This is a genomic window from Pedobacter miscanthi, assembly GCF_032678605.1.
Classification (GTDB): Bacteria; Bacteroidota; Bacteroidia; order Sphingobacteriales; family Sphingobacteriaceae; genus Pedobacter; species Pedobacter miscanthi_A.
In genome coordinates this window covers 115,343-173,013 of the sequence record NZ_JAVTSU010000011.1, presented here as the reverse complement: position 1 = coordinate 173,013, position 57,671 = coordinate 115,343, and the positions used below count along the sequence as shown (strand labels likewise).

Here is a 57,671-nt window from a genome sequence, read left to right as displayed (position 1 = left end):
GGAAAATGAACGCATGTTTAATGCCATTCATAATCACATCAAAAGTTCCGCTGGTTCTTAGCATACAAACGGCAACTAAAATGCCAACCAAGTAAGGGATAATTTTAATGGCAGTTTCAAACCCGCCTTTTGCGCCTTCAACAAAAGAATCAAAAATGTCGATCTTCTTATAAAGTGCGCCCAGTACAATCAGTAAAAAGATCAATAAAATAAGTCCGCCGCTAAGCAAGCCAGAGAAAGAGGTAACACTCGCGGCGTTTAAACGGCTCACATACCATACAATGGCTGCGATTACGGCAGAAATTCCTAAAACCCACATTAAAATTACAGGCTGTAGAATATTGATCTTCTGTTTAAAAGAAACAATCAACATCGCCGCCATGGTACCAACAAAGGTTACAATCATGCAGGGAATAAAGATATCGGTTGGATCTTGTGCATTTTGGGTAGAACGGATGGCGATTACACTCACCGGGATTAAGCACAATCCTGCAGCGTGTAAACATAAAAACATAATCTGCGAGTTACTGGCCACATCCTTATTCGGGTTCAATTCCTGCAAACTTTCCATGGCTTTAATTCCGAATGGCGTGGCTGCATTATCCAAGCCTAATAAATTTGCCGAAAAGTTCATAATCATGTGCCCCATTGATGGATGGCCTTTTGGTACCTCTGGAAAAAGTTTTGAAAAAAACGGACTGATAATCCTCGATAATAAACGGATGCCTCCGGCTTTTTCTGCAATAGCCATAAATCCCATAAATAAGGCCAAAGTGCCCACTAACTCGATACAAAGTTTTACTGCGATAGAGCAGGTTTGGATAATTCCATCCAGTTTAAGTGGATTTGCAGGATCATCAGACTTTCCAATCACCATCCAGTTAAAAATATCGCTTTGCCCAAAGAAAAAGCATTTAATACAAGCTACAAGGATAGCTACAATAATAAATCCCGACCAGATTCTGCTTAATGCCATTTTTTGTTTGATTTTTTTTGATGCGTGAAAATAGCTTTTTTAAGCGAAAGATCATAGGAGAGAGTTTGGACTTGGGAGGTTGGGGTTTGGAGTTACTGGCGGCAGCCATATTTATTACCGAGGAATAAAGACAACTTTATAATATGATCAACGAAAAAATCCATAATAAATAGCAATTACTATTCACTATGGATTTTAATTTTTAGGCTATCTGTTATAAGCTATTTTTTCTGCACCATGGCCTCCAAACTCCAAGCTTATAACTCCAAATTCAATTAAGGTTTTTCATCGGTTAACTCAAAACCCCAGGTTTTTCCTTTTTCGGTAGCAGGCACTCCATTTGTCATCCAAATCGGCGCTTTTGCACCTTTTAAATAATAATCAAAAAACTGTTGCTCACGGATCTGAATATCCTTACGGTTTTGGCGTTGAACCAGATTATGTGCTTCACCATTATAATTTAACATCCAAACCGGCTTACCTAAACGGCGAAGACCTGTAAACATTTCAATCCCCTGATACCAAGGCACAGCACCATCCGCATCGTTTGCCATCACCACAACTGGCGTATTTACTTTCGGAAACATAAATAATGGTGAATTCTCGATGTATAATTCCGGTTTCTCCCAAAGGGTTGCACCGATACGGCTTTGTGTTTTTTCGTATTGGAACTGGCGGTTCATGCCTGTTTCCCAACGAATACCGCCATAGGCAGAAGTCATGTTGGCAACAGGAGCACCAGCCCAGGCAGCAGCATACATATTGTTTTGGGTAATTAAGTAAGCCACCTGGTAACCACCCCAGCTTTGACCCTGGATACCGATTTTAGTACCATCAACCCAACTGTTCTTCTTCAAACTTTCTACGCCTGAATTAATAAACTCAACCGCAGATTTACCCGGGTGACCAGTTTCGTAGCTAATATCCGGTGCGAAAACCAGATAGCCATTACTTACAAAATAAGAAATATTTAAACGCGATGGAGTAGGAGCAGGCGCCTGGTAAGTGTATAAACCATCAGTAAGTTTCTCATAAAAATAAGCAATCATCGGGTATTTTTTATTCGGATCGAAATTTTCAGGTTTGTATAAAATTCCTTCCGCTTTATAACCTTTTGGCGTAGTCCATTTTACCAATTCGGCAGTTCCCCAATTGTAGTTTTGTTGTTGAGGGTTGGTATTGCTTAATTTGGTTTCAGTTTTAAAATCGGTGGTTACGTACACATTTGGCGATTCTATATAATTGGCTTTATCGTAAATATAAACATCGGCATCTTTAGCTTTTACCAGGTTCGAATATTTAAATTTCGCCATTACCACCAATTCAGGTGCTTTTACCGAGCCTACATTGGTACGGTAAAAACCATTTTCTTTCGTTACATTATTAAAACCATCTAACCAAACCAACTCATTTGCCTTCACAAATTTACTGTCTGCATTACGTTCAAACCTGTTTTCAGGTTGTACCCTTTCGTAACGGAAAGTAAGGTTGTTCGACCGGCCATAACCGGCTGTAATGTTTTTAGGAGCAGTTTTTCCATCCGGAGAGAAAGACCAGATATCGTATTTGTCATAAATTAATACCGCTTTATCTCCTTCAGTCCAGGTAGCTAAACCATACGCAGAAGGTAAATCAGGTACATCATTCTCTTCATTAACAAATTTTTCAGTTAATCCTGCAGTTAAAACAATTACTTTACCAGTTGCAACATGATAAGTATTCCAGCTGCCGGCATTTCTGTCAAAATAAAGGACATAATTTCCGGCAGGAGAAGCCAGTGCATACCCATTTAGGTTATCAATGATTTTCTTTTTCTGACCGTTTTTGGTATCAACCAAATAGTAGTCTCTTGAGGTAGCACCACTCCATTGCGATTCGATCCTGCGACCATAATCTGTTGAAGCCAAAACCACATTTGCATCGCCCTCCGCAATCATATTGGCATCAGGCAATTTTAAATCAGTTAAAGGAATTACTTTAGGATCACTGCTGTAAACATCAACAACCGATAAATAGCTTTTTTTGCTGTCCCTATCTGCATTTTTAAGTTGCATTGGTTGTAAATAATCGTCTTTATAGTTCCAAACGTCAACTTTTGCTACTTCGAAATCCACGATGGTAGTATCTTTTGGTTTTTTAATTGGAGAAATCCCAAAAAACAATTTTTTACCATCTTTGCTAAAGTTGATTTTTCCATCACCATTAACCGACCATTTTTCTGGAAGGCCAGGCATATCAAAATCAACCAGTATTTGAGCCGTATCTAGTGTTAAAGAGTTATAATAAACATTATAGTCTTTTATCTCTTGTTTCTCTGGACTTTGCTCACCAACAAAGGCTACGTGCTCGCTCTCCTCATCAAAAGTGAAGTTTTTAAAACTTCCCTTACCTTTAATCAAAGTTTTAAGCGTTCCTTTTTCAGTATTTAATAAAAACACGCCTTGAGGTGCTGTTTTATCTTTTTTAGATCCGCTGCAGGCGAAAACCAGTTGTTTCCCATCTTTGCTGAAATAATAATCGATAACGAACTTATAAGTTTTATCGGTGCCGGTTAAGAGGTTTTTCACCACTAAATCGGTTCCTTCTTCTTTTTTATCTTTGGCAGCAGGTTCATCATCGGCAAAATCCGTTTCACTATCTTTTTTCTCAGTAGGTTTTACAGTTTTCTTTGCGGTATCAGGCTTTTCGGTTAAATAAGCTAATACTCCTGAACCTTCTTCAGGAAATTTGAATGATTTTACCCTCGCTACCTTTGTAACCGCATTGGTTGTAAGATTAGCAATGCCTAATGAATCCTTAGGTAATTCGTCGGCCTTTTTCTTTTTTATTTTAGCTTCACGAAGATTTTTATTTAAAGGACGGATGTTGAAAGCAGCAAATTTAGAATCGTTACTGAACTGAGAATTCATTCCCCTCGGAATATTCAGTTTTGCATTATTTTTAAGATTGGTTAGGTATAGCTGTGCATCACCTTCTTGCTGTAAAATGCTATACATGGCCCATTGGCCGTTATTTGATAATTGCTTTGTACCCACCGATTCCCAGGTATCATACACGGTATGATTTAAAGGTTTCTTTTGAGCATAAGCAAAGCTGGCAACGAAAAACAGAATAATTGTTAGTCTCTTTTGCATTTTGAAATGTTAAGTAATTTGTTGGTTCAGATTTAATCTTCTAAAATTGGAATTTTTTAGCTTATATGGAAACTTGTATGCCAAATATTACAATTAAAAGGGTTTTTAGGGAGGGAAGATGGGTAACGGATAATGGATGACGGAAATAATAACCAATGATCAATTTTCAATGACTAATAAAAAATACCGTCATTTCAAAGAATAATTTATTGCATAAAATCAAATATTAAAAGCAGAAGAATCTTGGAGCAATGGTAAGCCGCCAGGATTCGTCGTTGCGAGAAGGCTTTTTCGGCCGATGAAGAAATCTTAAAACGATCGCTACCTCGCGTGCGCATTAAGATTGCTTCGTGCCTCGCAATAACGACCCTTTTTTGAAGTCTGTTAATGGGATGGGATTGCAACGAAGTCGAGACACTGGCCGTTTTGTTAAATTATCCCTCAATCCTGAACGCTGGCGAAGGATCTCCATTCCACTGCGTTTCAGTCGAGATGACGTACTTTTTTTAAAGCTCGTTTGAAATAGAAATGCTAAACGCCCAGCGCCATGCGCTCTATGCTTAGCCCAAAAACCAAAAATCCCCGGTCACTTTAAGTAACCGGGGATTCCATATCATTTAAAAGCAAATTACTTTTTAGCTTGTTGCTGCTGACGCATGTAATCATCTAAACGTTGTTGAAATTTAGATTTTTTCTTTTTCTCGTCTGCTGGCCTGGCTTTATTTTGCTGGATTAAAGCGTGGATTTTCTCATCGTCAACCATTTTACGGATCAGGAATTGCTGTCCAAAGGTCATTAAATTCGCTAAGAAATAATAATAGTTTAATCCGGCAGGGTAGCTGTTTAATACACCTAAGAAGATGATCGGCATAATGTAACCAATGTATTTCATTTGGCCTGTAGCGCCCGAAACCTGATTGTTAAAATAAGTCATAATCAATGTAGAGATGGTCATCAATACACACATTAAACTTAAGTGATCGCCAATGAAAGGGATTTTTACACCAAATTTGATAAACTCATCATAGGTTGATAAATCTTTCATCCAAAGGAAACTCTCGCCACGTAACTCAAACAAGTTAGGGAAAAAGAAGAAGAAAGCCATTACCAAAGGCAATTGAAGTACCATTGGCAAACATCCGCCCAGTGGGTTTACACCAGCTTTTTTATACAACTTTAAATATTCCTGTTGAACCAATGTTGGATTATCTTCGCCTACTTTAGCTTTAATTTCGTCCATTTCTGGCTTCAAAACCCTCATTTTAGCCATTGATAGGTATGACTTGTAGGTAAGTGGTGATAAAGCAAGTTTTAACAGGATGGTTAATACTAAAATGATCAGACCATAATTCCAGCCGAAACTGTTTAGGAAGTTAAATACAGGAAGTACAATAAAACGGTTAATGTATTTTAATGGCCAGTAACCCATATCAACCTGCTGCTCTAAATCGTAACCTTGTGCCTTTAAAGCCGAGAACTTATTGGTACCAAAATAGAATTCCATTTCGTAAACCTGGTTTGCAGTATGTGCAAAAGGCAATTGCATGTTGGCATCATAAAACTTCACAAGGCCAGGAGCCGTTGGAATTTTAACTTCTAAACTGCCTTTTTCGAACGCTTGTTTCGAAATTAAAGAAGCAGAGAAAAAGTGCTGTTTAAATGAGAACCATTGGATTTTACCTTTCGATAAATCTTCTTTTTCATCTTTAGAAACACTTAAGTGGTTTACATCACCATCTAAATATTTGTAATAAGGTGCTGAATAACGGTGCTCACTTTCAATCGATTTTTCTTGCTGTAAAAGGGTAGTTTGCCAGTTTAAACCGATGCTGTTACCTGCAATTACTTGTTGTAAACCCACTAAATTAACATTGAAGGCTACTTTATTACTCAATGCTTTCAAGTCGTATACATACTCTACATAAGCATTTGCGCCATAATTGGCACGCATGGTAACGCTATTGCCTGTTTTAGTTGGTGTAAAATATAAATCGTTGGTATTAATTACTTTACCGGCAGCATTTAGGTTTAAGCCGAATTTATTTTCACTTCCTGAAAATAAAATCAATGGCTGACCAGAAAAAGTTTTTTGTCCTTTAACTTCAACCGAAGTAATTTTACCACCTTTATTACTTAAGGTAATTAATAAATTCTCGTTTTCTAAAACGGTATTAGCTTCAGTTCCAGTTATTGCAGTACCAAAAGGACCTTTTAAAGCTAAAGAATCAACTCCTGGATTAGCAACTGCAGCAGTTTTAGTCGTGTCTTTTTGTACCGGTTTAGCGCCAGCTTTTTTTAAAGAATCTAAATGTTCAATTTCTTTGGCTTTTTTCATTTCAGCCTCACTAGGCCTAAAAAAGTAGAATGATCCTGCCAAAATGATCATAATCAGGAACAGTCCTGTAAAGGTATTTCTATCCATTATTTATGTTTAATACTGCTTTTAATTCGTTTTCTTTTTCGCAAACTCCATCGCAGCGGCGACAAATTTAACAAAAAGTGGGTGAGGATTAGCAACTGTTGATTTTAATTCTGGGTGAAACTGTCCGCCAACGAAAAACGGATGGTTTTTAAGCTCCACAATTTCAACTAAATTGGTCTGTGGATTCATTCCTGATGCAATCATACCAGCATCTTCGTATTGCTGTAAATAAGCATTGTTAAATTCGTACCGGTGACGGTGGCGCTCGTTAATGTGCGATTTGCCATAAATAGAAAATGCTTTAGTACCTTTTTTAATATCACAAGGATAAGAGCCTAAACGCATGGTTCCACCTTTGTTGGTTACTTTTTTCTGCTCCTCCATCATATTGATTACCGGATTTGAAGTGTTTTCTTCAATTTCGGTAGTGTGTGCATCCGTTAAACCTAAAACATTACGGCCAAATTCAACAACAGCACATTGCATACCCAAACAGATTCCAAAGAAAGGAACATTGTTCTCCCGAACATATTTAATGGCATCAATTTTACCTTCAATGCCACGGCTACCAAAACCTGGCGCCACTAGAACACCTTGTAAGTGACCTAATTTTTCTTTTACGTTATCCGGGAAAATACCTTCAGAGTGGATATATTCTACCCTTACTTTACATTCATTTTTCGAACCTGCATGTACAAAAGATTCGATAATTGATTTATAAGCATCAGGTAATTCTACATATTTACCAATCAAACCGATTTTAACTTCAGCTGTTGGGTTTTTTAAACGACCTAAGAAATCTTTCCAGCTTTCCATATCCGGATCGTTTTTGGTCGGAAGTTTTAATTTCGATAATACTGTTTTATCCAATTGTTCTTTTAACATCAACAATGGCACATCATAAATAGTAGATGCATCCATTGATTCGACTACCGCATTGATGTTAACGTTACAAAATAAAGCGATTTTTTTTCTGATCTCAGGACTGATGTGGTGTTCGGTACGGCAAACCAATATATCTGGCTGGATACCATATTCCAATAAAGCCTTAACAGAGTGTTGTGTTGGTTTGGTTTTTAACTCCCCTGCAGCAGCTAAATAAGGAACCAGTGTTAAGTGGATTACGATGGCATTGGTGCTGCCTTCTTCCCATTTAAACTGACGAACCGCCTCAATAAAGGGTAAAGATTCGATATCACCAACAGTTCCGCCAAGTTCGGTAATTACGATATCATATTCACCGCTATCGCCCAAAATGCGCATGTTACGTTTAATCTCGTCGGTAATATGCGGAACCACCTGAACGGTTTTACCTAAATATTCACCTTTACGTTCTTTGTTAATTACGTTCTGGTAAATACGGCCGGTGGTAATGTTATTTGCCTGTGATGTTGGAACGTTAAGGAAACGCTCATAATGACCAAGATCCAGATCGGTTTCAGCACCATCTTCGGTAACAAAGCATTCGCCATGTTCGTATGGATTTAAAGTTCCGGGATCGATATTAATGTAGGGATCGAATTTTTGAATGGTTACACGGTAGCCACGTGCTTGTAAAAGTTTAGCTAAAGATGCGGAAATGATGCCCTTACCCAAAGAGGAAGTAACACCGCCCGTAACAAAAATATACTTAGTCATGTTTGTGATTTTTGACGGCAAAATGTAATTATTGCCGCTTTTTGTACGGGATACAAAGGTACGAAAATTACTTGTTTCCTTGCAGGAAAAGTGAAGTTATTTTAAATATGATAAAGGGATGTGATTCAGGAAAATAGCGTTAACAAGGAATCGATTCTTCTCTTTGGAAAAGTTAAACGGTGGTTTTAAAGTGCTTTAAATGACTTAGAACCTCATTATATGCTAAGTCATTAATAATTTAATGTAGTTAAGAAACGATCTTAATCGATTTTGATTGCCTAAACGAATTCGCGGTGGCTTTTTTCAGCCAGTTCCAGCACCTCATCTGCTAAGTAATCAGTTAAACCAACCGATGCGCTGGTTTGGACCAATCGCTCTTTTAAATATGGAGGCAAATCATTAAGCGATTTATCGTCATCAAGGATAATGAAATCTTCATTATTATAATGTGATTTAAACCAGTTTAAAATCTCACTCTTTCTATTTACTAGATCGGTGTTATCTGGGAGGCGGTCAATTTTGCTTAAACTGATATTTCTTGTTTTAAAAATATCGAGCCATTGATTTAAACTGTACTTAAACTTGTGCGAAGTGGTAAGAACAATTTCAAAATTATGATGATAAAGAATTTTATTTAGTGCTTTAACTGCTTTAGGATTAAACTCAACAAAGCCATCTGCTAAAATCTCTGGTTTTCTCCAGGAGTTAGCAGGTACCATTACGCCGTCTATGTCTAATAATAAAAACATAATACGAATTTACGTTTTATTTTATCAATTCGAATATTTTTTCTAACGATATATTATTAAAATTTGCATCTAACTCATTCATTCTCTTGATCTTTAACTTAGTGTCCCACTCTTCAGCAACAAATTCTACTTTGTGCCATTCACATACATTTGTTGCGCTGGTTTTACATGATGGTATCCTGCCCAGATTAATATCTGCTAATATTGAACTAATATAACGATGGTGACCATCTATAATAAAGTTATCACATACCTTAATATCATCAAATTTAATCCCTTTAATCATCTTTCTATACATCCGATTAATTACCGGTATAGAAAGTTTGGTATGCGTTGAAAGTAAGTCAATCTTTTTTGACTTTAAATTTTCAGAAATAATTTCGCGACTAATATCTCCCATATTATTTTTTTTATATTTTTCATGGGATGTTATTCTAGTGCTTAATTAGCATCAAAATACGATGTTTAGTTTATGGACAAAACATTATCTAACTAAACAGAAAAAAGGAATGGATTTTAGCGCAACGATATATTGTTATGCTTTCGAATAAATATAGTAATTAATTTTATGATTAGTAAGATGGCTTAACAACAATTATAATAAATCTTCACCTTCTTTTCCTTTTCGCTCCAGGCAATATAAAGGTTGTTTTCTTTACCCAAACGGTATTTAAAGCCATTTAAGCCCGATTTTTTTAATTCTTCGTAAAGTGCCTTATCGGGGGTGTATTTATCCGCCTTATCTTCAGGCATCACCGCAGGCTCAAGGAAATTATCGTCACTAAAAAAATCATCAGCAATGGTTTTTAAAAATATAACCTGGTCTTTTTCCTTCGAGAGGTCTACGTTCGGATCCGTATTGCTCAATAACTCGGCGCCTTTTATTTTAGCATTATAAATCTCTTTGCCATCAGCATTTTTAATGGTAAAATTCAATACCATTTCTTCTGGCTTTCTGCCGGTAAGTTCAATTTTAAAAGTGTCTAAACGTTTTAAATCAGAGAAAGATTTTGCAAAATGCTGGTTAACGTTTTTAAATTCAATTGAACCTTTGTTTTCTTTCTTTTCGTTTTTACAAGCAAAAAATACAAGGATAGATAGGAGCAGGATGGTAGAAATTCTTTTCATAAGTTGTAAATCGCCCTAAAATAATAAAAAATTAAGAACGATGATTTACCGATCAAAATTTGTTTTAAACATTTAAGTATTTATATTTGCGTAACTGATTACGTAATTAATTGTATTATGAATTTTTTCGAACAAACAGGTAAAGTGGCTATTGGTAGCAGATTAAGGATGTTAACTGATAAGGTAACTGAAGATGCCGCCCTGATTTATAAGCTCTATAACATTGATATGCAGCCAAAATGGTTTCCCGTTTTTTATTCGCTGGCACAGGGAAAGGAGAAAACGATTACCGAACTGGCTAAAGATATCGGGCATTCGCATCCATCGGTGAGCAAAATTATTAGTGAAATGCTAAAAAAAGGCTATGTAAAGGAAAGCAAAGATAAAACCGACGGACGTAGAAATGTAGTAAGTCTTTCGAAAAAAGGCGTGGAGATTTCAAAGGAAATTGAAGATCAGTTAATTGATGTAAATGCAGCTATCGAAGAAATTTCAGCTCAATCGCAAAACAAACTTTGGGAAGCAATCGGTGAGTGGGAATTTTTATTAGAACAAAAAACGTTATTAAGAAGGGTAATGGAAAAGAAAAAAGAAAGAGATAGTTTAAAAGTTGAAATTGTAGCTTATCAACCTCAGTATCAGGAAGCATTCAGGGCGCTTAATGTAGAATGGATCTCGCATTATTTTACAATGGAAGAATCGGATTATAAAGCTTTGGACAATCCACAAGGTTACATTTTGGATAAAGGCGGCATTATATTGGTTGCATTGTATGAAAACGAACCTTTAGGTGTTTGTGCGCTAATTAAAATGAATGATGGTGAATATGATTTCGAATTGGCCAAAATGGCGGTATCGCCCAAAGCACAAGGAAAAAATATTGGCTTTTTATTGGCAAGTGCCGTTGTTGAAAAAGCAAAATCATTAGGTGCTTCTAAAATCTACCTGGAAAGCAATACCATTTTAAAACCAGCCATAAACCTTTACCATAAGTTAGGTTTTCAAAAAGTGGCGGGTAAACCAACGCCATATACACGTTGTAATATTCAAATGGAACTTGTGCTTTAGTTTGGAGTTGGGCGTTTTGAGTTTGGAGCTGATGAACTGATTGCCACCAGGCGACTTGTTAAGTTTTGAGTTTGGGAGCGGAATGCCTGGCTGTGAACTATCCAACTATTATCCCTGATCCAACCAATAAACGAATGAACAATGAACCAATGAACTTTACTCCAGCTTTAGTGCCTCAAGCAAATTATTCAGTTTTAATAAATCTTCTGGGGTATCAATGGCAACCGTTTCCAGATCGGTAACCTTGGTTTGAATGTAGAAACCATTTTCAATCCAGCGGAGCTGTTCCAAACTTTCGGCAATTTCTAAAGAAGATGGCGGAAGTTTGGTAATGGCTTTTAAAGATTCGGTGCGGTAACCATAAATGCCTATGTGTTTATAAAACTGATGTTTCTCAGCCCAAACGCCTGGCTCTCCGTTTCTGATAAAAGGAATCGGGCTACGGCTAAAATACATGGCTCGACCATTTACATCAATCACCACCTTTGGACTATTCGGATTATATACACTTTCCTGACTGTGGATTGATTTGATCAGGGTGGCCAATTGTACTTTTTCTTCAGTAAAGCAACTTACCAGCAATTCTATCTGCGCCGGCTCAATAAAAGGCTCATCGCCCTGAATGTTGATGACGATATCGAATCCGGGTAAATTTTCAATTACTTCAGCACATCTGTCTGTTCCGCTTTGATGTTCAGGGGATGTAAATACAAATTCTCCTCCAAAACGTTTCACTTCGTCCGCAATCCGAACATCATCTGTAGCAATAACCACTTTTGATAAACTTTTTGCTTTCGAGGCCTGCTCATAAACCCTTTGGATCATGCTTTTCCCTGCAATATCAACCAAAGGTTTACCAGGGAAACGGGTAGAGGCATAACGCGCAGGAATGATCCCAATAGCCTTTAAATCCTCAAGTGTGGGCTTCAAATTTTTATCGGTCATATATTGTTTCGGTAGAATTGATAAAAAACAAATATGAAAATTAATGCGATAATGATATAAGCTACCGGATGTGCAAAATTAAGCGTCCATCCCAGCAATTTTACACGCTTGGAGACAATTAATCTTGAGTCTTTTTTATTGAAGTAAAAGATGCCCCATTTCCAATTCTCCGGATTCTCCTGTTCGAAATCTTTTTTCATCTTTATCGCATTAATCTTTTATTCAATGTTTAAAATAAACCATTAATCTCTGCTTCGATCGATTGGATTACCGAACCCAAATCCTCAGGATTATTGGTAAAATCTAATTTATCCTTATCGAGGATCAGTAATTTACCTAAGTTATAACCTTTTATCCATGCTTCGTATTTTTCGTTCAGTTTAGAAAGGTAATCGATACGGATGCCTGCTTCGTATTCGCGGCCACGGCGTTGAATGTTATTAACCAATGTAGGTACCGATGCGCGTAAGTAAACCAATAAATCAGGTGGTTTGATAAAAGAAGTAATATTATCAAAAATCGCACGGTAATTATCATGATCACGAGTGGTCATTAAGGCCATATCATGCAGGTTTTCGGCAAAAATATGTGCATCCTCATAAATGGTCCTGTCTTGTATCACATTACGCTTATTTACCTCTATATCGGTGATCTGCTGAAAACGGCTATTCAGGAAATAGATCTGAAGATTAAAACTCCAGCGTTTCATGTCGCTATAAAAATCTTCCAGGTATGGGTTATTATCCACCGCCTCGTATAAAGCTTCCCATCCATAATTTTTGGCCAGCAAACCTGTTAAAGTGGTTTTACCGGCACCTATATTTCCTACAATTGCTATGTGCATTTTCTTTAGATTGGAGATATGAGATTGGAGATATGAGACTGAGAAATAATCTCAAATCTAATGTCTCGCTTCTCAAATCTATTAAAAATAATTAAAAACTTTTAAACCCGATTAAACTACGAACCTCTCTGATGGTTTTTTGTGCACTTTCACGGGCTTTTAATGCGCCATGCTTAGCAACCTGCCTTAAATAAGCATCATCTTTGGCGATGTCCTGAATACGCTCACGCATTGGTGCAGTAGCAATAATCATGTCCTCAGCCAGTTGTTTTTTGAAATCACCATAACGGATCTGCATTTTATTGTACAAATCTTCAAAATGCTGGTGGGTATCTACACTAGATACTACTTTCATCAGGTCGAAAAGATTTTGGATCGGCTCTGGTTTTGCCTGGTTTTCTTCAGTCGGACCGCCGTCGCTTACCGCCCGCATTACTTTTTTACGGATGGTTTCCGGATCATCTGATAAATAAACCGCGTTGGCTTCTCCTTCTGATTTACCCATTTTGCCTTTACCATCTAAACCCGGCACTTTAACCAGTTTTTCGGTAAAACTAAAAGCATATGGCTCAGGGAAATATTCGGTGTTATATAACCTGTTGAAACGGTTTCCGAAAGTACGGGCCATTTCTAAATGCTGTTCCTGGTCTTTTCCAACAGGTACTTTTGTAGCCTTGTGGATCAGGATATCAGCTGCCATTAATACCGGATAGGTCAATAACCCTGCATTAACGTTATCCGGGTTAGCGCGTACCTTATCTTTAAAAGAAGTGCTACGCTCCAATTCGCCCATGTAAGCGTTCATGTTCAGGTATAAATAAAGTTCCGCAATTTCCGGAACATCACTTTGTATATAAATGGTGCTGGTTTCTGGATCAATTCCGCTTGCCAGGTACTCAACCAATACGTGTTTAATGTTACCATGTAAATCGGCTGGAGTAGGGTGAGTAGTTAAAGAATGCAAATCGGCGATAAAAAAATAGCAATTGTAATCGTTCTGCATTTGAACGAAGTTTTTAACCGCGCCGTAGTAATTACCCAAATGTAATTTTCCTGTAGAGCGGATGCCGCTCACCACTGTTTCTTTCATAATGGCACGAAATTAAAAATAAAATACAAGCAATCCGCAAAACGCTTTAATTTTCGTGGTAAGAATTTTTAGTATATTACCATCTCAGTCAAAGTTTCTTACCCCGCGTTCGTTTTCTCGACCAAAGCGCAGCGAAGTGGAGAGATCTATCTATGGAAATAAAAATATTTTTCCTCTTGGTTGGTGTCTCACCGGCAAAAAAAATATATCCATCATTAAGAAATGAAAGCCATCATTTCATCGTAAGTTGTAGCCCTTCTTTCCGTTACAAGTCCTCACTCGTTCCTCGTTCGGGGCTTTACACTTCAATAAGGTTTATAAACAATGGTTTTTTGCAATAACAGAGCCGTTTAATCTGTGTTCGTTTTCTCGACCGAAGCGTAGCGAAGTTGGAGAGATCTATCTATGGAAATAAAAATATTTTTCCCCGTGGCTGGTGTTCCACCGGCACAAAATAATATCAATGATTATTGCCATTGGCCTGTATCATACAACAACCACAACAATCTTACCCCAAAACCAAACTTAGTTTGAAATATCAAACAATTTTATATTTTTGGTACATCTATGATCCACTTTCTAAGACAAGTACACCGGGTTTGGTTTTTATTCTGGATACTGTTTTTCTTCGCCCTCTTTTATCCCTTTTACTACATTACTTCCCGTAATGAAAAATATTACAGCATCCTTAACTTTTGTCGCAAGGCCAATAGTTTTTTATGCAGCCTGTTTTCCGGTGTTTTTTTTCGCTATCACTACGAGGAAAAACTTAACCCTAAGCAAACCTATATTTATTGCGCCAACCATACTTCCAATTTAGATATCATGATTTTCTGTATCATGGGGCGTGGTAAATTCCATTTTATGGGTAAGGATGAACTGTTGCAAAATCCGGTACTGGGTATTTTTTTCAAAACCATTGATATTTCCGTTAACCGCGATAGCAAAATTTCGGCATTTAAAGCATTTAAAAAAGCTGGCGAGAATTTAGAAAAGGGGATGAGCCTGGTTATTTTTCCTGAAGGAAAGATCGATGATCATTATCCACCAAAATTGGGCGAGTTTAAAAACGGGCCATTCCGCCTGGCGATAGATAAAAATATCCTGTTAGTGCCCGTCAGCATTACCGATGTTTGGAAAATTAACTGGGATGACGGCGCAAAATATGGAAGTAAGCCCGGAATTTGCGATATTTACGTCCACAAACCTATAAACACTTCAGTTTTGGCCGATGTTGATGCTGATGGTTTAAAAGAAAAGGTTTTTAAATTGATTGACAGTAAGTTAGTATAATATGAATTTAGACGCAAAAACAATCCATAAAATAGCCGACCTGGCCCGAATTCATATTGATGAAAAGGAAGTAGATACTTTGATTCCTGAAATGAATAAAATATTGTCATTTATGGAAAAATTGAATGAATTAGATACTTCGAATGTAAAACCATTGGTTTATATGAACGAATCGGTAAATGTTTGGCGCGAAGATGTGGTTAAACAAGAAATCTCTACCGCTGATGGTTTGAAAAATGCGGCAAAACATAGCGATCAATTTTTTATGGTGCCAAAAATTATCGAAAAATAATTAACCGTAACTTTATTTACGGTCAGCAAATGATGCGAAAAGAATGGAAAAGATTCTGATAAGAAGATCAAAAAAACCGGTACTTTGGATTGCATTATTGTTTTTCCTTATAGCTGTGTTCATGTTTACAGTATTATCATCTCACAAGCTTTCTGACGCCATTCAATTGTTAATAGTGTTATCCGTTCTTCTTTTGCCTCTTATCATCGTGCTACTTTACAATTTATGGCCAGAAATTATAATAACGCCCGATGGGATTAAAGTTAAAAAACAATTATCTTATATCTTTTATAAATGGGATGATATAATAAGATATGGAACATATTCTATTGAGTCTAAGTCAACCGGCGGGGATGCAGGAGACATGACAAATCTTATATTCTTTATTTATTTTCGAAACTGGAGTAAAACATTTGATATTACAACCTATAATTTTGACAAACCTCACAATGCTATTATTGATCTGATGAACCGTTTTAAATTTGCATAAATTGGAATGAACTCAAACGCATGAACTAGTATTTTAGCAAAAAGGACAATCAAATAAATAATTTTGTAACATCTTACCCGCTACGCTTGTCTAAAAAAGAAAAAACATGGATAAACCACTCATTACTATAAAAGAAATTGGCCGTAAATATGTTATTGGATCTGAAGTTATTCATGCGCTAAAATCAGTTTCGTTAGATATCAATAAGGGCGAATTCGTAGCATTGATGGGGCCATCCGGTTCTGGCAAATCAACCCTGATGAATATTTTAGGCTGTTTGGATACACCTTCGAGCGGAACTTATATTTTAAACGGGACCAACGTAAGCCATATGACTGATGATGCACTTGCAGAAGTGCGTAACCAGGAAATCGGCTTCGTTTTCCAAACCTTTAACTTATTGCCGCGTTCCACTTCCTTAGATAACGTAGCGCTCCCTTTAATTTATGCAGGCACAAGCAAAAAAGACAGGGATGCAAGGGCCGCCAAAGCATTAGAAAACGTGGGTTTAGGTAACCGTATGGATCACAAACCAAACGAATTATCAGGTGGTCAGCGCCAGCGTGTGGCCGTAGCCAGGGCATTAATCAATAATCCATCTATCATTCTGGCTGATGAGCCTACTGGTAACTTAGATACCAAAACCTCAGTAGAAATTATGGGTTTGCTTGAAGAAATCCATAGTAAAGGCAATACCATCATTTTGGTAACGCACGAAGAAGATATTGCACAACATGCGCATCGGATTGTAAGGATGCGCGATGGATTGATCGAAAACGATTATTTAAATACCGATATTAAAAATGTTTCCCCACGTTTGCAGGCTTTAAAAGATAACGGCAGCGATTGGGAGAAAATGAACTAGGGCGTATGGTATAAGGTTTAAGGCGTAAGGTTTTACCCTAAACCTTACGCCTTAAACCTTCAACCTTTCTAAATGAAAATCTACACTAAAACCGGCGACAAGGGGCAAACATCATTAATTGGTGGTACCCGGGTTCCCAAATATCATTTGCGCATCGAAACTTACGGAACCGTTGATGAATTAAATTCGTACATCGGCTTAATCATGTGCCAGGATATTGACGCACACGATCAACAGCTGTTAAAGGAAATCCAGGATAGGTTATTTACGATAGGGGCATCACTTGCTGCCGATCCTGAAAAATCTAAAATGAAAATCCCTGACCTGCACCACGCTGACATTACCTTGCTGGAAAATGAGATGGATTTAATGAATGAAACACTGCCAGCTTTAAAGCATTTTGTGCTGCCAGGTGGAAATACTGTTGTTTCTTACTGCCATATTGCGCGTTGTGTTTGCAGAAGGGCGGAACGCCTGACAGTAGAACTTGCAGAAAATAGCTTTGTAGATGAGCACGTAACGATTTACTTGAACCGTTTGAGCGATTATTTGTTTGTTTTGGCACGAAAACTGAGCGCGTATTTCAAAGCAGAAGAAAACATTTGGATACCACGTGTTTAATAGTGGAAAAATAAGTTTGTTTTGCTCAAAAATTTTAATATACTTTGCGCTTAATAAGAATAAGAATTTAATAGAATTGAAGATATGTATTGGACATTAGAATTAGCATCGCACTTGGAAGACGCACCATGGCCTGCAACTAAAGACGAATTAATTGATTACGGTATCCGTTCTGGTGCCCCTGTAGAGGTAATTGAAAACTTACAGGCATTGGAAGATGATGGCGAGCCTTACGAAACGATTGAAGAAATATGGCCGGATTATCCGACTAAGGAGGATTTCTTCTTTAACGAAGACGAATATTAATAATTTGTTTAAATAGAAAATTTAAAAGGCAATTTCCCAAAAGGAAGTTGCCTTTTTTCTTTAGCACCTGCCAGACGTCGTTATCGCGAAGCCAATTTTTATTGAATGAAGCAATTTTAATGAGATCACTACAGGCGGTAACTTTAAGATTGCTTCGTACCTCGCCATAGGGATTTCTCTATTATGCTTTTATAAATAGCGAAGTGTAGCGTGTTGGATAGACCTGCTAAATCCTCCTCATTCATCACAAAGACATATTTTAAGCATTCTTTTTAAATAAAACTTACATTTTTTAAACAAAACTTAAAAGCCGCGTGTTAATAGAGCAATAATATAACATTGCTTAAAAAATTAACACTATGGGAAATTTATTGTATTTAGTCGCAGTAGTATTGGTAATACTATGGGTAATCGGATTTATATTTCACGGCTTCGGCGACGTTGGTAGTATAATCCACGTTTTATTGGTAATCGCAGTTATTGCAATCCTGCTTAAAGTTATTGGCAGGGCCGCATAAAATATATTTAGCGGGCATTTATAGGTTTAACATCGTTTAAACAGATGAAAATAAAAAGGAGCTTTAATGTTAATTGAAGCTCCTTTTTTTGTCGTGATCGTCATGCTGTACCGAATCTTCGGGATCAGCACCTTAGTATATCATTAGTGGAACCCTGGTTTTTAATTCTTTAGCAGCAACTCTGCAAGTTCGAGATCGATAGGGTAAGTGATTTTGATATTTCCCCTTTCGCCCTCAATAATATTGATATTGTAACCAATAGATTCTACTACACTGGCATCATCAGTAAAATGACCAGCAAAATCCTGATGATAAGCTTCTTTAAGCACATTAAGACTAAAGGTTTGTGGTGTTTGTACCAGGTAGATCTCATCGCGCTTTAAAGCTGATGTTTTTTCGTCTCTAAGCATGCGAACGCTATCGCTTGATTGTACGGCAGCAATCACGTTTCCTTGTGCCTCTGCCTCTTTAAAACAGTTGTCTATAAGAGATTTGGATATCAAGGGACGTACTGCATCATGTATGGCTACAAAGCTATCTTCCGTTATGGTTTCTATAGCGTTTTTTACCGAATGAAAGCGTTCATTACCGCCATCAATAACATCGTGAGGAATGCGAAAATTAAATTCTTCGCATAAACGCGCCCAGTAGCCTTGTTGCTCTTTGCTGAGTACCAATAAAATTCTGGGTTGTGTATCGCTTTGCGCAAAAGCTTTTATCGTATGCATCAAAACCGGGAGGTTTTTAAGCAGTAGAAATTGTTTTGGGGTTTCTGTTTGCATCCGATTTCCAGAACCGCCTGCTACAATTATAGCGTAGTATTTCATGTTTTAGTATCAAGATATAAGGAATCAAATATCAAGTATCAAGGTGATAATTCGTCCTTAATACTTGATACTCGCTACTTAATACTCGTTATCTTAATCCAAATTTAGATAATTAGCATGGCATCACCATAGCTGTAAAATTTATACTTTTCTTTTACGGCAACTTCGTATGCATTCATTACATTCTCGTAACCACCAAATGCACTAACCATCATCAATAAAGTAGATTCTGGTGTGTGGAAATTAGTAATCATCGAATTTGCAATACTGAAATCGTAAGGAGGGAAGATGAATTTACTTGTCCAGTCGTTTGCAGCTTTTAATGTTCTGTTAGCGGAAACGGCAGATTCGATAGCACGCATTGAAGTTGTTCCAACCGCGCAGATTTTTCTTTTCTCTTCTATTGCCTTATTCACGATACCTGCATCTTTAGGCTCGATAATGAACTGCTCAGAATCCATTTTGTGTTTGGTTAAATCCTCAACCTCAACAGTTCTGAAAGTACCTAAACCAACGTGTAAAGTTACTTCTGCGAATTCTATTCCCTTAAGCTCTAAACGTTTCATTAACTCACGGCTAAAGTGCAAACCAGCAGTTGGAGCCGCTACAGCACCTTCATGTTTAGCGAAAATAGTTTGATAACGTTCTTTATCTTCAGCTGTTGCTTTACGTTTAATGTATTTAGGAAGTGGTGTTTCTCCTAAAATTTCAACGTTTTTTCTAAACTCTTCGTCAGTACCTTCAAACAAGAAACGGATGGTACGGCCACGTGATGTAGTGTTATCTACAACCTCGGCTACCAACAGGTCGTCGTCGCCGAAGTATAATTTATTACCTACACGGATTTTACGGGCTGGATCTACCAAAACGTCCCATAAACGTAATTCCTTGTTTAATTCACGCAATAAGAAAACTTCGATAGTAGCACCGGTTTTCTCTTTATTGCCGTATAAACGGGCAGGAAAAACTTTAGTGTTATTTAATATCATTACGTCCTTGTCATCGAAATAACCTAAAACGTCTTTGAAAATTTTATGTTCAATTTTACCGCTGTCTTTATGCAATACCATTAGGCGGGCTTCATCGCGTTGTTCGGCCGGATTATTGGCTATTAATGATTCTGGTAAGTTGAATTTGAATTGTGATAATTTCATTCTTGATGAATTTTTTGAGGTGCAAAAATACGAATTTAATTTTTCTTTTCCGTATTTTATCAAACGCATTTAAAGTATATTATGTTTTACCTCATTTTAAAACAAATAATACGGCGTTTAGATGCGTAGTGCACATAAAATTAATTAGTTTTGAAGATAAGCTGTAACCTTTTCAACGGCTTTGCATCTAACCTTTAATTATGATAATCTTTAGGCTAATAGGCGAGAGTTTCCGTTTTGCATTTGATGCGTTGCGCCAGAATAAATTACGCACCATGTTATCGCTTTTGGCTATAACAATCGGTATTTTTACCATTATCGCTGTATTCTCTGCGGTAGATACTTTTCGTGGTAAATTACAATCGAGCGTAGATAAACTGGGTTCTAATACCATTTACGTTCAAAAGTGGCCATGGAGCTTTGGCGATAATTATCCCTGGTGGAAATATATGAACCGTCCTCAGCCCTCATTGCGTGATTTTGAAGCCTTAAGAGAAAGGATTGAAAATGCACAAGGTGTTACCTTCGAAATATCAACAAGTGACAGAACCATAAAATACCGAAGCAGCTCTGTAGAAGGGATTTCGGTTTGGGCAGCCTCACATGATTTTAATAAAACCTGGAATTTCGAACTTCAGGACGGCAGGTATTTTACCGAAAATGAAAGCAAAAACGGAACACCGGTATGTATTTTGGGCTCGGACGTAGCCGCCGGACTTTTTGACGGTGATGAAGCTGTAGGCAAACAGGTGCAAATTTTAGGCCGTAGGTTAACTGTGGTTGGCGTTTTCAAAAAAGAAGGGGAAGATATGTTGGGTACTTCGCTGGATAAAAACGTTAATATACCGATCAGCTTTGCTAAAGGCGTTTTAGATATTCAGAACGAGCGTTATGGTCCGCAGATTACCGTTCGTGGTAAAGATAATGTAAGTTTAGAAGAAGTAGAGAGCGAATTGAAAGGTTTGATGCGTTCTATCCATAGGATCAGGCCCGGACAAGAGGAAGATTTTGCCTTAAATAAAACCACGATCATTTCTAACCAATTGGATTCGATGTTTAAAATGGTAAACATTGCCGGCTGGGTAATCGGAGGGTTTTCGATTCTGGTTGGTGGCTTTAGTATTGCCAATATCATGTTTGTATCGGTTAAAGAACGCACCAATATTATTGGGATTCAAAAATCATTGGGTGCCAAAAATTACTTTATTTTATTACAGTTTATATTTGAATCAATTTCACTTTGTATTTTAGGTGGGTTGCTGGGCTTGCTCCTCGTCTTTCTACTCGCTTTAGCCATTGGGGCGGCAACAGATTTTCATATTATCCTTGGCTTAAATAATATTGCCCTGGGTATAGGTATTTCCATCATTATCGGAACGATTTCTGGTTTTTGGCCAGCTTATTCAGCTTCAAGATTAGATCCGGTGGAGGCGATTAGAAGTTAATTCAGTTTTCGGTTGCTATAAAACCATGGTAACGCTTAGCATTTTGCAAATACATTGGAGGTTTAATGACAGTGCAGAATCGTCATTGCCCGCTCCACTGGCAATCGTAATGCCTTAGTAGGGGTTGCAGGTTGCATTAAGATTCCCGCCTGCGCGGGAATGACGGCCGATTTTTTAAACCTGTCATTGATAGAGGTTAGAATTTTCAAATACATTGGAGGTTTAATGACATTGCGTAGAATCGTCATTGCCAGCTCGACTGGCAATCGTAATGCCTTGGTAGGGATTGCAGGTTGCATTAAGATTTCCGCCTGCGCGGGAATGACGACCATTCTTTAGAACCTGTCATTGATAGCCTGTAGAAGGACCTATGCTTTGTTTTTTAATTAGAATTCTTCGACAACAAGCTCAGACTGGCAAAAACCGCGCTTAACTTAACCTACATTAGACTTTTGCAATAGCCATTTTTAAAAAACTTTTCACTTCATCGTTGATGTCTTCTTTGAAATAAATTCTCAAATGGTGGTTAAATTGGTTGGTGCCGGGCACCTGGGCTATTTTAGAAAAACAGAGATTATCTAGATAAGCCTGATGAAAAGGAATAACTACATGCACAAAATTTTTACCGAGCTGTGTAATGTAAGCAAAAGTGGTTTTAGATTCAATGGCAATCATTGATTTGGTTGGATGGAGACTGATTTTACCCATCTCTGCCAGTTGATCCATAAAAAAACGGAATAACCCTAAGGTATATTCCGTTTTGCCGTTTAAAAAGTCTGATAAATATTTTTCTTCAGACACCATCTTTTTAATCCTCTAATAGTTTTGTTGCCGCCTCATCGGTAAACCAGGTTAATTTACCATCAACCGGATCGATTAACTGAGAAGGGTATAAGTCTGCATTTTTTTCTGCATCGCCAATTACATGTTTTAAGGCTTCTGCTTTGTTTTCTCCAAAAACCAAAAATGCTACATTATCGGCCTTGTTAATTAACGGAGCCGTAAAACTGATGCGGTAAGTATCCAGTTTTTCTACATATACGGAAGCCACATTTACTTCTTCATCTTTAACCAAAGTAGTATGCGGGAAAATAGACGCAGTGTGCGCATCATCGCCCATACCTAAAAGAATCAGGTCGAATACGATATCCTCACCTTTAAAATGTTGATCAATAGCTTTTTTATATTCAATAGCTGCTTTTTCGGGTGCTAAAGTAGTATTTACATAAAAAATGTGATCTTCTTTAATACCCAACGGATCTAAAATGGTTTTTTTAGCCATTAATCCGTTGTAGTTATCATCATTGGCCGGAACATTACGTTCGTCACCAAAAAAGAAGTACACTTTTTCCCAATCAATGCGGTGTTGACCTTCAGTAGCCAGAAAATGATAAAGCGCTTTAGGAGAACTTCCACCAGTTAATACGAAATTGAAACGATCGTTTTCTTCGATAGACATTTCTGCAATTTTAATTACATAATCTGCCAGATCCTGGTTAAGTTCTTCTAATGTTTTATATATGAGTAGATTCATTTTATTGTTTTAAGTAATGTCATGTTGAGCTTGTCGAAACACCTCTTTAAGTTCTTCGACAGGCTCAGAATGACAATTTATTGATGGCTATGAAACTATTTGACCATGAACCATCAACCTGATTTATTCCTTATTCTTTAATGGCAGGTTAAACCAATGGAAACCATCTCTTGCAATTAATGCTTCGGCTTCTTCCGGTCCCCAGCTATCGGCAGGGTAGTTCGGGAAATTAATTGATTTTTTGCTTTCCCAAGTATTTAAAATCGGCATTACCAGTTCCCATGCAGCTTCTACCTGGTCGCCTCGCATAAACAAAGTCTGATCGCCCATCATGGCATCTAATAACAGTGTTTCGTAAGCCTCCGGAGTGTCTCCATCATAGGTTCCTTTGTAATCGAAAACCATATCAACAGGGTTTAAAACCATATCTAAACCAGGTCTTTTTGCCTGTACCTGCATGCGGATACTCATTTCAGGCTGAATGCTGATTACCAGCCGATTTTGTTGCCAGTTTTCGGTTACACCTGATGAAAAGATCTGGTGAGGCACATCCCTAAACTGGATGGTAATTAAAGATGAAGTTTGGTTCAAACGTTTTCCTGTTCTTAAATAGAATGGAATACCCTGCCATCTCCAGTTATCGATGTGGAATTTTACTGCAGCAAAAGTTTCGGTATTAGAATGAGGATCTACACCTTTTTCCTGGCGGTAACCCGGAACTTCTTTACCTTCTACCCAGCCTTTGCTGTATTGACCGCGAACGGTGTGGAAACGGATATCTTCTGCAGAAAAAGGACGCATTGCTTTTAAAACCTCCACCTTACGGTTTCTGATTTCATCGGCATCAAAATTAATCGGGGCTTCCATGCCAATTAAACAAAGCAGTTGTAACAGGTGATTTTGGATCATATCCCTTAATGCACCGGAACCTTCGTAATAACCACCACGATCGGCTACGCCTAACTGTTCGGTTACGGAGATCTGAACGTGATCGATGTATGATCTGTTCCACAATGGTTCAAAAAGGGCATTGGCAAAGCGGAATGCCATCATGTTCTGAACGGTCTCTTTACCTAAATAGTGATCAATACGATAAATCTGCTTTTCGGTAAAGATGGTTGCCAATAAAGTATTTAATTCTTTTGCCGACTCTAAATCGTGACCAAAAGGCTTTTCAATAACGATACGACTGTTATCTTCGTCCTGCGTAAGTTTATATTTCTGTAAACACTCTGCAATAATAGGGAAGAAGTTAGGTGCAACGGCCAGGTAGAAAATTACCTGTGTACCTGCTCCATATTCTTTCTGGTATTTTTCTACAGCCTCTTTAAGGTTTTCGAATGTTTTTGGCTGGGCAAAATCGGTAGGGCAGTAGTGGATGGTGTTTCCAAAATTCTCCCATTTTTCCTTTTTTACTTTTCCGCTACGGCTAAACTGGTTTACGGCATCTTCTAAGGCAGCTTTATAGCTGTCATCAGTAAATTCAGTTCTGCCTGTACCAATAATGGCAAACTTATCTGGCATATAACCCTCTATAAATAAGTTATATAGGGCAGGTGCTAGTTTTCTTTTGTTTAAATCACCTGTTCCACCAAATATTACAAAAATGGTAGGGTTTAATGCGGTTTTGGTTTTCATTTTATATTGTTGTTCGTGAATCAAATAGGTTATGATAATTTATTCCAGTCGGCATGGAAAACACCTTCTTTATCTATACGCTCAAAAGTGTGCGCACCGAAGAAATCTCTTTGTGCCTGGATTAAATTAGAAGGCATTCTGCCGGTGGTAATGGTATCAAAATAGGTTAAGGTAGATGCAAACGCAGGAATACCCAGGCCTGAAATGATACATGCACCAATAGTTTTGCGTGTACCAGCTAAAGTACCTTTAATGATGTTCTGGATACCGGCATCGCCAAATAAATGTTCTAAAGTGTTGTTTTTATCGTAAGCCTGATAAATATCTTCTAAAAATTTAGCCCTGATGATACAGCCACCACGCCAGATTTTAGCAATTTCTTGCAATTGCAGATCGTATTTATATTCTTTCGAAGCCTGAACCAATAAGTGCATACCTTGTGCATAAGCACTGATCATAGAGAAGTAAAATGCATCTTCCAGTTCTTCAATGGTTACCTCTATTTTGGTGTCTTTTTTACCGAAAGCTTCTTCTAAAGAAACCCTTAAGGCTTTAAATTTAGATAAATCACGGTTAGAAACAGCTTCGTTAATGGTTGGAATTGGCAATTGAAGTTCCATTGAAACCTCTGAAGTCCACTTTCCGGTACCTTTTGAACGGGCTTCATCTTTAATCTGATCTAAAAGATCGTTTTGTGTTTCAGTATCTTTAAATAAGAAGATTTCAGCCGTAATTTCCAATAAGAAAGATTGCAATCTGCCTTCATTCCATTTTTTAAATACTTTATAAATTTCGTCGTTGGAGTAGCCTAAACCATTTTTAAGAATACCATACACTTCGGCAATCAGTTCCATAATGGCATATTCGATACCATTGTGCACCATTTTAACAAAGTGACCAGAAGCGCCTGGACCAATATAAGTTACACAAGGATCGGTACCTACTTTTGCCGCAACAGCGTCGAAAACATCTTTAACTACGTTATAAGCTTGTTTATCACCACCTGGCATCATACTTGGACCAAAACGTGCACCTTCTTCACCACCAGAAATACCCATTCCGAAGAAATGCAGGCCATCTTTTTCCAATTCATCTACACGGCGGTTGGTATCGGTAAAATGTGAGTTACCGCTATCAATAATGATATCACCTTTGCTTAAAAGTGGTTTTAACTCTGCAATAACACTATCTACAATTGGTCCGGCAGGCACTAATAAAATTAATGTACGGGGTGTTTCTAAGCTCGAAATAAAGCTTTCAATATGATCAAACCCTTCTAAATTATGCTTTTTACCTTCTTCTTCAAGCTTAGCGATCATCTTACGGTCTTTATCGTAACCCGTTACAGAAAAACCCTTATCAGCCATATTTAACAAAAGGTTGCGGCCCATAGTGCCCAAACCAATCATTCCCAATTTATATTTTTTCGAATCGTTATTTGCCATTTTTTATTTTTTAGAATGCACCCAAAATTAGGGTTTACAAATTAATATTGCAGCTATTGTTGTTAAAAGATTGTAATAAAGATCAATTATTTTTTAGGTTCAACCGTAAAGATATTGTACTTATCGGCCAGTTTCCAAAGTTTCGCACCGCCTTTAATGCCATCTCTGTTGGTTACGATTTTTATATTATCTTCGAGCTTGAAATCAATCTGTTTCGAATTTCCGCCACCTATATATAAGGTATCGTAATTGAAAACGGTTTTATAAATTTCGATTACCTTTTTTAACCTTTTGTTCCAGCGCTCGGTACCGATTTTTTCGAAAGCCTTATTTCCAATGTAATCATCATAATCTTCTTCCTTATTGATCGGGAAATGTGCCAATTCTAAATGTGGAAGCAATTCTCCATCAAATAACAGTGCTGTACCAAAGCCGGTGCCCACAGTAAAAACAATTTCAAAACCTTTACCATCAACCACACCTAAGCCCTGCTGGTCGGCATCGTTTACCAAACGTACAGGTTTGCCAAGCTCGTTGGCTACACGTTGGGCAAGATCAATATCTGCCCATTTGTTTTTAGCGAGGTTGGGAGCGGTTTTAACAATCCCGTTTTTAACGTAACCCGGAAATCCGATCGATACCCGGTTATAACTATCAGGAAAAGGCTTAATCAACTCCACTATACCGGTAACAATATCTTTTGGTGTAGCCTCTGGCGGGGTTTTACTTTTTAAATATTCGGTAAGCATGTTCCCACCTTCATCTAAAAGAACGGTTTTTATACTGGTTCCGCCAATATCTATCGATAATATATTGTTGTTTTCAGCTTTTTTCTGTGTAGCCATAATTCTGTATTTATAATTCCGAAGTTCTACAAATAAATTAAAACAACAAACATTAAATCAAGATGGAAGTAATTTATGTGTAATAATATATTCTATAAAATCTATGTATTTAATAGAATATTTTTATGTTTGTTGCGTTAAATTAAAAAAGACCAAATTGTTATGACGGTAAACTACCTGGCATTTGCTATACCAGCATTTTTTATTTTTGTGTATATAGAATTTAAGATCGCCCGGCATCAAAATAAGGCGAAAATTTTTAAATACGAAAGTACGGTTGCAAATTTTAGTGTAGGCATTGCCGAAAGGTTATTAAACCTGTTTATTGCTGCCAGTTTTTACCAGGTTTACAGATGGGTTTATAGCAGTTATGCCATTTTTGATATTTCTACCAAATGGTATGTATGGATATTGTTATTACTTGCTACCGACCTGGTTTGGTATTGGTACCACAGGTTAGGGCATGAGATTAATTTTTTGTGGGCAGCGCATATTGTACACCACCAGAGCGAAGAGTTTAATTTATCGGCAGCGGCCAGGATTACGACTATTCAGGCCGTTTTCCGAAATGTGTTCTGGTGCATCCTGCCACTGGTTGGTTTTCATCCCAATATGATCATCACCATTTTGCTGGCACATGGCGCTTATTCGTTTTTTACACATACACAACTGATTGGCAAATTGGGCTGGCTCGAAAATATATTCATTACACCTTCTTTACATGGTGTTCACCACGCGTCAGACGAAAAATACCTGGATAAAAATTACGGCGACGTTTTTGTTTTCTGGGATAAATTATTTGACACCTTTCAAAAAGAAGAAGAAGCACCGAAATATGGTTTAACACATCCCATTAAAAGTTATAGTTTCCTATGGCAACATTTCCATTATTACCTGGAAATTGCAGAAGCCTACAGGCGTGCAGATGGATTTAAAGCGAAATGGAATGCTGTTTTTGGTAGTCCGGCGCTAATGGATCAGAATATCAGGCCGGTTTTGGAAGAACGTTATTATCAGAACAAAATTCAGCATGACGTTAAACCCAAACCGAAGTTTAAAATCTATTTAAATATCCAGTTAATTATGGTGGTGGCCATGCTTACCGGAAGTACCATGTTTTACGGGTATTTAACTATGGTACATAAAATGGCCATTGCAATTTTTATTTTGGTTACACTGATTAATATTGGGGCGCTGCTGGAACAGCGAAAGTGGATTTACTACCTGGAATGTTTCAGGCTGATCCTCGTATTTGGTTATTTCTTCTATACATTCAATATCATTGAACTGTTGATATTTCCTGTTGTAGGCCTGATCATTCTTGAACGGAATTTCTCGTTGAACAGCCTTTATAAAAAGCACGTTCTGAATATTAGCACAACACAATTAATACATCGGTAACTTAAAGGCAAAGTTTACTTAATATTACCGTAATGTTGCCCTGCTACTTTTGCATCCAAGATGAAGGATGTATATTTAAGCAAAAGTGATGAAGATTTGATGTGTTTACTGGTCAATCAGGACAGCCTTGCACTCGAAACGCTTTTTAACAGGTATTATCCCGCCTTATGTAAATTTACCTCCATTTATATTAAGGATTACAATAAAGCGGAAGAACTGGTTGCAGATCTTTTTATGAAACTGTGGGACAAACGGAATGAGCTTCAGATCAAATCGATCAGGAAATACCTCTTTACGGCTGCTAAAAATTTATCCTTCAATGAAATCCAGCGGGTAAAATTAAACATCTTAAGTTTAAACGATCATGAAAATACGCTTGATTATCCTGACGGTTATTTAAACCCACAAGAACTTTTAACCAGCAGGGAATCTTATTCAGAGATTATTGCTCTAATTAATCTCCTGCCTGAAAGACAAAGGGAAGTGCTTTTAATGAGCCGTATCGAGATGCTTGAAAAAAATATTATCGCCGATTTATTGAGTATTTCGGTAAGAACGGTAGAAACTTTATTATACCAGGCCGTTAAAAACTTCCGTTCCTTAACTACCAACCGATCGGCTATATAATTAACTATTCTTTGCCTGCTTACAAGGTTAAAACCTGGTTACTTTAAGAACGATCATTTAATTACATTAGTTTTGATTGGAAAAGCAGATTCAGTTTTCCATAGGCTTTTTCTGTCCCGCTTTTGGTACGAGCTCCGATGAAAAATCGGAAGCTCTTCCCGGCAATCGGGTTTATTTAACCCAGGGCTGTTGCTCATAAGTTAAAGCATTTTGCACCGGCAGATTCGGATGGTTTGCAACAGGTTTTTGTGTTTAAACCCTAAAGGAGGGGCTGGCGGTGCTAAAGTTTCTATAAAACACTTACTTTTCATTTCCAAACCCTAAAAATTAGTTATCCATCATTTAAGATGATACGCTTTATTAAATTAGCGATGGATTTAGCCTACCCATCAATTCTTTATACTTAACAATTTGTTAACAATAACTTGATGTTTTTCGCTACGTATCCTTTCCTTATAATCTGTCTTACTCCCAGAACAGCATGATTAAATGGACGAACGTTATTACAAATTAATAGAAGATTACAGCAAAAAAACCATTGGCAGTGAAGATTTAACTGATTTACTGCTATGGGTAGGGAGCAATCAGCAGAATCAGCAGATTTTCAGAGAAACGCTGCAAGCTTTTGAAACCGCAGATTATTACCTGAACAAACCTGTAAATCAGCAAAAAAGCTGGTCGGCCATTCAACAGCATATCGAAAAGGGCACCGTTGATCAGTTTCCGGTTGCGAGGAAAATAAATTTCACTAAATATTTTACAATGGCTGCAGCAATAGTGGTGATTGCATTGTTACCGTTGCTGTATTTTAATAATTTTCATCCAAAAAAGGCTGATCCGGTTGTTTACAATGAAATTTATAACCCACGCGGACAAAAAAGGTTGGTTACCATGCCTGATGGTTCTAATATTTACCTAAATGGCGATAGTAAAATCCGTTATGCGCTAAATTTTAATACCGGCAAAAGGATCGTTTATTTAGAAGGCGAAGCTTTTTTTGATGTGCAGCACCGTACCAAACAACCTTTTATTGTACACACGGGAGAAGTAAGTACCACCGTTTTGGGAACTTCATTCAATATTAATGCTTACCCATCTTTAAAGGCCATCACCATTACTGTTCAAACGGGTAAAGTAGGCGTAGTATTTAAAAATAAGGATAAAGTGCATCCTGTTCAATTTCTTTTACCAAATGAACAGCTTACCATTAATAAAAATAATGGTAAGCTTATAAAAACGCAGGTAAACGCCATCGATTTTGATGGGTGGAGGGAATATAAAATCTTTTTTTACGATAAACCCCTGGCAGAAATAGCAGAAGTAATTGCCCGTGAGTACGACCTGGATATTGAAATTAAAACTGAAGCTTTAAAAGAGGTGAAGCTTACTGCAAAATTTGATAAGTGTTCGGCCAAGCAGATTATGGATGTAATTGCGAAGCTATCGGACTCAAAATACAAAATCTATGAAAATAAAGTAATCATTTATTAACGATAAACTATAAAAATAGATATGATATAAAATTACTAAAGACGAAAAATGACCCGAAATGCTGGACACATTCCGAGTCCTAAAAACTGTATACTCATTTGACAAAGTAAAACTTAGTAAAGATATGAAAATTAATACCCGATGGACGGAAAAAGTCCATCAGTATCCCTCAAAAATTATGGTGGTTATCACTATAATCATGTTGAATCTGCTCTCTTTCTCTCTATATACCTATGCCCAAAGCGATAAGAAAATTTTATTCGAAGCTGACGGTATGACATTAAAAAAGGCTTTTGAAACATTAGAAAAGCTTAGCGGTAACCATATTGCCTATAATAATAACCAGTTAGACGACCAGAAAAGGGTATATGTTTCGCGCGGACTAAGGCCGGTAAACGAAATACTCGATTTGCTTTTAAAAGGTATGCCCTTTACCTATAAAGCAGGTGGCGCGGGCAATATCCTCATTATTTCAAAAGCCACATCTACCGGTAACATTAGTGGTAAAGTTCTTGATGAAAATAACGAGCCTATACCTGCAGCAACGATTAAAATTGTAGAGTTAAATGTACTGGGGCAAACCAACAACAATGGTAGCTTTAGTTTTAATGTTGCACAGGGTGTTTATACCGTTGAAGCAAGGTTTATTTCTTACCAGGTTGCCAGAAGACAACAAGTTAAGGTAAACATTGGTGGAACCACAAGTGTTAACTTTAAACTGCTGCCGGCAGATAATTCGCTGAACGATGTAGTGGTTACAGCTTTAGGTATCAAACGTTCTGAGCGTGCCCTGGGATATGCCATTACAACTTTAGATAGTTCGGCATTCACAAATGCGATAGCAACCAACTGGACAGATGCCTTATCAGGAAAAGTAGCAGGATTAAATTTAGTTCGAAACAGTGGCCTGGCAGGGTCTAACAAAATTATTCTTCGTGGTGAAAACAATTTAACCGGAGATAATGAAGCATTAATTGTTATTGATGGTGTTGTGGCGAGTAGCAGTGCAAAACGCACTGCCGGAACCGGTGGTGGTGTTTACGGCACATCAGGAGATATTTTGCCTACAGATTTTGGAAGTGCCCTTAACGATCTTAATTCTGATGATATAGAGAATGTTTCGGTATTAAAAGGCCCTGCGGCGTCGGCGCTTTATGGTCAGAGAGGGGCAAATGGAGCGATTGTAATTACCACTAAATCTGCCGGAAGCAAAAAGAAAAATTTCAACATTACGTTTACTTCTAATACGGCCTTCGAACAAATTAACAGAGGACCCGATATTCAGCAAGAATATGGCGCTGGGGTAAGTGGTGCAAGTTATTACAGTTTCGGAACCAATGCTGATGGTGCAGATACCCACGCAACCAGTTCAACTTATGGTCCACGGTTTGATGGTACCAGTATGTTTTTTCAATACGATCCGACTACACAAAAAGGAGGAACAACACGCACTCCCTGGGTAGCATACCCTAATGCCCTGGATGCATTTTTCAAAACCGGGGTTGAAACCACCAACTCCGTGAGCTTAGATGGCAATGCCGGAAAAGTGGGCTTACGCTTTACTGCGAGCCATGGCAATAACGACTGGATTGTTCCAAACACAAGTTTAGAACGTACTTCGGTTTCTTTATCAGGCAATAGCAATGTAACCAAAAAACTGAATATTGTTTTTAAGGCCAGCTATAATAACAGGCATAGCGATAATTTACCTGCAACCGGGTATGGCAATCAATCGTTAATGTATTGGTTCATGTTTGCGCATCCAAATATGAATTTGGACTGGTTTAAAAACTATTGGGTAGCCGGACAGGAACAAAGAAAATTTATTGATTTAACTTCCAGTTTTCCAGAAGGCCCTTATGCAATTTCTGAACAATATTTAAACGGACAGAGAAGAAATGGCATTTTAGGAAATGTACAGGCTACTTACAAGTTTACCAACGATTTAAGTTTACTGGTACGTTCGTCTATTGATTATAATCATGATATCCGCGAAACCAAACGTCCATGGGATGCTGCAGGAGCTAAATTTGCTCAGGGATCGTTCCGGGTTCAGGATATAAGTTCGTACGAAGTCAATGCAGACTTTTTGTTAAGATATAACAAGGATTTATCGAGAGATTTAAAACTTTCTGCATCAGTAGGAGGTAGCCAGTTAAGAAATCGTTACAACAAATCAGAGCTTCGCGCCGACGGATTAATTATTCCGGGATATTATAGCTTAGAAAACAACCAAAATCCACTGATTTCGGTGCCTGATACAGCCCGTTACAACATTAACAGTTTGTATGGTACCATGTCGCTCTCGCTAAAAAATTACCTTTATTTAGATTTAACGGGAAGACAGGACTGGAATAGTACGCTGGCATCTCCGCTTCGTACTGATAATGTGGGTTTCTTCTATCCGTCTGCAAGTGTATCTTTTATTGTTTCAGATTTTTGGAAAATGCCTTCACAAATCAGCTATTTCAAATTACGCGGATCAATTGCGCAAGTGGGTAGCGGTGGCACAACACCATACCGCACAGCTTATAATTACACATTAGCTGCAAATGGAATTTATCCGGGAGGAGCGATGACAAACCCAACCATCCTTCCAAATAATAACTTAAAACCGCTTTCTACTACCACAATTGAGGTAGGTGCAGAATTGAGGTTATTTAAAAGCAGACTGAATTTTGACTTTGCCGCATATACCGGAAGTACAAAAAACCAGATATTAAGCCGTTCGATAGATCGGGCCACGGGTTATTCGGTTGCCATATTCAATGCAGGACGTGTAGATAATAAAGGTTTAGAAATGTCGGTAAATGCCATCCCGCTCCAAAGCAAATCATTCAAATGGACAATTAACGGAACGTTTTCTGCAAATAGAAATACCATTAAAGAACTTGCCGATAGCTCTGTGATATTACGGACCGGTCCGCTTGGTGGTACACAGATCGTGGCGAATGTTGGCGGCAGTTTAGGCGATATTTACGGTTTCGGATTAAAGCGTTCACCTGATGGCCAAATTATATTCGACAATACAGGTAAAGCCATTCCAGATCAAACACAGTTAAAATATCTTGGTAACACCATGCCTAAATTCAGGTTTAGTTTTGGTACAGGCGTAACTTATAAAGGCTTTACGGCCAATGTGTTATTTGATGCGCAGTTGGGTGCTGTTGCACACTCGCTAACCTTTGCAAGAATGGCAGGACTTGGTAAATTAAAATTAACCCTGCCAGGAAGATATGGAGGTTTAATTGGAGAGGGTGTAATGTTAAATCCTGACGGAGTGACCTATAGCCCTAATACTACCGTTGCAACTGATGTAGGTGCTTTTTATGAAGCCATGTATGGATCACTTAATGCTGAAGGAAGCACTTTCCGTACCGATTACCTAAAATTAAGAGAAGCAACTATTAATTACACATTCTCGAAAAGACTGGTTTCCAGCTTAGGCCTGAGCCGGGTAACCATAGGCGTGTACGGTCGTAACCTTTACACCTGGTCGCCATGGCCAGCATTCGATCCTGAATTTGGTACGCTTTCGGGCAGCGATATTGTAACCGGTTTTGAGGTGGGTCAATTGCCATCAACCAGAACTTTTGGAGCACGTTTAGTTGTGGGTATTAACTAATAATAAAATGAAAAAGATTAAAAATATTACAGGTTATGCTTTCTTACTGGTAATGGGAACTTCATTCTTCTCTTGCAAGAAAGATTTCGATAAAATCAATACAGACCCAATTGGTGTACCAAAGGTTACAGCCGATAAATTGCTGGCCCCCACGTTAACGAATGTATTGAGCGCAAACTTAATCCGGAACCGAAGCATCAATAATGAATTGATGCAGGTTTCAGTTTCAACGGTAGATGAAGTGCTGGAAGGAAGGATTTACCGCTACGATATCAGAAGAACATTATCTGATGCGATGTGGAATTCATGGTATTCTGAATTGACTAACATAAAGGATATCAATACCATTGCAAGTAATCCTGATTCGGTTAATAAATCCTATCAGGGGATTTCCAGAATTGCAGAAGCATGGACGATGCAATTATTGACTGATACTTATGGTGATGTGCCCTATACACAAGCCAATCAGGGTAGGGCTGGCCTGCTCGAACCGGCATTTGATAAACAAAAAGATATTTACATGTCGCTGCTCAATAAACTGGAAGAAGCAAATACCTTGCTTACCGCCAATGAGACCATTGAAGCGAATAGTGATCCGGTTTATAATGGCGATATTTCCAAGTGGAGGAGGTTTGGAAACTCGCTGTATTTAAGGTTGTTACTGCGTATATCCGGTAAGGCAGAGGCAAGTGCACAGGCAATAGCAAAAATTAAAGAAATTGTAGATACAAACCCGGCGAAGTATCCCATCATGGATAATAACACTCATACTGCTAAAATTCTTTGGAATGGTACGAACAGCAGTACAGCGTTATATTCCTCGCCATTTATGGTAAGTGTTCGCCCTGCCGATTTCAGAACGCCTGCCATAGTTGATTTTTTTATCAACAACTTAACTTCCTGGGGTGATCCAAGGATCAATCCGGCTTATGGAAAAAATAACATCAACAGATGGGGCATAGCCGCTGGTGTAGCCGGATATGTTGGCATTCCGAGCGCTTATCCTATAGGTAGTGGAGCGCCCTTAAAACAAGCTTATTTTTATTCTGATGCACAATCCGGAAGTCCGTTGTCTCTGCAAACCGATCCTTATACCGGCATGATAATGAGCGTAGCCGAAGTTGATTTTATTTTGGCAGAAGCTGCTGCAAGAGGCTGGATTAACGGAACAGGTGATACATACTATTATAAAGGTATTGCAGATGGAATAAATTACTGGATTCCAACCTTATATGCCACCGGCGATGGTGCAGCCGTTAGAGACTATGCTTTAAAGGGCGATTTTAACTGGAACAATGCATTGCCATTGGATAATAAAGCGGTTGGTTCTAACAGTAAACTCGAACTGATCCATTTACAAAAATATTATGCCCTGTTTTTGGTGGATTTTCAGCAATGGTTCGAATACCGAAGAACGGGGCACCCTTTACTTCCTAAAGGATCGAGTTTGTTAAACGGCGGCAAAATGCCGGTTCGTTTATACTATCCAATCCTTGCCCAATCAACTAATCCAACTAATTACAAAAATGTTTTGGCAGCTCAGGGACCTGATGATGTGAATACACTAATGTGGTGGCAAAAACCTTAAACAGATTTCATCATGAAAAATAAGTTCAGATATTTTATTGCAATTGTGTTAATGATTGCGCTTTACGCAAGTTGCAAAAGGGAAAGTGACCTTCCTTATAAATTTTCAGAAAGTGGTTTTATTTCCAATTTTGATTTAAGAAGGTACTATAAAGGATCAGATCTTTCACTTAATCCTGAAGCCATAGGCGGCGCCAAAAGTATTAGAGGAGTGGTGGTTTCAGATTTTAGATCAGGCAATTCAGTAACGGGATTAATTGCGCTGCAAAACAGCCGCATTAATGGTACAGCAGATTCCTTAAGGGGAATTTCATTCAACCTTGGGGCTGCAGCAGCAAACTATGTTCCGGGTGATTCTTTGCATATTAAACTCGAAGGCGGTGTGCTGAAGAGGGTAGATGGAATTTTACAAATTACAGGTTTACCAAGTTCGGCGGTAACTAAAGTTGCCTCTAACAGGATTATTAAATTGCAGGCGGCAAATACAAGTACTATATTAGCCAATCCCGATCGTTACGAAAGTACATTGGTTGCGATTAACAACGCGGTATATGATCCGGAACCTACCAGTGATGTGGTATATTCGGGAGATAAGATATTAAATGATGGTTTCGGGCTGGCTACATTACGCACAAATTCGAGTGCCAGCTTTGCAAATACTGCGATTCAGCCATCTGGTAATTTTACAGGCGTTGTATACGTTACCGGTAACGGAGACTCAAAAAAGATTGAATACCGGATAAGATCGGTAGACGATTTCTTTTACGTGCCGATGCCCAAGCTTTCTCCTGCAATTATTTCAGGGTATCTTGTCGATCCGAATGGATTGGATGGGAATTATGAATATATTCAGTTTTTAGCAACTAAGGATATTGATTTTGCAGTTACACCATTTTCTGTTTATACGAACAATAATGCCGGTGCAACCACTTTCCCTACCTTAGGGTGGAACACAGGTGGCGTTAGAACTTACAAATTTAACCTTACCTCTGGAACGGTAAAAAAGGGAGAATTTTTCTATGCGGGTGGTGCAGGCCAGCGCATTAACGGATCTGCTTCAACAGTTGTAGCAGCATCAAAATGGATTTCAACTGTAGATTATACTGTGGTACCGGGTGCAGATGGCATTGGTGCGGTAACAGGTAACTTATTAGCGAACAGCGGGAACGTTGCGGGTATTGCTTTGTTTGAAGGAACAAATATTACCCCCAATACGGTTCCGTTAGATGTGATTTTTTATGGTGGGGCTAACGGAAGTTTCTACACCGCCGGACCTCCTGAAGCTGGATTAAGAATTACAATTACAGACAAATTTGCGACTTATGCCAGTAAAATTCCACAAGAATATTATGGAAAAGGAACCAATGATATTGCCAAACGCTTTGCTGGTTTTCCAACCGCTACTAGTTTTGCAAAGTTAGGTGGCGTTTATAAAGCAGCTAAAGGCGGATGGGAGTCCGTAAGAACGATGACAAATGTTGTATTAACCAATGCCTCAGTACTCAGCGCAATTGAAACAGGAGGTGTTACTACCCTAATCGATAAATAAAAAACAATAAAAAGGCCAGTAAAACTGGTCTTTTTAATATCATAGAAACTAAAAACGGGTGATTTAGAAATCATGGACAGAAGATCATTTATACAAAAATCAACTTTATTAACCACCACCTTATTTATAAGCTTAAAATCGTTCCCTTCATCGTTATTTACAGTAGATGGTTTGGTAAACGGAACTGTAACCAGCAAAGGTAAAGCCGTTGCAGGTGTCGTAATTTCTGATGGCTATAGTGTGGTACAAACCGATAAAACCGGAAACTATCAGATTAAACTACACGAACTTGCCCGTTTCGTTTGGATCAGCACACCATCTGGATACGAATTTAAAACCGAAAGCAGCATCGCACGCCATTATTATAAACCAGATACCGCAGGCAAATTAAATTTCGATCTTAAAGCTTTAAAACAGGATGATAACAAACATAATTTTATCATCTGGGCCGATCCACAGGTAAAAACGCAAAAGGATGTACAGCAGATGATGGAAACCGCTGTGCCCGATACCAGGGAAGTGGTAAAAGGCATGGGTAAAACATTGGTACACGGTATCGGCGTAGGCGACCTGGTTTGGGATAACTTCGATCTTTTTCCGGCTTACGATGAAGCCATTGCCAAAATTGGTATTCCCTTTTTTCAGGCGATCGGTAATCATGATCAGGATTACAGACAGGGTGGTGATGATACCTCCGACCGCACCTTTCAGGCACATTATGGCCCAACATATTATTCATTTAATAGGGGGAAGGCACATTACGTGGTTTTAGATGATGTACGTTATTTAGGTGTAGAAAGAACCTATGATGGTTACATTACCCCAACTCAGTTAGAATGGCTGGCAAAAGACCTGAAATTGGTGCCAAAGGATGCCTTACTGATTATTTGTCTACATATTCCGGTGCATAATTCTGTAAAAAATAACGATGATTTTTATGCGGTGTTAAAAGATTTTAAAAACGTGCACATCATGTCTGGCCATACACATTTCAATAAAAACGTAGTTAAAAACGGTATTTTAGAACATAACCATGGTACAGTTTGCGGTGGATGGTGGACAGGCCCAATTTGCGGAGATGGAACACCTCGCGGATATGGTGTTTACGAAGTAAATGGAACAGATTTAAAATGGTATTATAAATCGACTGGTGAAGACCGAAAAAAGCAATTGAGCATTTATGCTGACACACTAACCAACCAAAAAAGATTAATAGCAAACGTTTGGAATTACGATCCGGAATGGAAGGTAGAATATTTTCTGGATGGAAAAGCAATGGGTAACCTGGCACAACAAGATGGATTTGATCCTCTATCGGTAAAATTATATAAAGGAGATAAATTACCAAAACCAAGAGCTTTTGTTGAACCAATTTCTACTGATCATTTATTTATGGCACATTTTGAACCTGGTGTTAAAAAGGTAAAAGTAGTCGCTACAGATCGCTTCGGGGAGAAATTTGAAGCAGAAATTGATGCTTAATCAGCATAATTGTTCTGTTGGATGTTGCCATCCGACAGATAGTTGATTTAGCATCAGATGGTACCATCTGATACCACTATAATACAGTTGGTTAAAAATTAATATAGATTTAATTAACCACGTAAGATCGTACAGCCTGATAATCCTATAATTGTAGATGAATTAAAAGCGTTGGATGATCACATCCAACGTTACAGTAAAATCCCTTTTTGGATATGAAAATTAAAAAAACAACAATCTTTATTCTTTTATCTGCATTTGCAGTAAAATCGCATGGTCAGGAAGTTAAATTCCCTGCCTTTAGTGCCGAAGCACATCGTGGTGGACGGGGTTTAATGCCCGAAAACACCATTGAAGCGATGTTAAATGCCATGAAAATTGATGGCATTACCACACTTGAAATGGATACACATATCTCAAAAGACGGTAAGGTTGTAGTAACGCACGATGATTACCTGAGTCCTGCTTTTATGCTTGGCCCCGAGGGAAAGGATATTCCGGCAACAGATGTGAAAAAATATCCGATTTTTGGGATGAATTACAGTGAAATTAAACAGTTCGATTTAGGGACCAAATATTATGATCTTTTCCCTCAACAAAAAAAGGTAAAAACACACTTGCCTTTACTTACTGAACTGATTGATGCCGTTCAGCGCGATATCAAAACCAATAAACGTAAACAGTTTTTCTATAACATCGAAACTAAATGCAGCGAAAGTGGCGATGGCATTACCAACCCTAAACCCGAAGAATTTGTTAAACTTTTAATGGAGGTAATCACCAAGAAAAAGATCACTGATTTTGTGGTAATCCAATCTTTTGATAAAAGGACCATCCAGATTATTCACGAGAAATATCCAAAAATGAAAACTTCTTTTCTGGTAGCCAATAAAAAAACTTACGAAGAAAATATAGCCGATTTAGGTTATAAACCTTTTATTTTAAGTCCCGTTTGGCAAATGGTAAATGAAGATTTAGTTAAAAAGGCACATGCAGATGGTGTAAAAATCATCCCATGGACAGCCAATACTTTAGCTGATATCCAAAAACTGAAAGCATTAAATGTTGATGGAATTATTTCTGATTACCCTGATATTTTAGGTCAGGCGAAATAGACATAGGAAGCCATATTACAATAACAAAAAAGCGAACCAATTTTGGTTCGCTTTTTTTATTCAGTCGCGGAATCACAAAGAGTAATCGTCATTTCGGCTGGGCTAGCAATTACGGTTTAACTTAAATTGTAATTGCTAATTCAATCCATTCTGCATATTAAGCTTGATTCCTCTTAATAAGTCGCAGCTAATTTTAATGCATTATAAGCATTTACCACTCCGCCACTGATGCAAAGATCAGCGAAAGGAATAGAAACTTTTTCAGCACCTGGTTCTTCACCTTTAGCATATTCTACATTGTGATTAACCTTGGTAACTGATTTAACAATAATTTCTTTTACTTGCGCGGCCGTTAATTTTGGATAGTAAGAACGGATTAATCCTGCTAAACCTGCCACAACCGGAGAAGCCATACTCGTACCATCTAAGTTTTTGTATTTTGAACCCGGTACGGTAGAATAAATTTGCACACCCGGCGCGAAAACGTCAACCTGGGTTTTACCAAAGTTAGAGAAACTTGCTTTTAATGTTTCATCATCTTTTGGTCCCGATGCGCCAACTGTAATCCACGAAGCGATGGTTTTTGCATCTAAATCTTTATGGTTAGGGAAATTGTTTTCTACATCAATATCTTTGTTTTCATTTCCTGCAGCCTGTACAATCAGTACATCTTTAGAAGCCGCATATTTCATCGCTTCATTAACAATGGCTTTGTTCCAGCTGTAAGCCTTACCAAAACTCATATTGATTACTTTAGCACCATTATCAACCGCATAGCGGATAGCATTGGCAACGTCTTTATCTCTTTCATCACCATTTGGCGTACAACGTACACCCATAATAGCAACATTATCGGCTACGCCTAAAATACCCAGCTTGTTCGTTCTGTCTGCAGCAATAATACCCGCAACGTGTGTTCCGTGCATGGCATCCGGACCAGCAACATCATTATTGCCGTAAAATTTCTCTGTTACATTGTTTGGATCATCACCAACAATCGAACGTGGGTCATAATCCAGGTTTAAATTGTAATTGGCCTGACGGGTGTAATAATCCAGTCCCTCACCAATCTGATCTTCGTAAAAATCTTTAAAGCTTCCTTTTTCTAATTGCTGGCTTAGTACATTTTGAATTCTTCCTTCAATAGGGGTAGAAGGTTTGAAGTTTTTAAAATCCTCAGCCGTTGGGTTTTCCTTACCGATTTTTTTTACTACTGCATCTAAAGCATTTTTAAAACCGGTAATACCTGCAAGATTTTCTTTAGCTTCTGCCAGTTGTTTTTCCAAATCTGTACGCTCTGCTTTAAAAGTTTCGAAATCTTTTTTATCTTTTTCTGCAACGTTTGCGTCAGTAGTATTGGCAAAACGGACCTGATCGCGGCGCACCAAACGTGTTAACTCTAATGTTTCGAAGTTTACTGATTCTTTAGGGCCACCAATAAAATTCCAGCCGTTTATATCGTCGATATAGCCGTTTTTATCATCGTCTTTACCGTTACCCGCAACCTCTTTGGTATTTACCCACATGATGCGTTTTAAATCTTCATGCGTGGCTTCAACACCACCATCGTTAACGGCAACAATTACTTTAACCGATTTTTTACCTTTTAAAAGTTCTTTATATGCTTTTTCGGTGCTGATACCAAATGTACTGTCACTTTTTAGATCGAGATTTTGCCAATTGGCTTTTTGTGCGTGAACTAAAGTTGGCACTGCACTTACAAGCGCCATACCTAAAAGCGTTCTGAAAATTCTACTCTTATTCATTTATTTATTTTTGAATTAAACGTCGAAAGTTAATTTTAATTTTTTTATTGAAAGAAATTGTATTAAAAATAATGGTTTTGGCATATTATTTTAGATAAATCGTCAATTCCGCGTAAGCGGAAATCTTAAAGCTCTACGCCTTGGTTCGTGTCTCCACGAATCGCTATTAAAATTATTTGACTAGTCCTGAAAATTTTATGCCGTGGTTCACCACTATTAAAAATTATTGCCAATAAAAAAATCCTGAAACAATCTGTTCAGGATTTTTTGCTTAAAAATAAGCCTTTATTTATTTTAAATTAGCGACAATCTTTTTTGCCATTTCATCATGAGATTCAATTACTTTTAAAGTATTGTTAGCCCATTCTTTAATTTTTTGATCACGGTTTTCAGTCCCCAGTGTAAATAATGCCACTGTTTTATCATGGTCGGTAACCATCATGTCCATATAATGTTTATCAAAAGCTGCACCTGTCATTTTTTTCATAGCATCCAGATGAATCTGATCTTCTGCAGGTAAAGCATCCGGAGTAATCACTTTTTTGCTTTGAGCCAAAGTTTTTAATTCGGCATTGGCTTTGGTATGGTCGGCAAGCATTTTTGCTGCAAAATCTTTCACTTCAGTGCTTTTTGCATTTTTAGCAGCAATTTTTGCCGCTTCAACCTCCATAATACCTCCAACAGCTGCTTTCCTTAAAAAAGTAGCACCTGCTTCATCAATACCCGATTCGGTACTTTCGGCACCGCTTAAATGGTTGCCATTTACCATTGTGGTATCGCCAGAAACACTGTCTTTCGTAGTTGCTGATTTTTTATCTGCAGTTTGACAGGCCTGGAAAGAAAAGGCTAATGCAAAGGCTGTAGACAATAAAAATATCTTTTTCATGTTTTCTCTATGTTTTAATCTGTATGGAAAACAAGAGAGTTGAAAAAAGGTTTGCGGAATTGAACGGCGATTATTCTGCTCCGTAAGGATTTTTTACAACAATAGCCATTAACCGGTCAGGGTTTTCAATGGGTTCGAAACCAAATTGTTTGTACAAACCATGGGCATCCAAAGTGCCTAACCGATAGGTTCTCAATCCTTGCAGGTCAGGGTGGAAAATCATAAACGACATCAGTTTTTTGGATAGTCCCAAGCCACGGTAACTTTCTTTAACATACACATCGCAAAGCCATGCAAAAGTAGCTTTATCGGTTACCCAACGGGCAAAACCAACTTGCTCCTGGCCCTTGTTTATGCCAAAACAAAGCGAATTTTCTATAGAACGTTTTACTGTATCGAAAGGAATGTTTTTTGCCCAGTAAGATTCCTTACTTAAATATTGATGGATGGCTTTTATATCTAAAAGCTCCTTTTTGTCAGAAAATATAAATCCGTTTTCGTTGATTTCCATAGTAAGATTGGTTAATCGGTTAATTGTTAGACTATTCTTCACAATTAACCGATTTAAACAGTTAACCGATTGACCTAATTACGCATATTAATATACTGCAAAGGTTGTCCGAAATCTTCATTTCTGCAAAGATTGATCACTGCTTGTAAATCGTCTATTTTTTTTGCCGTAACACGCACTTGGTCATCCATAATAGAAGGTTGCACTTTTAATCCGCTGGCTTTAATTTTGGCCACAACTTTTTTAGCTGCTTCTTTATCCAAACCCTCTTTAATGCTGATTTCTTTTCTGATCATGTTGCCCGAGGCCTGATGCTCATCTCCAAAATCCAGACTTTTAGGATCAAGGTTCTGTTTCATCATTCTCGAAATAATTGAATCTTCTATGGCTTTAAGGCGCATGTCATCTTCGGTAACAATGGTTACAACATTGGTTTTCTTATCCAGTTCGATGGTACTTTTAGATCCGTTAAAGTCGAATCGGTTAAGGATTTCTTTTTTGGCGTTATTGATCGCATTATCCAATGTTTGCGCATCAACTTTACTTACTATATCAAAAGAAGGCATGGTTTTAGCTTTAAAGTAAAAAAATAAGTAGATTTAGTAGAAATTAATCTACGTCACAAAAAAACGAAAAATAATATGAAAACCACTAAACCAAAGTCTCAAAAAAAGATCACTAAGAAAGAAGCTAAAAAACAATTAGAGCAATCTATTACAGATAAGTTTCTGGATGTTATTAAAAGTTTAGGACATGATGTATCTGAAATTAGTACCGAGGTTGGTAAGGCGAGTAAACGTGTGGCTAAAAAATTAACCAAGAAATTTACCATAGTAAAAGCTGATGTAGGCCAAAAGATAGATGATTTGTTAAACGCATCAAAAGAAAAGGCCAAATCGGCTAAGAAACCGGTTACCAAGGCGGCAAGCAAAGCTGAAAAATCTGCCGAAAAAGTAGTCAAGAAAGCTGTGGCTAAAGCTAAACCAGTGGTGCAGAGCATTAAAGTGGCTGCTATTGAAACAGAAGAAAAAGCCGAAAAAGTATTAGCTAAACCTGTTGCTGAAGTTAAAAAGGTAGCAGCAGCAACGGCAACAGTTGCAAAAAAAGTGGTAGCTACAGCAATTAAAACTCCTGCAAAAGCAACTGCGGTTGTAAAAAAAGCTCCAGCGCTGGCAGCTGATTCGGAAAAAGCTACACCTGTTGTTAAAAAAACGGTTGCTACAACTACACCGGCAGTTAAGAAAGTTGTTAAGGTTCCTGCTAAAAAATAAATTTGTTAACGTTAACGTGCAGATGAATTAACATCGATTTAACAAATTAATATGCAGTTTTGAGCATCCCTGTTTTTGGCAGGGATTTTTTATTTTTTTAAATGAGCAATAAGAAGATCCCCTTTTTTAACCGCGAAATTAGCTGGCTTTACTTTAACGACCGCGTGCTACAGGAAGCTGCCGATGAAACCGTGCCGTTAATTGAGCGTATTAAATTTCTATCCATATTTTCTTCAAATTTAGAAGAGTTTTATCGGGTAAGGGTGGCCACCATGACCAGGCTTACCAACCTGAATGATAAAGCAAAAGCACTGTTAGGATTTAATCCGAGGAAAATCCTTAATGAAATTAAAAACATTGTAGTCAAGCAGGAACGAAAATTCGACCAGCTTTTTCAGGCTACTTTAATTAATGAACTTGCCCAGAACAGGATTTTTATCTTAAATGATACCCAGCTTAACGTAAGCAGGGGCGAGTTTGTGAAAAATCACTTCAGGGATAAGATTTTATCCAACCTGGTTCCGATTATGCTGGATATGGACAAACCTTTTCCGGAACTGAAAGACCGTTATCTGTATTTCTTTGTAAAATTATCTAAAAAGGATACAAAAGTGAGGGAAAAATATGCTTTAATCGAAATTCCGCCTAATTTACCCCGGTTTTTAGTCCTTCCCGAAACAAACGACCTTAAATTCATTATTTTAGCTGAAGATATTATTAGGTATTGTTTAGATGATATTTTTTATGTTTTTACCTACGATAATTTAGAAGCTTATTCAATTCAGTTAACGCGTGATGCCGAACTGGATATCGATAAAAATATCAACGATAAATTTATCGAAGACCTAAAAAGCAGTTTAGAAAAGCGCAAAAAGGGAAAACCCATGCGTTTGCTTTACGATTCGGCCATGCCTTTAAATATGCTTACTGTTTTGGTAAATAAATTGAAACTGGAAGCAGAAAGTTTAATTCCGGGTAACCGTTACCACAAATTCGGTGATTTTATCTCCTTTCCGAACGTAGGAAAAAAAGAACTGGAATATGCGCCGAATGTACCGCTTAAGGTTCACGACCTGCACAGGACACAAAGTATGTTCAATAAAGTGGCTCAGCGCGATTATTTGGTGAATTTACCTTACCAATCATACGATTACATTATTTTATTCCTTCGCGAAGCGGCTATTGATCCAAAGGTTACCGAAATACAAATTACCCTGTACCGTTTGGCTGAAAACTCGAAAGTAATTAATGCTTTAATTAATGCGGCTAAAAATGGTAAGGCTGTTTCCGTTTTATTAGAGCTTAAAGCCCGTTTTGATGAGCAGGCCAATATTTTTTGGACTACCCGTTTAATGGAAGAAGGGGTAAAGGTAAACTATGGCTTAACCGATTATAAAGTTCACTCAAAAATTTGTTTGGTAAAACGGATTGAGAAAGATAAACCCGTGTATTATGCCAATTTAGCAACCGGTAATTTTAACGAAAAAACTGCTGGCCTATACTGCGACCATAGTATTTTTACAGCCAAAAAGGAGATTACCAATGATTTGGTGAAACTTTTTGATGCCCTGAGCAAACGTACGGTAACCAAAGGCTTTAAACATTTAATCGTGTCGCCTTTAGAGAGCCGCTCGAAACTGGTTAATTTTATTAACCGCGAAATTAGAAATGCCAAGCAGGGCAAGCTTGCCTATATTATGTTAAAGGTAAACAGTTTGGCCGATGAGGGCATAATTGCCAAACTTTATGATGCAAGCAACGCGGGAGTTAAAATTCAGTTGATTATCCGTGGCATCTGTTGTCTGGTGCCCGGCGTAAAGGGTTTCAGCGAAAACATAACAGCCATCAGTATTATCGATAAATTTTTAGAACATGCACGTGTATATATCTTTGGCAACAATGGCAAAAACGACATGTACCTCTCATCTGCCGATTTAATGAGCCGGAATTTTGAACACCGTGTTGAAGTTGGTTTCCCGGTTTTAGATAAAGAGGTGAAACAGGAAATTCAGGATATCATCGATCTGCAGTTACAGGATAATACAAAATCGAGGCAGATTAACGCCTTAAACAATAATAAATACCATAAAAACAGATTAAGTAAAAAGATAAGGGCACAAGTAGATATTTATAACTATTTAAAAACCAAGCATCAATCATAATGTTAAGATACGCAGCTATAGATATCGGTTCGAATGCGGTGAGGTTACTCATTGCGGATATCAGCAAACAAGACGGAAAATACAAATACAAAAAAAACACCTTAATCCGTGTGCCACTCCGTTTGGGAGATGATGCGTTTTTAGATCAACATATTTCAGAGAAAAAATCAGCAGACCTGGTAAAAACCATGATGGCTTTTAAAAATCTGATGGATGTTTACCATGTTTCCGAATATTTAGCCTGTGCAACATCTGCCATGCGCGAAGCGCGTAACGGACAGGATATTGTGAAATTGATTAAAGAACAAACTGATGTTACTTTAGAAATTATTGAAGGACAACGCGAAGCAAATATTATTTACGCCAATCATATCGAAGAAGAATTGGATGAAAATAAAACCTATTTATATATTGATGTAGGTGGCGGGAGTACCGAATTGTCTGTTTTTGTAAAAGGTTCGCCGGAAGTTTCACGTTCTTTTAATATCGGTACCATTAGAATGCTCGATAACCAGGATAAAGAAGAAACCTGGGAAGAAATGAAAGATTGGGTAAAAGAACACACCAAAGCTTATAAACACCTGGCGGGTATTGGTACAGGCGGTAACATTAACAAACTTTTCCGCATGTCGGATGAGAAAGAAAATGCTCCCTTATCTTTGCAGAAGTTAAATTCGATGTACAATAAGTTAACCGGTTACTCCTTAAAAGAGCGCATCAATACTTTAGGCTTAAATCCCGATCGTGCCGATGTAATTATCCCGGCCTGCGAGATTTACCTCACTTTAATGAAATGGACAGGAATTAAACAAATTTATGTTCCTAAGGTAGGTATGGCCGATGGAATCATTAAATTATTGATTGAAGAAAAGTTGGATTAAAGCAATAAGATTATAAAAAAGCCGCGTTAATTAAATTTAACGCGGCTTTTTTATAATAAAGTATAATAAAGAGGCTATATCATAAAGTTAATTTTTATTCAAATTGCCACGTTGAGCCTGTCGAAACAAATTTCGTGGATTAAACATGTCCTTCGACAAGCTTAGGATGACAAAACTATATATAACTATAATCTCTTTTTATAGAAATTGCAAACCGACTAAGCTAACTTACCTAAGGCTTCTTTAATTCTTCTTAATGCTTCTACCAGGCTCTCATCTGATGCTGCGTAAGATAAACGGATATAGTTGTTATTACCGAAAGAATCACCACCAACAGTTGCAACGTGACCAACGTTCAATAAATACAAAGCTAAATCTGAAGAATCTTTAATTACATTGCCATCAGCATCTTTTTTGCCAAAGAATGAGCTGATTTCAGGGAAGAAATAGAATGCACCATCAGGAAGGTTGGTTTTTACACCCGGAATTTCGTTCAATAAATTATAAACCAGTTCTCTGCGGCGTAAAAATGCTTCTTTCATTTCCAATACACTTGCTAAACCCTGCTCGTATGCAACTATACCTGCTCTTTGTGCAATAGAACATGTTCCTGAAGTGGTTTGTCCTTGTAATTTATCGTTAGCCGCTGCTATTTCTTTATTTGCGGCGATGTAACCTAATCTCCACCCTGTCATGGCGAAAGCTTTAGAGAAACCATTTACAATAATTACGCGGTCTTTAATGCTATCAAACTGGGCGATAGATTCATGTTTGTCAACAAAGTTGATGTGCTCATAAATCTCATCAGAAAGGATATAAATATCCGGGTGTTTTTCAAAAACAGCAACCAATGCTGCCAATTCTTCTTTGCTGTAAACCGAACCTGTTGGGTTACATGGAGAAGAAAACATAAACAATTTCGATTTAGGCGTAATAGCCGCTTCTAACTGTGCTGGTGTAATTTTGAAATTGCTTTCAATGTCGGTATCAATAAAAACCGATTTTCCTTCAGCCAGGGTTACCATTTCAGAATAAGAAACCCAGTAAGGCGTTGGAATGATTACTTCATCATCCGGATCGATCAGGGTTAAAATAACATTCGATAAAGATTGTTTGGCACCTGTTGAAACAACGATTTGTGAAATATCATAATCGAGGTTGTTTTCTGTTTTTAACTTATTAACGATAGCCTGGCGCAGATCAGGGTAACCCGGTACTGGCGAATAACGCGTATAATTTTCGTCTAATGCTTTTTTAGCTGCATTTTTTACATGGTCAGGCGTATTAAAATCGGGTTCGCCAACACTTAAACTGATGATATTAATGCCCTTAGACGCTAATTCGCGGCCAAGTTTGGTCATTTTAAGGGTTGCAGATTCTGATAGACTGTTGATTCTTTTCGATAAGGTGCTCATGGTTAATTACTTTGAGCGCAAATATATAAACCAAATATTATTCTGCACTAAAAAACACATAGTTTTTCTCATTTAATTTCTCTGTTAACCGTATTTTTGAAAAAAATATACTGTGTCTGTTAAAAAGAAAGCTATTATAATTTCTCTTGTTGTAAGCGTTGTACTGATGCTGGCCAAGTTTATTGCTTATTTTATTACAGGCTCTAACGCCATTTTAACCGATGCTGCAGAGAGTATTGTAAACGTAATTGCAGGTAGTTTTGCTTTTTACAGCATTTACTTAAGCACACAGCCTAAAGATGATAACCATCCTTATGGCCATGGAAAAGTAGAGTTTTTCTCCGTTTTTGTAGAAGGTATCCTGATTCTGTTTGCCGGAATAGCCATTATTTTTAAATCTTCTTACAATCTTGTGTATCCCCATGCCGTGGGCGAATTATTAACCGGAACCTTGATTATTGGCATTACTGGCTTAATTAATCTCGTAGTAGGGCTTTATCTGATCAATATAGGTAGAGAAGTCCATTCTGTAACGCTACAGGCAGATGGTAAACATTTGTTAACCGATACTTATACCAGCGCTGCGATTGTGGTAGGTTTGATCCTGATTCAACTGACAAATATTATTTGGTTAGATAGCTTACTCTCTGTATTAGTGGGCTTTTACATTGTTTATTCTGGTTATAAACTCACCCGTGGCTCGGTTGGCGGACTGATGGATGAAAGTGATTTTACACTTGTTGAAGAAGTAGTAGAGGTACTGCAGAAGAACCGCCACAATCCGTGGATTGATGTGCATAATTTACGTACACAGCAGTATGGCCCCGAATTTCATATTGATTGTCATGTAACCTTACCCTATTATTTCGATTTAAATAAGGTACATCGAGAAATTTCGCAAATTGATGAATTAATCAATAAAAACGGGGTACGTAAGGCCGAACTTTTTATCCATGCTGATCCATGTTTGCCCGAATGTTGCCATTATTGCCACATGAGCGAGTGTAAGGTTAGGGCTGAAGCGTTTAAAAAAGAAATTGTCTGGACACCAGAGATCGTCATAAAAAATAAAAAACATTTCGAAAATGAGTTACTTTAATGTAAGGGTTTACGGTTTATTGATTAATCAGTATAACGAAGTTCTGGTTAGTGATGAAGAAGAATACGGATTCCGCTTTAGCAAATTTCCCGGTGGTGGCTTAGAACTTGGTGAAGGCCTGATAGACGGATTAAAAAGGGAGTTTGTTGAAGAATGCGAGGCTGAAATCGATGTTTTAAATCATTTTTATACCACCGATTTTTATGAAAAATCATCATTTAATGATAGTCAGGTCATCAGCGTTTATTATTTAGTAAAAGAAAAAGCACCATTGCAACTGGCATTTAAAGATACCATTTATGATTTCGACAGTGAAGGTGAAATTCTACAGGCTTTCAGGTGGGTAAAAATAGAGGATTTAAATATTGAAGAAATTACGTTTAAAACCGATAAAACAGTTGCCCAGCTTTTAAAAGAAAAATACTCAGTTAAATTATAATGATATGTCAGATACTTCCGAATTCCAAACTCCAAACTCTAAACTAAATCTAACTGAACGCGATCAAAAGGTGATTTGGCATCCTTATACCCAAATGAAAAATGCCCTTCCGCACATTCCGATTGTACGGGGAGAAGGCGTGTATGTTTTTGATGAAAATGGTAAAAAATATATTGATGCAGTTTCATCATGGTGGGTAAATATCCATGGGCATTCGCATCCTTATATAGCCGAAAAAGTAGCAGAACAGCTTAAGGTTCTCGAGCATGTAATTTTTGCAGGTTTCACTCATGAACCTGCCGTTTTATTGGCAGAACGTCTTTTGCCGATACTGCCCGGTAAACAGGATAAAGTTTTTTATACCGATAACGGTTCAACAGCGGTAGAAGTTGCCTTAAAAATGTGCCTGCAATATTGGGACAATAAAGGCCAACCGAAAACCAAAATCCTGGCTTTTAAAAATGCCTATCATGGCGATACTTTTGGGGCTATGTCGGTTAGTGGTCGCAGTATTTTTACCGATGCTTTTAACAGTTTGTTATTCGATGTAGAATTTATCGATCTTCCAAACGAAGAGAATATCTCAAAACTCCAAACTCAAATCTCCGAACTCCAAACTGAAGTAGCCTGTTTCATTTTCGAACCGCTTATTTTAGGCTCAGGAGGCATGTTAATGTACGAGGCAAAATACCTCGATCAGCTTTTATCAGCCTGTAAAGAAGCACAGATTTTAACCATTGCCGATGAGGTGATGACTGGTTTCGGTAGGACAGGAACTTATTTTGCCTGTGAGAAATTGAACAATAAACCTGATATCATCTGTTTAAGCAAAGGTTTAACCGGAGGAACAATGCCATTAGGGGTAACTACTTGTACCAACGAAATTTTTGAAGCCTTTTTGAGTGATGATAAGTTAAAAACCCTTTATCACGGACATTCATTCACGGCCAATCCAATTGCATGCGTAGCTTCGCTTGCTAGTTTAGATATTCTTTTAAAGAATGAAACCCTTCAAAATATTAAAAGGGTAGAGGCTAAACACGCAGTATTTTTGGAAGAAATTAAAACACATCCAAAAGTTAAAGCCATCAGGCAAACCGGAACCATTATCGCCATTGAATGGGAAACTGGTAATGAAACTTCTTATTTAAGTAACCTGCGTAATTTGCTGTACGCGTATTTCTTAGATAAAGGGATTATCCTGAGGCCGCTTGGTAATATTATTTATATTTTGCCGCCTTATGTGATCAGTAATGAGGATCTCGATTATATTTATGCAACTATAAAAACGGCTTTAGAAGAGATTTGAATTTTTAAGGCATAGCATAAAGCCACGGCCAATATTTTCACATTTCAATTGCGGGGCACGAAGCAATCTTGAAACGATCACTATTATATTATCTGTGGTGTAAGATGGTAACATCTTACACTTAATCAAATTATTTTAGATATATGCTAAGTCAGGTGGTAACACCTGACTTCACTATAATAGATTTTTCACTGCGTTCAAAATGACAGCCTTGCTTTTATCGTCATGGTTTCGTGTCTCTACGGGCCACTCATAAATTACCCCTCTGGTTCCAAATATTTTTTAAGTGCATCGTTAACAAAGTAATTCCAGCCACCATTAAAACTTGTTTTTGCAAAGTCAGGTCCGTTTGAAGCAAAACTTTCTAAACCTGTATGGGTAAGTTTTAATAAAGTTTTATCACCCTGCTCAAATAACTCCCAACTTACTTCAGAGTTACCGGGTAAACCATCGTATCGCCAGGTGTAAGCAATTTTCTTACCTGCTATCACTTCTGTTATTTCGCAGAGGTGAAGGTATTGCGGGCCGTCATCTGCTCCACCGGTAAACTCAAATTTGAAACCAACTTCAGGCTTAAAATCTGCTAATTGAAAATACCATTGTTTAATTTCATTGTTATCGGTTAAAGCTTTCCACACTTTTTCGATTGGGGCATTGTATAAGCGCTCTACAATAACTGGTTCGTTTTCCATATTTATGTTGATTTAAGTTTCTTTTGACAGGTGTATTTCGAGCGCATCAAGTTTAGTCGTCCAGAAAGTACGGTATTGTTCTACCCATTTAGATACCTCAGCAAGCTTCTGAAACTGGATACTGCAGTAACGGTCGCGACCTTGTTGTGTAATTTCTACAAGGCCACATTCTGTTAAAACTTTAATATGCTGGGAAATGGCAGGACGACTCATATCGAAATTTTCTGCAATGGCATTGAGGTTAAGGCTCTTGTGAGCGATCAAATTGATGATTTCTCTTCTTGTAGGATCAGCGATGGCCTGAAATACATCTCTCCTCATAAAATAATTGCGTAAGTAATTGCTTACAAATATAAATGTAAGTAATCGCTTACGCAAATTTAATCTTTAACTTTAATCGCTTGAGTGGGAAAAATTAGCCTAAAGGCATTTTGCTCATGTCCATATAGAGTACATTCCATCTTTGTCCGTCGAGATCAACAAAACCGCAACCATACATCCAGCCATCTTTGTAGCCTGGTTCGCCATAAATGGTACCACCGGCAGCTACAACTTTTTGAGCAATATCATCTACTTCTTCAGGGCTTTCAGCATCAATTGAAAACAATACTTCGCCACCGTGGCGTATATCGGCAATGTTGGTGCCTGCAAAATTTTCGTACAATGCTTCTTCAAAAAGCATGATGGCTAAATTGCTTTCGCCTACTAAAAAACAGGCTGAATCTTCGCGCGCACCGTACTGTAGGTTAAGGCTAAAGCCTAACGCTGTAAAAAATGCTTTCGATTTATTAATGTCTTTTACTGGAAGGTTTATCCAAAGTGATTTTGTCATAACATTTTATATTTTGTTGTAAGTAAAGATAGGGAAGTAGCCCTGGACTTGTCCTTGCTAAAAACGAAAATTTATAGGGGCATTTGAGACAATCAATTTCGATTGTGTTTTTCAGAAAGCTTTTGAGGGGCCACCTTGCAATAGGAAAGGGTAAGGGCATCGATGATCATTTCTTCTTTTAGTGTCGTTAACTCAAAAATTGTCCATCCTTGTTTGCCCCATGCACCGGTTGCAGGTTTAATTTGTTCTGGATTAAAAGCACAAAAAACGGACTGGTCAATTTCAGATAACTTTAGCGTTGCACTGTTTTTTTCAATACTAAGTGTTGCAAAAATCTTTTTATTCACCCGAAAAGAAGTTTTTTCGAAATGTGCTTGTTCTATGGCCTCTTCAAAAGATAAACAATGCGTAATAAAAGTTAAACTATCCATCAATTTTTATTGTGTAAAAGAAATTTGCGAACTATTGAATATTTGCTTCGGCAATTGGTTATCTATTATAAGTGTTAACAATTTAGCAGGCTTTTTATCCGTATTGTAAAAATAAAGCGTATTGATATTCAGTTTAAACGGCAACTCATTTGGCATATCAAAATGATATTGTGCTTTAAATTTTTTATCTGGACCGTAAAATATAAGCCAGCTATTTCCGTGGTACACCCTGGCAGCTTTTATACGTCTGAATTCTTTAATTACATAAAATAAAATTTTCTTGTTTTTATCTTCTATTTTTCCCAGATAGGTAGATTGGGTTTCACCATATTCTGTCTTTTGAAATATTTTCCTTCCAATGTTCTTGTTTGTGAACTTTATATTTTGTGTAAAACACAAGGTGGGTGAAAATAATAACAGAATTATTGTGACATACTTTAATTGCATCGAATTAAATTTCTTACAATTTATACAATTTCTGCGGATGTTGTTCGGCGTGGTTTAAAATTAAATTCAGGATGTAACTGTTGGATTGATAGGTAGAAAGATCATTTTTAATTGGAGCAAGTCCATCAGCCAGGTAGTTTTTATCTGTAAAATAGCCCATGCCGTAAAATTTGCCTTTTTCTACCAGCAAACAACTAAATTCTTCATCTTTTCTGCCTTCATCAACCAGCGCAAAACTGGGTTGCTGATTTTGAATATCACTTAATGCGGCATTTAGTTTTTTATTATAAACAGCCACGGTTTCGATACCACTGCAGGCACCAAAACATTGGCCATTTTCGTGCGCATAACATTTTGTTGCTGTTTTCTGAAGGTAACAAAGTTTTGCGCAGAGCTGATATTTATCAATTAACTGGGTTAAGAAGTTATAACCTTCCAATAAACTGTTAAAACTTTGTATGGCGTTGTTGTTCTTTTTATGCTTATCAACTGCTAAGCGCAGGTATCCGTTCTGATCTTCAAAAACATACAGGTCGTATTTATGCGCGTAACGTTTCATGGCGCGGTTATTTTCTGGCCAGAGGCGTTTAATTTCGTTCGCCTCTAAAATCAAAGCCATCAACTCCGTCCCACAGATTACAAAATCAACATGGTGTATGGTGCGCAAAAACTCCTGTCGTTGCCTATTAGGGGTATTTCCTGTAAAATGACTGGTTACACGTTTTTTAAGGTCTTTCGCTTTACCAACATAAACAATTTTGCCCTTGCTATCTTTAAAGTAATAAACCCCAGGCTGGTTGGGCAACCTTAAAATAGAAGCTTTATCTAAATTTGGGGGCAAAACCTGTTCTTTTGAAGTTTTCTTTAACATTTCTGCAATGGTGCCTTCCTGGTCGTTTTCCAATAACATATTGAACAGGATACTAGTTGCATCTGCATCACCCGCAGCCCTGTGCCGGTTTTGTATCGGAATTTGAAGGGCAGTACATAGTTTACCTAAACTATACGAAGCTTTTCCGGGAATCAATTTTCGGCTTAACCTTACCGTACACAGTTTTCTGCATTGTAAATCGAAACCCGCAGCAGCTAAATGGTGTTTTAAAAAAGAATAATCGAAATTTACATTGTGCGCCACAAAAACCTTATCACTCAACAACTGATAGATTTGCAATGCTACATCATCAAAAGTAGGAGCATCCTTAAGCATGGCATCATCAATACCAGTTAAGGCCGTTATGTAATCAGGAATCGGCTGTTTAGGATTGATCAGGGTAGTATATGATTCAACTACCTGATTGCCATCATGAATGTTGATGGCAACTTCGGTAATGCCATTTGCTGAGGCATGACCACCAGTGGTTTCGATATCTACAACGGCGTATAACATTAAATTGAATTGAAACACAAAGCTATGCTAAAATAATTAGTATAAAAATTATTTTGTTGATTTCTTTAGCAAAAAAAAAGCGGTTACGTTATTTAACGCAACCGCTATGGTATTTTGTATATCAATGTTAAAGCTTGCTCAATAATTTACTTAAATTTGGTTTAATACCAATATTTATCGGTACGGTGTTAAAAGCCCTGTTCTGAATTTTGCTAAAACCATACATATAACTTGCCTCTACAAATAAATTGGCACCACCAATATTATATTCAATACCCGCACCACCTTCGGCAATGCCCAGGCCATTTGATTTATTATCCTGCATAACCTGTAATGTTGTGGTATTTACCGCAACCTGCGGGGTAAGAATAAATCCGCCACCGGCACCGGCAAAGCCATAAAATGCCCATTTATTTACAATTTTTCGGTAACCCAGCGCCACATTTAACAAATAAGTGGTAGCCCTGCCTTTTTGTAAGGTATAAGTATAACCCGCATCTGGGGTAATTTGGTTAAAGGTAAAAGCATGTAAACTTACTTTAGGATACAAAAACAAACCTCCGTCGCCCAAACCTAAATTTAAACCCAGTGAAGTAGAAAATTTCGGTTTAAAATAGTCTGAGGTTTCACCCATTGGAAAAGCAAATCCAATTCCGCTCATCGAATAGAGTTTATCTGGACGGCCCTGCGCTTTTACTTTAATTGATACCGCTGCACACAGCAATACCATTGGTATTAATAATTTTAATTTCATATCTGATTTTTAATTTACGGTTAAGGCATTTACTTTTTGAAGCAAATCAGCCATATTAAATGGTTTCTCTAAATAATCGTCGGGATGATATTTTTGGGATGCAATATAATTTTCGTCGTACCTGGCCGAAGCAAGGATAATGGGAATCCCTTTTGTTTCGGGATTTAACCTCAATTCTTTAAATACGGCACGTCCATCCATTCCATTTAACATAATGTCCAGAATAATCAGGTCTGGTGCAAAGTCTCTAATGGTTTTAAAGATATACCTTGGCGATAACAAAGGGTACACTTTATAATGTTCAGTTTCTAAAACTTCCTGAAAAACCTCTAATACATCAGGATCATCATCCACAACCAATACTCTTTTCAAAACAGATTAATCAATTAATAACTAAATAGACTATCCTAATACAAAGTTTAGACGGTAATGTTTTAAAACGGGAAGGAAAATTGCGGAGTGTAGTGCGTTAAGATACGGAAAGCTTAAATGATGGAGTCGGGTTTTTGTTTTTCGTGCGGTAAATTGTTATTTACAAAATCAGCAAAATGTGTTGCATGAGTTTCAGCCAAGGTAAAAGAAGTTTCTCCTGAAAGGAAGATCTTATTGCCCAATACACTCTTAATAAATTGTTTGGCAATAATTACGGTAGGGCTAATCTGGATAAATGCGGAATGTTTCTTCAGCATTTTTAATGTTTTTATAAAATCAGGCCTTGAGCTTAAATAGGTGTTTTTGATGGTCTTAAACTGGATATTTTCGTCTAATTCTTCTATTGCAATCAATTCATTTAAGTCTATACGCACCAAATCCCCGTTTTCTCCATGCATGGGGATATAAAAGAAATATTCATCGCCAACAGAAAATATGTTAGGTGTTTCTTTCCCTGTTGGATACAGGTTGTTTATTGTTTTGGTAAAATGAAGGATAGAGTAGGGTTTAAGCAGATAAGCATCGGCATCAACCTTAAAAGCATCAATGGCGTAACGTGCATGCGCAGTGGTAAAAACAAGGTGTTTAGTTTTTTGCCTTAACAAACCTGCCAGCTCAATGCCAGAGAGTGAGGGCATTTCTACATCCATAAAAATAATGTCGACAGGATTGGATACAGATATTTCTGCCAATGCCTGCAGTGGCTCAGTAAAAGTTTGGATAAGTTTTAAGTCAGGGAGCTTATCCATATAAGCAATTAAGCTTTCGAGAGCGTGTGGGTCGTCATCGATAGCGATGCAACTTATTGGCATT

At 37.6% G+C, this 57,671-nt stretch carries 55 protein-coding genes (1 of these 55 cut by a window edge); 23 read left to right on the top strand and 32 right to left on the bottom strand.

Annotated features, from left to right (window positions below; genetic code table 11):
• The 7 genes from R2R28_RS17535 to R2R28_RS17505 form a co-directional block, all read right to left on the bottom strand.
• Positions 1-976, bottom strand: partial view of a nucleoside recognition domain-containing protein gene (locus tag R2R28_RS17535; RefSeq protein ID WP_316826985.1) — the 5' portion only. It extends 305 nt beyond the left edge of the window; 976 of the gene's 1,281 nt are visible here — the first part of the coding sequence; the start codon lies at positions 974-976; the stop codon falls past the left edge of the window.
• A 275-nt stretch (positions 977-1,251) separates the two neighbouring features.
• A complete protein-coding gene (locus tag R2R28_RS17530; RefSeq protein ID WP_316826984.1) occupies positions 1,252-4,110 on the bottom strand; it encodes an alpha/beta hydrolase family protein in 2,859 nt (952 codons plus the stop codon).
• Between the two features lie 628 nt (positions 4,111-4,738).
• Positions 4,739-6,532: a membrane protein insertase YidC gene (gene yidC, locus R2R28_RS17525; RefSeq protein ID WP_316826983.1), complete on the bottom strand. Its 1,794-nt coding sequence runs from the start codon at positions 6,530-6,532 to the stop codon at positions 4,739-4,741.
• 21 nt (positions 6,533-6,553) lie between these two features.
• On the bottom strand, positions 6,554-8,170 hold the full coding sequence (locus R2R28_RS17520; protein WP_316826982.1) for a CTP synthase: 1,617 nt from the start codon (positions 8,168-8,170) through the stop codon (positions 6,554-6,556).
• 278 nt (positions 8,171-8,448) lie between these two features.
• Positions 8,449-8,919, bottom strand: coding sequence for an HAD domain-containing protein (locus R2R28_RS17515; RefSeq protein WP_316826981.1), 471 nt, complete (start codon positions 8,917-8,919; stop codon positions 8,449-8,451).
• 16 nt (positions 8,920-8,935) lie between these two features.
• Positions 8,936-9,319: a hypothetical protein gene (locus R2R28_RS17510; protein WP_316826980.1), complete on the bottom strand. Its 384-nt coding sequence runs from the start codon at positions 9,317-9,319 to the stop codon at positions 8,936-8,938.
• Between the two features lie 185 nt (positions 9,320-9,504).
• Positions 9,505-10,047, bottom strand: coding sequence for a hypothetical protein (locus R2R28_RS17505; RefSeq protein ID WP_316826979.1), 543 nt, complete (start codon positions 10,045-10,047; stop codon positions 9,505-9,507).
• Positions 10,048-10,164: 117 nt separating this feature from the next.
• Between R2R28_RS17505 and R2R28_RS17500 the strand changes: the two genes are divergently transcribed.
• A complete protein-coding gene (locus R2R28_RS17500; RefSeq protein WP_316826978.1) occupies positions 10,165-11,115 on the top strand; it encodes a bifunctional helix-turn-helix transcriptional regulator/GNAT family N-acetyltransferase in 951 nt (316 codons plus the stop codon).
• Between the two features lie 156 nt (positions 11,116-11,271).
• On the opposite strand, the gene kdsB is transcribed toward R2R28_RS17500, so the two are convergent.
• From kdsB to trpS, 4 genes are all read right to left on the bottom strand, one after another.
• Entirely contained in the window at positions 11,272-12,060 is a 789-nt protein-coding gene (gene kdsB, locus R2R28_RS17495; protein WP_316826977.1) for a 3-deoxy-manno-octulosonate cytidylyltransferase, read from the bottom strand.
• Entirely contained in the window at positions 12,057-12,260 is a 204-nt protein-coding gene (locus tag R2R28_RS17490) for a DUF5808 domain-containing protein (protein WP_316826976.1), read from the bottom strand. Before R2R28_RS17490 ends, kdsB begins: the two co-directional genes overlap by 4 nt.
• Before the next feature lie 29 nt (positions 12,261-12,289).
• Positions 12,290-12,904 (bottom strand): deoxynucleoside kinase, encoded by a 615-nt coding sequence (locus tag R2R28_RS17485; protein ID WP_316736938.1) that lies wholly within the window; start codon positions 12,902-12,904, stop codon positions 12,290-12,292.
• Positions 12,905-12,995: 91 nt separating this feature from the next.
• Complete coding sequence (trpS, locus tag R2R28_RS17480) at positions 12,996-13,994, bottom strand: tryptophan--tRNA ligase (RefSeq protein ID WP_316826975.1); 999 nt, start codon at positions 13,992-13,994, stop codon at positions 12,996-12,998.
• A 567-nt stretch (positions 13,995-14,561) separates the two neighbouring features.
• On the opposite strand from trpS, the gene R2R28_RS17475 reads away from it, so the two are divergent.
• The 7 genes from R2R28_RS17475 to R2R28_RS17445 all read left to right on the top strand — a co-directional run bounded on the left by R2R28_RS17475 (position 14,562) and on the right by R2R28_RS17445 (position 18,379).
• Positions 14,562-15,287, top strand: coding sequence for a lysophospholipid acyltransferase family protein (locus R2R28_RS17475; protein ID WP_316826974.1), 726 nt, complete (start codon positions 14,562-14,564; stop codon positions 15,285-15,287).
• Between the two features lies 1 nt (position 15,288).
• Positions 15,289-15,579: an Asp-tRNA(Asn)/Glu-tRNA(Gln) amidotransferase subunit GatC gene (gatC, locus tag R2R28_RS17470; protein WP_316826973.1), complete on the top strand. Its 291-nt coding sequence runs from the start codon at positions 15,289-15,291 to the stop codon at positions 15,577-15,579.
• Between the two features lie 43 nt (positions 15,580-15,622).
• Entirely contained in the window at positions 15,623-16,069 is a 447-nt protein-coding gene (locus tag R2R28_RS17465) for a hypothetical protein (protein WP_316826972.1), read from the top strand.
• A gap of 106 nt (positions 16,070-16,175) precedes the next feature.
• Entirely contained in the window at positions 16,176-16,934 is a 759-nt protein-coding gene (locus tag R2R28_RS17460; RefSeq protein ID WP_316826971.1) for an ABC transporter ATP-binding protein, read from the top strand.
• A 72-nt stretch (positions 16,935-17,006) separates the two neighbouring features.
• Positions 17,007-17,555 carry a cob(I)yrinic acid a,c-diamide adenosyltransferase gene (locus R2R28_RS17455; protein ID WP_316826970.1) on the top strand — a complete coding sequence of 183 codons (549 nt, stop codon included), beginning with the start codon at positions 17,007-17,009 and terminating at the stop codon, positions 17,553-17,555.
• Positions 17,556-17,639: 84 nt separating this feature from the next.
• Positions 17,640-17,861: a DUF2795 domain-containing protein gene (locus tag R2R28_RS17450; RefSeq protein WP_010603503.1), complete on the top strand. Its 222-nt coding sequence runs from the start codon at positions 17,640-17,642 to the stop codon at positions 17,859-17,861.
• A gap of 359 nt (positions 17,862-18,220) precedes the next feature.
• Positions 18,221-18,379, top strand: coding sequence for a lmo0937 family membrane protein (locus R2R28_RS17445; RefSeq protein WP_316826969.1), 159 nt, complete (start codon positions 18,221-18,223; stop codon positions 18,377-18,379).
• 161 nt (positions 18,380-18,540) lie between these two features.
• Here the strand turns inward: R2R28_RS17445 and R2R28_RS17440 are convergent, their stop codons facing one another.
• Positions 18,541-19,206, bottom strand: a complete 666-nt coding sequence (locus R2R28_RS17440) for a 2-C-methyl-D-erythritol 4-phosphate cytidylyltransferase (RefSeq protein WP_316826968.1) — start codon at positions 19,204-19,206, stop codon at positions 18,541-18,543.
• Between the two features lie 104 nt (positions 19,207-19,310).
• Positions 19,311-20,360, bottom strand: coding sequence for a tRNA preQ1(34) S-adenosylmethionine ribosyltransferase-isomerase QueA (queA, locus tag R2R28_RS17435; protein WP_316826967.1), 1,050 nt, complete (start codon positions 20,358-20,360; stop codon positions 19,311-19,313).
• Between the two features lie 200 nt (positions 20,361-20,560).
• On the opposite strand from queA, the gene R2R28_RS17430 reads away from it, so the two are divergent.
• Positions 20,561-21,805 carry an ABC transporter permease gene (locus R2R28_RS17430; protein WP_316826966.1) on the top strand — a complete coding sequence of 415 codons (1,245 nt, stop codon included), beginning with the start codon at positions 20,561-20,563 and terminating at the stop codon, positions 21,803-21,805.
• A 444-nt stretch (positions 21,806-22,249) separates the two neighbouring features.
• On the opposite strand, the gene R2R28_RS17425 is transcribed toward R2R28_RS17430, so the two are convergent.
• From R2R28_RS17425 to R2R28_RS17405, 5 genes are all read right to left on the bottom strand, one after another.
• Entirely contained in the window at positions 22,250-22,609 is a 360-nt protein-coding gene (locus R2R28_RS17425) for a DUF5655 domain-containing protein (protein ID WP_316826965.1), read from the bottom strand.
• Between the two features lie 4 nt (positions 22,610-22,613).
• Positions 22,614-23,339 (bottom strand): 6-phosphogluconolactonase, encoded by a 726-nt coding sequence (gene pgl, locus R2R28_RS17420; RefSeq protein WP_316826964.1) that lies wholly within the window; start codon positions 23,337-23,339, stop codon positions 22,614-22,616.
• 123 nt (positions 23,340-23,462) lie between these two features.
• A complete protein-coding gene (zwf, locus tag R2R28_RS17415) occupies positions 23,463-24,977 on the bottom strand; it encodes a glucose-6-phosphate dehydrogenase (RefSeq protein ID WP_316826963.1) in 1,515 nt (504 codons plus the stop codon).
• A gap of 29 nt (positions 24,978-25,006) precedes the next feature.
• A complete protein-coding gene (gene gndA / locus R2R28_RS17410; protein ID WP_316826962.1) occupies positions 25,007-26,422 on the bottom strand; it encodes an NADP-dependent phosphogluconate dehydrogenase in 1,416 nt (471 codons plus the stop codon).
• An 86-nt stretch (positions 26,423-26,508) separates the two neighbouring features.
• Positions 26,509-27,267 carry an ROK family protein gene (locus R2R28_RS17405; protein ID WP_316826961.1) on the bottom strand — a complete coding sequence of 253 codons (759 nt, stop codon included), beginning with the start codon at positions 27,265-27,267 and terminating at the stop codon, positions 26,509-26,511.
• A 162-nt stretch (positions 27,268-27,429) separates the two neighbouring features.
• Here R2R28_RS17405 and R2R28_RS17400 point away from each other — a divergent pair, with 162 nt between their 5' ends.
• From R2R28_RS17400 to R2R28_RS17365, 8 genes are all read left to right on the top strand, one after another.
• Positions 27,430-28,668 (top strand): sterol desaturase family protein, encoded by a 1,239-nt coding sequence (locus R2R28_RS17400; protein WP_316826960.1) that lies wholly within the window; start codon positions 27,430-27,432, stop codon positions 28,666-28,668.
• A gap of 60 nt (positions 28,669-28,728) precedes the next feature.
• Positions 28,729-29,295: an RNA polymerase sigma factor gene (locus R2R28_RS17395; protein WP_316826959.1), complete on the top strand. Its 567-nt coding sequence runs from the start codon at positions 28,729-28,731 to the stop codon at positions 29,293-29,295.
• 489 nt (positions 29,296-29,784) lie between these two features.
• A complete protein-coding gene (locus R2R28_RS17390) occupies positions 29,785-30,786 on the top strand; it encodes a FecR family protein (protein ID WP_316826958.1) in 1,002 nt (333 codons plus the stop codon).
• Positions 30,787-30,910: 124 nt separating this feature from the next.
• The gene (locus tag R2R28_RS17385) at positions 30,911-34,411 is read left to right on the top strand and encodes a SusC/RagA family TonB-linked outer membrane protein (protein WP_316826957.1); all 3,501 of its coding nucleotides are present in this window, start codon (positions 30,911-30,913) and stop codon (positions 34,409-34,411) included.
• 7 nt (positions 34,412-34,418) lie between these two features.
• Complete coding sequence (locus R2R28_RS17380) at positions 34,419-35,999, top strand: SusD/RagB family nutrient-binding outer membrane lipoprotein (protein WP_316826956.1); 1,581 nt, start codon at positions 34,419-34,421, stop codon at positions 35,997-35,999.
• Positions 36,000-36,011: 12 nt separating this feature from the next.
• A complete protein-coding gene (locus R2R28_RS17375) occupies positions 36,012-37,547 on the top strand; it encodes a DUF5689 domain-containing protein (RefSeq protein ID WP_316826955.1) in 1,536 nt (511 codons plus the stop codon).
• Between the two features lie 72 nt (positions 37,548-37,619).
• Positions 37,620-39,029 carry a calcineurin-like phosphoesterase family protein gene (locus R2R28_RS17370; RefSeq protein WP_316826954.1) on the top strand — a complete coding sequence of 470 codons (1,410 nt, stop codon included), beginning with the start codon at positions 37,620-37,622 and terminating at the stop codon, positions 39,027-39,029.
• A 215-nt stretch (positions 39,030-39,244) separates the two neighbouring features.
• A complete protein-coding gene (locus R2R28_RS17365; RefSeq protein ID WP_316826953.1) occupies positions 39,245-40,144 on the top strand; it encodes a glycerophosphodiester phosphodiesterase family protein in 900 nt (299 codons plus the stop codon).
• 173 nt (positions 40,145-40,317) lie between these two features.
• Here the strand turns inward: R2R28_RS17365 and R2R28_RS17360 are convergent, their stop codons facing one another.
• From R2R28_RS17360 to R2R28_RS17345, 4 genes are all read right to left on the bottom strand, one after another.
• Positions 40,318-41,910 (bottom strand): S8 family peptidase, encoded by a 1,593-nt coding sequence (locus R2R28_RS17360; protein WP_316826952.1) that lies wholly within the window; start codon positions 41,908-41,910, stop codon positions 40,318-40,320.
• A gap of 289 nt (positions 41,911-42,199) precedes the next feature.
• The gene (locus R2R28_RS17355) at positions 42,200-42,796 is read right to left on the bottom strand and encodes a DUF4142 domain-containing protein (protein WP_316826951.1); all 597 of its coding nucleotides are present in this window, start codon (positions 42,794-42,796) and stop codon (positions 42,200-42,202) included.
• Positions 42,797-42,866: 70 nt separating this feature from the next.
• Positions 42,867-43,307 carry a GNAT family N-acetyltransferase gene (locus R2R28_RS17350; protein WP_316826950.1) on the bottom strand — a complete coding sequence of 147 codons (441 nt, stop codon included), beginning with the start codon at positions 43,305-43,307 and terminating at the stop codon, positions 42,867-42,869.
• 74 nt (positions 43,308-43,381) lie between these two features.
• Entirely contained in the window at positions 43,382-43,873 is a 492-nt protein-coding gene (locus R2R28_RS17345; RefSeq protein ID WP_316826949.1) for a YajQ family cyclic di-GMP-binding protein, read from the bottom strand.
• A gap of 75 nt (positions 43,874-43,948) precedes the next feature.
• On the opposite strand from R2R28_RS17345, the gene R2R28_RS17340 reads away from it, so the two are divergent.
• The 3 genes from R2R28_RS17340 to R2R28_RS17330 all read left to right on the top strand — a co-directional run bounded on the left by R2R28_RS17340 (position 43,949) and on the right by R2R28_RS17330 (position 47,621).
• Positions 43,949-44,578 carry a hypothetical protein gene (locus tag R2R28_RS17340; protein WP_316826948.1) on the top strand — a complete coding sequence of 210 codons (630 nt, stop codon included), beginning with the start codon at positions 43,949-43,951 and terminating at the stop codon, positions 44,576-44,578.
• A 101-nt stretch (positions 44,579-44,679) separates the two neighbouring features.
• Positions 44,680-46,740 (top strand): polyphosphate kinase 1, encoded by a 2,061-nt coding sequence (ppk1, locus tag R2R28_RS17335; RefSeq protein WP_316826947.1) that lies wholly within the window; start codon positions 44,680-44,682, stop codon positions 46,738-46,740.
• Positions 46,740-47,621, top strand: coding sequence for an exopolyphosphatase (locus R2R28_RS17330; RefSeq protein WP_316826946.1), 882 nt, complete (start codon positions 46,740-46,742; stop codon positions 47,619-47,621). Before ppk1 ends, R2R28_RS17330 begins: the two co-directional genes overlap by 1 nt.
• Positions 47,622-47,839: 218 nt before the next feature.
• On the opposite strand, the gene R2R28_RS17325 is transcribed toward R2R28_RS17330, so the two are convergent.
• Positions 47,840-49,036, bottom strand: coding sequence for a pyridoxal phosphate-dependent aminotransferase (locus tag R2R28_RS17325; RefSeq protein ID WP_316826945.1), 1,197 nt, complete (start codon positions 49,034-49,036; stop codon positions 47,840-47,842).
• Positions 49,037-49,148: 112 nt separating this feature from the next.
• Between R2R28_RS17325 and R2R28_RS17320 the strand changes: the two genes are divergently transcribed.
• From R2R28_RS17320 to bioA, 3 genes are read left to right on the top strand one after another with little or no spacing between them, the layout of a single operon-like run.
• Positions 49,149-50,135, top strand: coding sequence for a cation diffusion facilitator family transporter (locus tag R2R28_RS17320; RefSeq protein ID WP_316826944.1), 987 nt, complete (start codon positions 49,149-49,151; stop codon positions 50,133-50,135).
• Entirely contained in the window at positions 50,122-50,574 is a 453-nt protein-coding gene (locus R2R28_RS17315; RefSeq protein WP_316826943.1) for an NUDIX domain-containing protein, read from the top strand. The genes R2R28_RS17320 and R2R28_RS17315 overlap by 14 nt, the downstream gene beginning before the upstream one ends.
• Positions 50,575-50,578: 4 nt before the next feature.
• Positions 50,579-51,883 (top strand): adenosylmethionine--8-amino-7-oxononanoate transaminase, encoded by a 1,305-nt coding sequence (gene bioA / locus R2R28_RS17310; RefSeq protein WP_316826942.1) that lies wholly within the window; start codon positions 50,579-50,581, stop codon positions 51,881-51,883.
• Between the two features lie 257 nt (positions 51,884-52,140).
• On the opposite strand, the gene R2R28_RS17305 is transcribed toward bioA, so the two are convergent.
• The 9 genes from R2R28_RS17305 to R2R28_RS17265 all read right to left on the bottom strand — a co-directional run bounded on the left by R2R28_RS17305 (position 52,141) and on the right by R2R28_RS17265 (position 57,670).
• Positions 52,141-52,575 carry an SRPBCC domain-containing protein gene (locus R2R28_RS17305; protein WP_316826941.1) on the bottom strand — a complete coding sequence of 145 codons (435 nt, stop codon included), beginning with the start codon at positions 52,573-52,575 and terminating at the stop codon, positions 52,141-52,143.
• Between the two features lie 12 nt (positions 52,576-52,587).
• Entirely contained in the window at positions 52,588-52,896 is a 309-nt protein-coding gene (locus R2R28_RS17300; RefSeq protein WP_316826940.1) for a metalloregulator ArsR/SmtB family transcription factor, read from the bottom strand.
• Positions 52,897-52,990: 94 nt separating this feature from the next.
• The gene (locus tag R2R28_RS17295) at positions 52,991-53,407 is read right to left on the bottom strand and encodes a VOC family protein (protein WP_316826939.1); all 417 of its coding nucleotides are present in this window, start codon (positions 53,405-53,407) and stop codon (positions 52,991-52,993) included.
• Positions 53,408-53,499: 92 nt separating this feature from the next.
• Positions 53,500-53,838, bottom strand: coding sequence for an MmcQ/YjbR family DNA-binding protein (locus tag R2R28_RS17290; RefSeq protein ID WP_316826938.1), 339 nt, complete (start codon positions 53,836-53,838; stop codon positions 53,500-53,502).
• A gap of 6 nt (positions 53,839-53,844) precedes the next feature.
• The gene (locus R2R28_RS17285; protein WP_316826937.1) at positions 53,845-54,285 is read right to left on the bottom strand and encodes a hypothetical protein; all 441 of its coding nucleotides are present in this window, start codon (positions 54,283-54,285) and stop codon (positions 53,845-53,847) included.
• Between the two features lie 13 nt (positions 54,286-54,298).
• Positions 54,299-55,672, bottom strand: coding sequence for an exonuclease domain-containing protein (locus R2R28_RS17280; protein WP_316826936.1), 1,374 nt, complete (start codon positions 55,670-55,672; stop codon positions 54,299-54,301).
• A gap of 127 nt (positions 55,673-55,799) precedes the next feature.
• The gene (locus tag R2R28_RS17275; RefSeq protein WP_316826935.1) at positions 55,800-56,426 is read right to left on the bottom strand and encodes an autotransporter outer membrane beta-barrel domain-containing protein; all 627 of its coding nucleotides are present in this window, start codon (positions 56,424-56,426) and stop codon (positions 55,800-55,802) included.
• A gap of 9 nt (positions 56,427-56,435) precedes the next feature.
• Complete coding sequence (locus R2R28_RS17270) at positions 56,436-56,798, bottom strand: two-component system response regulator (RefSeq protein WP_316826934.1); 363 nt, start codon at positions 56,796-56,798, stop codon at positions 56,436-56,438.
• A gap of 113 nt (positions 56,799-56,911) precedes the next feature.
• Positions 56,912-57,670, bottom strand: coding sequence for a LytTR family DNA-binding domain-containing protein (locus R2R28_RS17265; RefSeq protein ID WP_316826933.1), 759 nt, complete (start codon positions 57,668-57,670; stop codon positions 56,912-56,914).
• Position 57,671: the final 1 nt, after the last annotated feature.

What these genes read in the sequence shown, in the direction of transcription:
- R2R28_RS17295 (WP_316826939.1), bottom strand. Translation starts at nt 53,407, where the DNA reads ATGACAAAATCACTTTGGATAAACCTTCCAGTAAAAGACATTAATAAA.
- R2R28_RS17280 (WP_316826936.1), bottom strand. Translation starts at nt 55,672, where the DNA reads ATGTTATACGCCGTTGTAGATATCGAAACCACTGGTGGTCATGCCTCA.
- R2R28_RS17430 (WP_316826966.1), top strand. Translation starts at nt 20,561, where the DNA reads ATGATAATCTTTAGGCTAATAGGCGAGAGTTTCCGTTTTGCATTTGAT.
- R2R28_RS17460 (WP_316826971.1), top strand. Translation starts at nt 16,176, where the DNA reads ATGGATAAACCACTCATTACTATAAAAGAAATTGGCCGTAAATATGTT.
- R2R28_RS17290 (WP_316826938.1), bottom strand. Translation starts at nt 53,838, where the DNA reads ATGGATAGTTTAACTTTTATTACGCATTGTTTATCTTTTGAAGAGGCC.
- R2R28_RS17475 (WP_316826974.1), top strand. Translation starts at nt 14,562, where the DNA reads ATGATCCACTTTCTAAGACAAGTACACCGGGTTTGGTTTTTATTCTGG.
- R2R28_RS17405 (WP_316826961.1), bottom strand. Translation starts at nt 27,267, where the DNA reads ATGGCTACACAGAAAAAAGCTGAAAACAACAATATATTATCGATAGAT.
- R2R28_RS17380 (WP_316826956.1), top strand. Translation starts at nt 34,419, where the DNA reads ATGAAAAAGATTAAAAATATTACAGGTTATGCTTTCTTACTGGTAATG.
- R2R28_RS17490 (WP_316826976.1), bottom strand. Translation starts at nt 12,260, where the DNA reads ATGAAAAAAGATTTCGAACAGGAGAATCCGGAGAATTGGAAATGGGGC.
- R2R28_RS17275 (WP_316826935.1), bottom strand. Translation starts at nt 56,426, where the DNA reads ATGAAATTAAAATTATTAATACCAATGGTATTGCTGTGTGCAGCGGTA.
- R2R28_RS17285 (WP_316826937.1), bottom strand. Translation starts at nt 54,285, where the DNA reads ATGCAATTAAAGTATGTCACAATAATTCTGTTATTATTTTCACCCACC.
- R2R28_RS17375 (WP_316826955.1), top strand. Translation starts at nt 36,012, where the DNA reads ATGAAAAATAAGTTCAGATATTTTATTGCAATTGTGTTAATGATTGCG.
- R2R28_RS17390 (WP_316826958.1), top strand. Translation starts at nt 29,785, where the DNA reads ATGGACGAACGTTATTACAAATTAATAGAAGATTACAGCAAAAAAACC.
- R2R28_RS17325 (WP_316826945.1), bottom strand. Translation starts at nt 49,036, where the DNA reads ATGAGCACCTTATCGAAAAGAATCAACAGTCTATCAGAATCTGCAACC.
- R2R28_RS17450 (WP_010603503.1), top strand. Translation starts at nt 17,640, where the DNA reads ATGTATTGGACATTAGAATTAGCATCGCACTTGGAAGACGCACCATGG.
- bioA (WP_316826942.1), top strand. Translation starts at nt 50,579, where the DNA reads ATGTCAGATACTTCCGAATTCCAAACTCCAAACTCTAAACTAAATCTA.
- pgl (WP_316826964.1), bottom strand. Translation starts at nt 23,339, where the DNA reads ATGAATCTACTCATATATAAAACATTAGAAGAACTTAACCAGGATCTG.
- R2R28_RS17445 (WP_316826969.1), top strand. Translation starts at nt 18,221, where the DNA reads ATGGGAAATTTATTGTATTTAGTCGCAGTAGTATTGGTAATACTATGG.
- R2R28_RS17395 (WP_316826959.1), top strand. Translation starts at nt 28,729, where the DNA reads ATGAAGGATGTATATTTAAGCAAAAGTGATGAAGATTTGATGTGTTTA.
- R2R28_RS17465 (WP_316826972.1), top strand. Translation starts at nt 15,623, where the DNA reads ATGGAAAAGATTCTGATAAGAAGATCAAAAAAACCGGTACTTTGGATT.
- trpS (WP_316826975.1), bottom strand. Translation starts at nt 13,994, where the DNA reads ATGAAAGAAACAGTGGTGAGCGGCATCCGCTCTACAGGAAAATTACAT.
- R2R28_RS17370 (WP_316826954.1), top strand. Translation starts at nt 37,620, where the DNA reads ATGGACAGAAGATCATTTATACAAAAATCAACTTTATTAACCACCACC.
- R2R28_RS17515 (WP_316826981.1), bottom strand. Translation starts at nt 8,919, where the DNA reads ATGTTTTTATTATTAGACATAGACGGCGTAATGGTACCTGCTAACTCC.
- R2R28_RS17530 (WP_316826984.1), bottom strand. Translation starts at nt 4,110, where the DNA reads ATGCAAAAGAGACTAACAATTATTCTGTTTTTCGTTGCCAGCTTTGCT.
- R2R28_RS17365 (WP_316826953.1), top strand. Translation starts at nt 39,245, where the DNA reads ATGAAAATTAAAAAAACAACAATCTTTATTCTTTTATCTGCATTTGCA.
- R2R28_RS17340 (WP_316826948.1), top strand. Translation starts at nt 43,949, where the DNA reads ATGAAAACCACTAAACCAAAGTCTCAAAAAAAGATCACTAAGAAAGAA.
- R2R28_RS17505 (WP_316826979.1), bottom strand. Translation starts at nt 10,047, where the DNA reads ATGAAAAGAATTTCTACCATCCTGCTCCTATCTATCCTTGTATTTTTT.
- R2R28_RS17345 (WP_316826949.1), bottom strand. Translation starts at nt 43,873, where the DNA reads ATGCCTTCTTTTGATATAGTAAGTAAAGTTGATGCGCAAACATTGGAT.
- R2R28_RS17425 (WP_316826965.1), bottom strand. Translation starts at nt 22,609, where the DNA reads ATGGTGTCTGAAGAAAAATATTTATCAGACTTTTTAAACGGCAAAACG.
- R2R28_RS17455 (WP_316826970.1), top strand. Translation starts at nt 17,007, where the DNA reads ATGAAAATCTACACTAAAACCGGCGACAAGGGGCAAACATCATTAATT.
- R2R28_RS17520 (WP_316826982.1), bottom strand. Translation starts at nt 8,170, where the DNA reads ATGACTAAGTATATTTTTGTTACGGGCGGTGTTACTTCCTCTTTGGGT.
- R2R28_RS17500 (WP_316826978.1), top strand. Translation starts at nt 10,165, where the DNA reads ATGAATTTTTTCGAACAAACAGGTAAAGTGGCTATTGGTAGCAGATTA.
- R2R28_RS17265 (WP_316826933.1), bottom strand. Translation starts at nt 57,670, where the DNA reads ATGCCAATAAGTTGCATCGCTATCGATGACGACCCACACGCTCTCGAA.
- zwf (WP_316826963.1), bottom strand. Translation starts at nt 24,977, where the DNA reads ATGAAAACCAAAACCGCATTAAACCCTACCATTTTTGTAATATTTGGT.
- R2R28_RS17360 (WP_316826952.1), bottom strand. Translation starts at nt 41,910, where the DNA reads ATGAATAAGAGTAGAATTTTCAGAACGCTTTTAGGTATGGCGCTTGTA.
- R2R28_RS17315 (WP_316826943.1), top strand. Translation starts at nt 50,122, where the DNA reads ATGAGTTACTTTAATGTAAGGGTTTACGGTTTATTGATTAATCAGTAT.
- R2R28_RS17385 (WP_316826957.1), top strand. Translation starts at nt 30,911, where the DNA reads ATGAAAATTAATACCCGATGGACGGAAAAAGTCCATCAGTATCCCTCA.
- R2R28_RS17485 (WP_316736938.1), bottom strand. Translation starts at nt 12,904, where the DNA reads ATGCACATAGCAATTGTAGGAAATATAGGTGCCGGTAAAACCACTTTA.
- R2R28_RS17305 (WP_316826941.1), bottom strand. Translation starts at nt 52,575, where the DNA reads ATGGAAAACGAACCAGTTATTGTAGAGCGCTTATACAATGCCCCAATC.
- R2R28_RS17350 (WP_316826950.1), bottom strand. Translation starts at nt 43,307, where the DNA reads ATGGAAATCAACGAAAACGGATTTATATTTTCTGACAAAAAGGAGCTT.
- R2R28_RS17355 (WP_316826951.1), bottom strand. Translation starts at nt 42,796, where the DNA reads ATGAAAAAGATATTTTTATTGTCTACAGCCTTTGCATTAGCCTTTTCT.
- R2R28_RS17300 (WP_316826940.1), bottom strand. Translation starts at nt 52,896, where the DNA reads ATGAGGAGAGATGTATTTCAGGCCATCGCTGATCCTACAAGAAGAGAA.
- ppk1 (WP_316826947.1), top strand. Translation starts at nt 44,680, where the DNA reads ATGAGCAATAAGAAGATCCCCTTTTTTAACCGCGAAATTAGCTGGCTT.
- R2R28_RS17330 (WP_316826946.1), top strand. Translation starts at nt 46,740, where the DNA reads ATGTTAAGATACGCAGCTATAGATATCGGTTCGAATGCGGTGAGGTTA.
- gndA (WP_316826962.1), bottom strand. Translation starts at nt 26,422, where the DNA reads ATGGCAAATAACGATTCGAAAAAATATAAATTGGGAATGATTGGTTTG.
- yidC (WP_316826983.1), bottom strand. Translation starts at nt 6,532, where the DNA reads ATGGATAGAAATACCTTTACAGGACTGTTCCTGATTATGATCATTTTG.
- R2R28_RS17440 (WP_316826968.1), bottom strand. Translation starts at nt 19,206, where the DNA reads ATGAAATACTACGCTATAATTGTAGCAGGCGGTTCTGGAAATCGGATG.
- R2R28_RS17400 (WP_316826960.1), top strand. Translation starts at nt 27,430, where the DNA reads ATGACGGTAAACTACCTGGCATTTGCTATACCAGCATTTTTTATTTTT.
- queA (WP_316826967.1), bottom strand. Translation starts at nt 20,360, where the DNA reads ATGAAATTATCACAATTCAAATTCAACTTACCAGAATCATTAATAGCC.
- kdsB (WP_316826977.1), bottom strand. Translation starts at nt 12,060, where the DNA reads ATGACCGATAAAAATTTGAAGCCCACACTTGAGGATTTAAAGGCTATT.
- gatC (WP_316826973.1), top strand. Translation starts at nt 15,289, where the DNA reads ATGAATTTAGACGCAAAAACAATCCATAAAATAGCCGACCTGGCCCGA.
- R2R28_RS17510 (WP_316826980.1), bottom strand. Translation starts at nt 9,319, where the DNA reads ATGGGAGATATTAGTCGCGAAATTATTTCTGAAAATTTAAAGTCAAAA.